The organism is Streptomyces sp. 7R007 (assembly GCF_054850255.1).
Genome location: NZ_JBTWMV010000008.1, coordinates 225,683 through 281,753 on the forward strand (window position 1 = coordinate 225,683; position 56,071 = coordinate 281,753).

Annotated in this window: 52 protein-coding genes and 2 pseudogenes (2 of these 54 cut by a window edge); 36 read left to right on the forward strand and 18 right to left on the reverse strand. The window is 74.4% G+C overall.

The genetic code is table 11. The features are described from left to right. The 5 genes from ACYF6T_RS13745 to ACYF6T_RS13765 form a co-directional block, all read left to right on the forward strand. Positions 1–176, forward strand: partial view of a hypothetical protein gene (locus tag ACYF6T_RS13745; protein ID WP_461696287.1) — the 3' portion only. The gene continues 571 nt to the left of window position 1, outside the view; 176 of the gene's 747 nt are visible here — the last part of the coding sequence; its start codon lies beyond the left edge, outside the window; the stop codon is at positions 174–176. A 176-nt stretch (positions 177–352) separates the two neighbouring features. Further along, positions 353–1,828, forward strand: a complete 1,476-nt coding sequence (locus ACYF6T_RS13750; protein WP_461696288.1) for a cellulose binding domain-containing protein — start codon at positions 353–355, stop codon at positions 1,826–1,828. 234 nt (positions 1,829–2,062) lie between these two features. After that, positions 2,063–3,163, forward strand: a complete 1,101-nt coding sequence (gene rsgA, locus ACYF6T_RS13755) for a ribosome small subunit-dependent GTPase A (protein WP_461696289.1) — start codon at positions 2,063–2,065, stop codon at positions 3,161–3,163. Positions 3,164–3,436: 273 nt separating this feature from the next. Next, positions 3,437–4,819 (forward strand): bifunctional transcriptional activator/DNA repair enzyme AdaA, encoded by a 1,383-nt coding sequence (locus ACYF6T_RS13760; protein WP_461696365.1) that lies wholly within the window; start codon positions 3,437–3,439, stop codon positions 4,817–4,819. A 6-nt stretch (positions 4,820–4,825) separates the two neighbouring features. Beyond that, entirely contained in the window at positions 4,826–5,311 is a 486-nt protein-coding gene (locus ACYF6T_RS13765) for a methylated-DNA--[protein]-cysteine S-methyltransferase (protein WP_461696291.1), read from the forward strand. 14 nt (positions 5,312–5,325) lie between these two features. On the opposite strand, the gene ACYF6T_RS13770 is transcribed toward ACYF6T_RS13765, so the two are convergent. Beyond that, positions 5,326–5,703: a PPOX class F420-dependent oxidoreductase gene (locus ACYF6T_RS13770; protein ID WP_461696293.1), complete on the reverse strand. Its 378-nt coding sequence runs from the start codon at positions 5,701–5,703 to the stop codon at positions 5,326–5,328. Positions 5,704–5,787: 84 nt separating this feature from the next. After that, positions 5,788–6,270 (reverse strand): DUF456 domain-containing protein, encoded by a 483-nt coding sequence (locus ACYF6T_RS13775; RefSeq protein ID WP_461696294.1) that lies wholly within the window; start codon positions 6,268–6,270, stop codon positions 5,788–5,790. Positions 6,271–6,687: 417 nt separating this feature from the next. Between ACYF6T_RS13775 and ACYF6T_RS13780 the strand changes: the two genes are divergently transcribed. Beyond that, positions 6,688–8,643, forward strand: coding sequence for a PP2C family serine/threonine-protein phosphatase (locus tag ACYF6T_RS13780; RefSeq protein ID WP_461696296.1), 1,956 nt, complete (start codon positions 6,688–6,690; stop codon positions 8,641–8,643). 65 nt (positions 8,644–8,708) lie between these two features. After that, positions 8,709–10,451 carry a pyruvate dehydrogenase gene (locus tag ACYF6T_RS13785; protein WP_461696297.1) on the forward strand — a complete coding sequence of 581 codons (1,743 nt, stop codon included), beginning with the start codon at positions 8,709–8,711 and terminating at the stop codon, positions 10,449–10,451. Here ACYF6T_RS13785 and ACYF6T_RS13790 read toward each other — a convergent pair. Continuing rightward, positions 10,448–11,878: a helix-turn-helix domain-containing protein gene (locus ACYF6T_RS13790; RefSeq protein WP_461696299.1), complete on the reverse strand. Its 1,431-nt coding sequence runs from the start codon at positions 11,876–11,878 to the stop codon at positions 10,448–10,450. The genes ACYF6T_RS13785 and ACYF6T_RS13790 overlap by 4 nt on opposite strands. Before the next feature lie 287 nt (positions 11,879–12,165). Between ACYF6T_RS13790 and ACYF6T_RS13795 the strand changes: the two genes are divergently transcribed. The 3 genes from ACYF6T_RS13795 (at position 12,166) to ACYF6T_RS13805 (ending at position 14,537) form a co-directional block, all read left to right on the forward strand. Then, on the forward strand, positions 12,166–12,786 hold the full coding sequence (locus ACYF6T_RS13795; protein WP_461696300.1) for a hypothetical protein: 621 nt from the start codon (positions 12,166–12,168) through the stop codon (positions 12,784–12,786). Positions 12,787–12,883: 97 nt separating this feature from the next. Further along, complete coding sequence (locus ACYF6T_RS13800) at positions 12,884–13,345, forward strand: hypothetical protein (protein WP_461696302.1); 462 nt, start codon at positions 12,884–12,886, stop codon at positions 13,343–13,345. Between the two features lie 742 nt (positions 13,346–14,087). Beyond that, a complete protein-coding gene (locus ACYF6T_RS13805) occupies positions 14,088–14,537 on the forward strand; it encodes an ATP-binding protein (RefSeq protein ID WP_461696303.1) in 450 nt (149 codons plus the stop codon). Between the two features lie 88 nt (positions 14,538–14,625). Here the strand turns inward: ACYF6T_RS13805 and ACYF6T_RS13810 are convergent, their stop codons facing one another. Further along, positions 14,626–15,663, reverse strand: coding sequence for a DUF2637 domain-containing protein (locus ACYF6T_RS13810; protein WP_461696304.1), 1,038 nt, complete (start codon positions 15,661–15,663; stop codon positions 14,626–14,628). 303 nt (positions 15,664–15,966) lie between these two features. Continuing rightward, positions 15,967–16,812 carry a (2Fe-2S)-binding protein gene (locus ACYF6T_RS13815; RefSeq protein ID WP_461696306.1) on the reverse strand — a complete coding sequence of 282 codons (846 nt, stop codon included), beginning with the start codon at positions 16,810–16,812 and terminating at the stop codon, positions 15,967–15,969. A gap of 156 nt (positions 16,813–16,968) precedes the next feature. Between ACYF6T_RS13815 and ACYF6T_RS13820 the strand changes: the two genes are divergently transcribed. After that, positions 16,969–17,763 carry a GntR family transcriptional regulator gene (locus tag ACYF6T_RS13820; protein ID WP_461696307.1) on the forward strand — a complete coding sequence of 265 codons (795 nt, stop codon included), beginning with the start codon at positions 16,969–16,971 and terminating at the stop codon, positions 17,761–17,763. 265 nt (positions 17,764–18,028) lie between these two features. Here ACYF6T_RS13820 and ACYF6T_RS13825 read toward each other — a convergent pair whose 3' ends face one another. The 3 genes from ACYF6T_RS13825 to ACYF6T_RS13835 form a co-directional block, all read right to left on the reverse strand. Then, on the reverse strand, positions 18,029–18,556 hold the full coding sequence (locus ACYF6T_RS13825; protein WP_461696308.1) for a DUF2231 domain-containing protein: 528 nt from the start codon (positions 18,554–18,556) through the stop codon (positions 18,029–18,031). A 127-nt stretch (positions 18,557–18,683) separates the two neighbouring features. Next, positions 18,684–19,466: a hypothetical protein gene (locus ACYF6T_RS13830; protein WP_461696309.1), complete on the reverse strand. Its 783-nt coding sequence runs from the start codon at positions 19,464–19,466 to the stop codon at positions 18,684–18,686. A 151-nt stretch (positions 19,467–19,617) separates the two neighbouring features. Further along, on the reverse strand, positions 19,618–21,318 hold the full coding sequence (locus ACYF6T_RS13835) for a PucR family transcriptional regulator (protein ID WP_461696310.1): 1,701 nt from the start codon (positions 21,316–21,318) through the stop codon (positions 19,618–19,620). A 345-nt stretch (positions 21,319–21,663) separates the two neighbouring features. On the opposite strand from ACYF6T_RS13835, the gene ACYF6T_RS13840 reads away from it, so the two are divergent. From ACYF6T_RS13840 to ACYF6T_RS13865, 6 genes are all read left to right on the forward strand, one after another. Next, on the forward strand, positions 21,664–22,554 hold the full coding sequence (locus ACYF6T_RS13840) for an FAD binding domain-containing protein (protein ID WP_461696311.1): 891 nt from the start codon (positions 21,664–21,666) through the stop codon (positions 22,552–22,554). Continuing rightward, positions 22,554–23,123, forward strand: coding sequence for a (2Fe-2S)-binding protein (locus tag ACYF6T_RS13845; RefSeq protein ID WP_461696312.1), 570 nt, complete (start codon positions 22,554–22,556; stop codon positions 23,121–23,123). Before ACYF6T_RS13840 ends, ACYF6T_RS13845 begins: the two co-directional genes overlap by 1 nt. A 2-nt stretch (positions 23,124–23,125) precedes the next feature. After that, positions 23,126–25,522 (forward strand): xanthine dehydrogenase family protein molybdopterin-binding subunit, encoded by a 2,397-nt coding sequence (locus tag ACYF6T_RS13850; RefSeq protein WP_461696313.1) that lies wholly within the window; start codon positions 23,126–23,128, stop codon positions 25,520–25,522. Between the two features lie 146 nt (positions 25,523–25,668). Then, positions 25,669–27,126, forward strand: a complete 1,458-nt coding sequence (locus ACYF6T_RS13855) for an NCS2 family permease (RefSeq protein WP_461696314.1) — start codon at positions 25,669–25,671, stop codon at positions 27,124–27,126. A 49-nt stretch (positions 27,127–27,175) separates the two neighbouring features. After that, the gene (locus ACYF6T_RS13860) at positions 27,176–28,327 is read left to right on the forward strand and encodes an XdhC family protein (RefSeq protein WP_461696316.1); all 1,152 of its coding nucleotides are present in this window, start codon (positions 27,176–27,178) and stop codon (positions 28,325–28,327) included. A 115-nt stretch (positions 28,328–28,442) separates the two neighbouring features. After that, on the forward strand, positions 28,443–28,850 hold the full coding sequence (locus tag ACYF6T_RS13865) for a hypothetical protein (RefSeq protein WP_461696318.1): 408 nt from the start codon (positions 28,443–28,445) through the stop codon (positions 28,848–28,850). Between the two features lie 82 nt (positions 28,851–28,932). On the opposite strand, the gene ACYF6T_RS13870 is transcribed toward ACYF6T_RS13865, so the two are convergent. Beyond that, positions 28,933–29,373, reverse strand: coding sequence for an SRPBCC family protein (locus ACYF6T_RS13870; protein WP_461696319.1), 441 nt, complete (start codon positions 29,371–29,373; stop codon positions 28,933–28,935). 155 nt (positions 29,374–29,528) lie between these two features. Between ACYF6T_RS13870 and ACYF6T_RS13875 the strand changes: the two genes are divergently transcribed. The 14 genes and pseudogenes from ACYF6T_RS13875 to ACYF6T_RS13940 all read left to right on the forward strand — a co-directional run bounded on the left by ACYF6T_RS13875 (position 29,529) and on the right by ACYF6T_RS13940 (position 42,853). Further along, on the forward strand, positions 29,529–30,491 hold the full coding sequence (locus tag ACYF6T_RS13875) for a UDP-glucuronic acid decarboxylase family protein (protein ID WP_461696321.1): 963 nt from the start codon (positions 29,529–29,531) through the stop codon (positions 30,489–30,491). Positions 30,492–30,635: 144 nt separating this feature from the next. Then, positions 30,636–32,270, forward strand: a complete 1,635-nt coding sequence (locus ACYF6T_RS13880) for a carbamoyltransferase family protein (protein ID WP_461696322.1) — start codon at positions 30,636–30,638, stop codon at positions 32,268–32,270. Next, positions 32,267–33,265: a glycosyltransferase family 2 protein gene (locus ACYF6T_RS13885; RefSeq protein ID WP_461696324.1), complete on the forward strand. Its 999-nt coding sequence runs from the start codon at positions 32,267–32,269 to the stop codon at positions 33,263–33,265. Before ACYF6T_RS13880 ends, ACYF6T_RS13885 begins: the two co-directional genes overlap by 4 nt. Next, positions 33,262–33,915, forward strand: coding sequence for a D-glycero-alpha-D-manno-heptose-1,7-bisphosphate 7-phosphatase (locus tag ACYF6T_RS13890; RefSeq protein ID WP_461696326.1), 654 nt, complete (start codon positions 33,262–33,264; stop codon positions 33,913–33,915). The genes ACYF6T_RS13885 and ACYF6T_RS13890 overlap by 4 nt, the downstream gene beginning before the upstream one ends. Next, on the forward strand, positions 33,912–34,901 hold the full coding sequence (locus tag ACYF6T_RS13895; protein WP_461696327.1) for a glycosyltransferase family 9 protein: 990 nt from the start codon (positions 33,912–33,914) through the stop codon (positions 34,899–34,901). The genes ACYF6T_RS13890 and ACYF6T_RS13895 overlap by 4 nt, the downstream gene beginning before the upstream one ends. Further along, positions 34,898–35,830 carry a glycosyltransferase gene (locus ACYF6T_RS13900; protein ID WP_461696328.1) on the forward strand — a complete coding sequence of 311 codons (933 nt, stop codon included), beginning with the start codon at positions 34,898–34,900 and terminating at the stop codon, positions 35,828–35,830. Before ACYF6T_RS13895 ends, ACYF6T_RS13900 begins: the two co-directional genes overlap by 4 nt. Further along, on the forward strand, positions 35,827–37,041 hold the full coding sequence (locus ACYF6T_RS13905) for a glycosyltransferase (protein WP_461696329.1): 1,215 nt from the start codon (positions 35,827–35,829) through the stop codon (positions 37,039–37,041). Before ACYF6T_RS13900 ends, ACYF6T_RS13905 begins: the two co-directional genes overlap by 4 nt. Then, the gene (locus ACYF6T_RS13910) at positions 37,041–37,640 is read left to right on the forward strand and encodes a D-sedoheptulose-7-phosphate isomerase (protein WP_461696331.1); all 600 of its coding nucleotides are present in this window, start codon (positions 37,041–37,043) and stop codon (positions 37,638–37,640) included. Before ACYF6T_RS13905 ends, ACYF6T_RS13910 begins: the two co-directional genes overlap by 1 nt. A gap of 503 nt (positions 37,641–38,143) precedes the next feature. Continuing rightward, positions 38,144–38,494 (forward strand): annotated as a pseudogene (locus tag ACYF6T_RS13915) (PfkB family carbohydrate kinase); the annotation flags it as partial. Between the two features lie 639 nt (positions 38,495–39,133). Then, a pseudogene (gene rfaE2, locus ACYF6T_RS13920) lies at positions 39,134–39,580 on the forward strand (D-glycero-beta-D-manno-heptose 1-phosphate adenylyltransferase); the annotation flags it as partial. After that, the gene (locus tag ACYF6T_RS13925; RefSeq protein ID WP_461696332.1) at positions 39,577–39,810 is read left to right on the forward strand and encodes a hypothetical protein; all 234 of its coding nucleotides are present in this window, start codon (positions 39,577–39,579) and stop codon (positions 39,808–39,810) included. The pseudogene rfaE2 and the gene ACYF6T_RS13925, both read left to right, overlap by 4 nt. Before the next feature lie 229 nt (positions 39,811–40,039). Next, positions 40,040–41,008 carry a glycosyltransferase family 9 protein gene (locus ACYF6T_RS13930; protein WP_461696333.1) on the forward strand — a complete coding sequence of 323 codons (969 nt, stop codon included), beginning with the start codon at positions 40,040–40,042 and terminating at the stop codon, positions 41,006–41,008. Positions 41,009–41,093: 85 nt separating this feature from the next. Further along, positions 41,094–41,960: a glycosyltransferase family 2 protein gene (locus ACYF6T_RS13935; protein ID WP_461696334.1), complete on the forward strand. Its 867-nt coding sequence runs from the start codon at positions 41,094–41,096 to the stop codon at positions 41,958–41,960. Next, a complete protein-coding gene (locus tag ACYF6T_RS13940; RefSeq protein ID WP_461696335.1) occupies positions 41,957–42,853 on the forward strand; it encodes a glycosyltransferase family 2 protein in 897 nt (298 codons plus the stop codon). Before ACYF6T_RS13935 ends, ACYF6T_RS13940 begins: the two co-directional genes overlap by 4 nt. Positions 42,854–42,858: 5 nt before the next feature. Here the strand turns inward: ACYF6T_RS13940 and ACYF6T_RS13945 are convergent, their stop codons facing one another. From ACYF6T_RS13945 to ACYF6T_RS13960, 4 genes are all read right to left on the reverse strand, one after another. Further along, positions 42,859–43,056, reverse strand: a complete 198-nt coding sequence (locus ACYF6T_RS13945) for a hypothetical protein (protein WP_461696336.1) — start codon at positions 43,054–43,056, stop codon at positions 42,859–42,861. Positions 43,057–43,107: 51 nt separating this feature from the next. Continuing rightward, positions 43,108–43,416, reverse strand: a complete 309-nt coding sequence (locus tag ACYF6T_RS13950; RefSeq protein WP_461696338.1) for a DUF3040 domain-containing protein — start codon at positions 43,414–43,416, stop codon at positions 43,108–43,110. 72 nt (positions 43,417–43,488) lie between these two features. Then, on the reverse strand, positions 43,489–44,439 hold the full coding sequence (locus ACYF6T_RS13955) for a polysaccharide pyruvyl transferase family protein (RefSeq protein WP_461696339.1): 951 nt from the start codon (positions 44,437–44,439) through the stop codon (positions 43,489–43,491). Between the two features lie 58 nt (positions 44,440–44,497). Beyond that, positions 44,498–44,968: an Lrp/AsnC family transcriptional regulator gene (locus ACYF6T_RS13960; protein ID WP_461696341.1), complete on the reverse strand. Its 471-nt coding sequence runs from the start codon at positions 44,966–44,968 to the stop codon at positions 44,498–44,500. Positions 44,969–45,047: 79 nt separating this feature from the next. Between ACYF6T_RS13960 and ACYF6T_RS13965 the strand changes: the two genes are divergently transcribed. Continuing rightward, positions 45,048–46,097, forward strand: a complete 1,050-nt coding sequence (locus ACYF6T_RS13965) for a Glu/Leu/Phe/Val dehydrogenase dimerization domain-containing protein (RefSeq protein WP_461696343.1) — start codon at positions 45,048–45,050, stop codon at positions 46,095–46,097. On the opposite strand, the gene ACYF6T_RS13970 is transcribed toward ACYF6T_RS13965, so the two are convergent. Beyond that, positions 46,075–47,238 carry a magnesium and cobalt transport protein CorA gene (locus ACYF6T_RS13970; protein WP_461696344.1) on the reverse strand — a complete coding sequence of 388 codons (1,164 nt, stop codon included), beginning with the start codon at positions 47,236–47,238 and terminating at the stop codon, positions 46,075–46,077. The two genes, ACYF6T_RS13965 and ACYF6T_RS13970, sit on opposite strands and share 23 nt — an antisense overlap. Positions 47,239–47,381: 143 nt before the next feature. Here ACYF6T_RS13970 and ACYF6T_RS13975 point away from each other — a divergent pair, with 143 nt between their 5' ends. Continuing rightward, a complete protein-coding gene (locus ACYF6T_RS13975; RefSeq protein ID WP_461696345.1) occupies positions 47,382–48,488 on the forward strand; it encodes a winged helix DNA-binding domain-containing protein in 1,107 nt (368 codons plus the stop codon). A 3-nt stretch (positions 48,489–48,491) separates the two neighbouring features. Here the strand turns inward: ACYF6T_RS13975 and ACYF6T_RS13980 are convergent, their stop codons facing one another. Then, positions 48,492–49,139 carry a LysE family translocator gene (locus tag ACYF6T_RS13980; RefSeq protein WP_461696367.1) on the reverse strand — a complete coding sequence of 216 codons (648 nt, stop codon included), beginning with the start codon at positions 49,137–49,139 and terminating at the stop codon, positions 48,492–48,494. 65 nt (positions 49,140–49,204) lie between these two features. Here ACYF6T_RS13980 and ACYF6T_RS13985 point away from each other — a divergent pair, with 65 nt between their 5' ends. Continuing rightward, positions 49,205–50,068, forward strand: coding sequence for a LysR family transcriptional regulator (locus ACYF6T_RS13985; protein WP_461696347.1), 864 nt, complete (start codon positions 49,205–49,207; stop codon positions 50,066–50,068). Positions 50,069–50,161: 93 nt separating this feature from the next. Then, positions 50,162–50,344 (forward strand): 4-oxalocrotonate tautomerase DmpI, encoded by a 183-nt coding sequence (gene dmpI, locus ACYF6T_RS13990; protein WP_265565712.1) that lies wholly within the window; start codon positions 50,162–50,164, stop codon positions 50,342–50,344. A gap of 94 nt (positions 50,345–50,438) precedes the next feature. Here the strand turns inward: dmpI and ACYF6T_RS13995 are convergent, their stop codons facing one another. The 3 genes from ACYF6T_RS13995 to ACYF6T_RS14005 form a co-directional block, all read right to left on the reverse strand. Further along, positions 50,439–51,230: a S1 family peptidase gene (locus ACYF6T_RS13995; RefSeq protein WP_461696348.1), complete on the reverse strand. Its 792-nt coding sequence runs from the start codon at positions 51,228–51,230 to the stop codon at positions 50,439–50,441. A gap of 206 nt (positions 51,231–51,436) precedes the next feature. Next, complete coding sequence (locus ACYF6T_RS14000) at positions 51,437–54,253, reverse strand: helix-turn-helix transcriptional regulator (RefSeq protein ID WP_461696349.1); 2,817 nt, start codon at positions 54,251–54,253, stop codon at positions 51,437–51,439. Between the two features lie 146 nt (positions 54,254–54,399). Further along, positions 54,400–55,221 (reverse strand): helix-turn-helix transcriptional regulator, encoded by an 822-nt coding sequence (locus tag ACYF6T_RS14005; protein WP_461696350.1) that lies wholly within the window; start codon positions 55,219–55,221, stop codon positions 54,400–54,402. A gap of 116 nt (positions 55,222–55,337) precedes the next feature. On the opposite strand from ACYF6T_RS14005, the gene ACYF6T_RS14010 reads away from it, so the two are divergent. After that, on the forward strand, positions 55,338–56,071 hold the start of the coding sequence (locus ACYF6T_RS14010) for an AMP-binding protein (RefSeq protein WP_461696351.1). It continues 940 nt past the right edge of the window; 734 of the gene's 1,674 nt are visible here — the first part of the coding sequence; its start codon is at positions 55,338–55,340; its stop codon lies off the right edge, out of view.

Genomic DNA, 56,071 nt, shown 5'->3' on the forward strand with positions numbered 1-56,071 from the left:
GGGTCGTCTGGCGGGGCGGCGGCGCCGAGCGTCCGGTCGATGTCGGCAAGGATCGATACTTCCTGGCGTTCCTTCCGTATAACTCTCAAAGCAACGAGTTGTGGCTGCGGGAGTACAGCGCACAGGCGCTCGACGCACACGGGCGGGTGGTGGCGGTCGTGGACTCCGACCGGTAGAACGTGCCCACGGGTACCCACCGGCGGTCGCCGGCAGGCAACTGCCGGTGACCGATGTGAAGAGGGCGCTTGTCAGTTGTGTCGATGTCGTGAAAGGCTCTTGCCCTGCCGCGAGGTTCCCCACAACTCCGTTGCCAATAAGGTGAGTTGACCTCGCTTGTGGATGCAGGAGACCCATGCCCGACCTGCCGACCCCGAAGGACGCCGCCGAGGCCGCGCTGTTCTCCGAGTGCTGGGACGCGGTGCTTTCCTACGCCGATCTGTGCACCGCCGGCTCCGCCGCGGCCACCCGGCTCGCTCAGGAGGCGTTCGCCCTCGGCATACGCGAGGCCCGCACCGCCGACGCCGCCCGCACCGCCGGCCGCCGCTCCCCCCGCCTGCCCGTCATCCCCCTGCTGCTGACCGCCGTACGCACCACGGCGGCCACCTGGGAGACCGACGGACAGGGCGACGACCTCGACCCCGACCTGCGGCTGTGGCTCAACTCCGACAAGGCCGCCCGCTACACCGGCCCGCCGCTCAGCCGCCCGCTCGCCCTGCGCGCCCTGCGGGACCTGCAAGAGGCGGACGCCGCGCTGCTGTGGCTGGCCGAGGTGGAGGCGCTGCCGCTGTCCGTGGTGGCCCGCCGGCTCGGCCTCGACCCGGCCACCGTGGGCGAGGAACTCGCCCAGGTACGCGGCCTGTTCCGGGACCGCTGCCACCGCGCCCACCTCGACACGCCGATGGACGCGCAGTGCCGCAGCTACGCCCGCCTCCTCGACGCGGTCACCCGCTCGCCCGCCGCCGACACCCCCGCCGACCTCTCCCGCCACCTCGCCACCTGCGTGGACTGCGCCGAGGCCGCCGCCTGTCTGCGCCCGCACGGCGGCGGACTGCCCGCCGCCCTGGCCGGCGGCGTCATCGGCTGGGGCGGCCTCGCCTACCTGGAGCGCCGCCGCCGCGCCGCCGAGGTGCGCCTGGGCGCCGGCCGCCCGGAGCCCGGCGACGGGGACGGCGGCGAACCCCGCTCCGGCGCCGACCGGGCCCGCATCCTGCGCAACGGCCTGCTCGTCACCGCCGTCCTGGTCTCGCTGCTGGCGCTGGCCGCCTCGATGATGCCGTTCGGCGGCAGCGGCCACGACGACGCCACCGGCTCCGACACCGCCGACCGCCAGCCCGTCGCCGCCTCCGGCACCACCCACACCTCCGCCGCGCCCACCCCCTCCGCCGTCCCCACCGCGTCGCCGACCACCCCCCCGAGCCGGACCGCCGGCAAGAACCCCGACCCCGAACCCCAGGGCACCTCCTCCTCGACGGCCACCGCGAAGACCGACCCGGACGACCACGCCCCCGCGGTCTGCGAGGCCGGCTTCGACCTCGTCAACCAGTGGCCCGACGGCTTCCAGGGCACCATCTCCGTCACCACCGCCGACGCCCTCGACACCTGGCGCGTCTCCTGGTCCTTCCGCGACGGCCAGCAGGTCGGCCAGATGTGGGACGCGAGCGTCGCCCAGCACGGCTCCCGTGTCACCGCCACCGCCGCCGACTACAACAGGACAGTCCCCGCCGGCGGCACGCTCACCTTCGGCTTCCTCGCCTCCTGGAAGAGCAAGAACACCCCGCCGTACGACTTCACGCTGAACGGACACGCCTGCGCCACGAAAACCGGTTGACGGACCACCGCCGCGACCGGCTACCGTTGCGGCGGTCCTGAACGGGACCGGGAAACACACGAGGAATCACACGAGGAAACCTGCGCGGGAACGCCCGCGCACCCGAGGGAGGTGTCGACCGATGGCTGTCTTTGCGACGAGCGCTGCCCGCATCCGGTTCATCCAGTCCACCTCCGTGGCCGCCGGCTGACCTCACTTTCCTTTCGCCGGGGCCACCCTTGTGAAGGGTCTCCCTTGACTTCCAGTTCCGTTTTCTCCGCTTTCTCCGCGCTCGCCCCGTACGGCTGGGACGAGGCGTGGGCGGACGCGTTCGCCCCCCACGACAGCGAAGGGCTGCTGCCCGGACGCGTGATCCGGGTCGACCGCGGCCAGTGCGACGTGGTCACCGCCGACGGCGTCCTGCGGGCCGACACCGCCCTCGTCACCCCGCACGACCCGATGCGGGTGGTGTGCACCGGCGACTGGGTCGCCGTCGAACCCGGCGGCAACCCGCGCTACGTCCGCACGTGCCTGCCGCGCCGCACCGCCTTCGTGCGCTCCACCTCCTCCAAGCGGTCCGAGGGGCAGATCCTCGCCGCCAACGTCGACCACGCCGTCGTCGCGGTGTCGCTGGCCGCCGAACTCGACCTCGGCCGCGTCGAACGCTTCCTCGCCCTGGCCTGGGAGTCGGGCGCCCAGCCCCTCGTCGTGCTCACCAAGGCCGACCTCGTCCCGGACGCCGTGACGCGCGCGCACCTCGTCCAGGACGTCGAGACGTCGGCGCCCGGAGTGACCGTGCTCCAGGTCAGCGCCGTGCACGGGGACGGGCTCGACGTCCTCGCCGCCGTCGTCTCCGACGGTACGTCCGTCCTGCTCGGCCAGTCCGGCGCGGGCAAGTCGACCCTCGCCAACGCCCTGCTCGGCGAGGACGTGATGGACGTCCAGGCCACCCGGGACACCGACGGCAAGGGCCGCCACACCACGACCACGCGCAACCTCCTCGCCCTGCCGGGCGGCGGTGTCCTCATCGACACCCCCGGGCTGCGCGGCGTGGGCCTGTGGGACGCCGAGGGCGGGGTCGGCCAGGTCTTCGCCGAGATCGAGGAGCTCGCCGACCAGTGCCGTTTCCACGACTGCGCGCACGCCGCGGAGCCGGGCTGCGCGGTGCTGGCCGCGATCGACGCCGGGATCCTCCCGGTACGGCGGCTGGAGAGCTACCGCAAGCTGATGCGGGAGAACCAGTGGATCGTGGCCAAGACGGACGCCCGTATGCGGGCCGAACTGCGACGGGACTGGAAGCGCAGGGGCGCGGAGGGGAAGGCGGCGATGGAGCTCAAGCGAGGGCGACTCTTCTGAACCGCCCCGCCGTCGGCCACCCGGCTGCCGACGGCCCCCGGACTGCCGGCGCTCACCCGGGTGCCGGGGTCGCGGGCTGTCGGCGGTCACCCGGGGTGGTGGGGTTGCAGGGTGTCGGCGGTCGCCGGGGCTGTCGGCGGTCAGCCGGGTGTGGGGGTTGCGGGGTGTCGGCGGTCGCCGGCACTGTCGGCGGTCGCTGGGCCGTTGGCGGTGGGTGTCATGTCCGTTTTCCGCTAGCCCGGCATTGCGTCGCGGCGGAGACTGGACCGCATGATGGACGAAGAAACCCGTTACGAAGCCGTACGCAGCCGCGACGCCCGGTTCGACGGCGAGTTCTTCTTCGCCGTCGAGACCACCGGCATCTACTGCCGGCCCAGCTGCCCCGCCGTCACACCCAAGCGCCGCAACGTCCGCTTCTTCGCGACCGCCGCCGCCGCGCAGGCCTCCGGATTCCGGGCCTGCCGGCGGTGCCGGCCGGACGCCGTGCCCGGGTCGGCCGACTGGAACGTGCGCGCGGACGTCGTGGGCCGCGCCATGCGGCTGATCGCCGACGGGGTCGTCGACCGGGAGGGCGTCGCGGGACTGGCCGCCCGGCTCGGCTACAGCGCCCGCCAGGTGCAGCGCCAGCTCACCGCCGAGCTCGGCGCCGGACCCGTCGCGCTGGCCCGGACGCAGCGGGCGCACACCGCGCGGGTGCTGCTGCAGACCACCGACCTGCCGGTCACGCACATCGCGTTCGCCTCCGGCTTCGCCAGCGTGCGCCAGTTCAACGACACCATCCGGGAGGTGTACGCGCAGACGCCGAGCGAGCTGCGCGGCCGCGGCGCCGGCCGGCGCACCGCGGCCTCGACCGCGGCCATCCCGCTGCGGCTCGCCCACCGGGGGCCGTACCAGTCCGGCGCCGTCTTCGACCTGCTCGCCGCCGAGGCCGTGCCCGGCGTCGAGGAGGTCACCGGCGCACGCGGCCGGCGGATCTACCGCCGTACGCTGCGCCTGCCGCACGGCACCGGCATCGTCGCCGTCGACGAGCGGCCCGGCACGGCGCGCTCCGCGTCCGGCACCCATCCGGGCGGCTGGCTGGAGACCCGTCTGCACCTCACCGACCCCCGCGACCTGACCACCGCCGTGGGCCGCCTGCGCCGCCTGTTCGACCTCGACGCCGATCCCTACGCCGTCGACGAACGGCTCGGCGCCGACGCACGACTCGCGCCGCTGGTCGCCGCCCGGCCGGGGCTGCGTTCGCCCGGCGCCGCCGACCCCGAGGAACTGGCCGTACGGGCCCTGGTGGGACCCGCGGCCGCGCGGGAACTGGTGCGGCGGTACGGCAAGGCGCTGGACGCGCCCTCCGGCAGCCTCACCCACCTCTTCCCCGAACCGGCCGTGCTCGCCGAGGCCGAACCCCACGGCAGCCTGGGCGCGTTGACCGCCGCCCTCGCCGACGGCGCCGTACGGCTCGATCCGGGCGCCGACCGCGACGACGCGCAGGCGGCCCTGCTCGCCCTGCCCGGCATGGACGCCGCCACGGTCGCCACCGTGCGCACCCGCGCGCTCGCCGATCCCGACGTCGCCCCGCCCGGCCTGGACGTCCCCGACAGCTGGCGCCCCTGGCGCTCGTACGCCCTGCACCACCTGCGCGCAGCAGGAGAGTTGGACTGACCTGAGATGACCACCCTGTTCACCCGTGTCGACAGCCCCCTCGGCCCGCTCCTGCTGACCGCCGACCCGACGACCGGGGCGCTGACCTCGCTGTCCGTGCCCGGACAGAAGAACGGACGGACGGTCGAGGGGAGCTGGCGCCACGAACCCGCCGCCTTCCGCGCCGCCGAGGAACAGCTCGGGGCCTACTTCGCCGGCGAACTCAAGGAGTTCGACCTGGAGTTGCGTTCCCACGGCAGCGAGTTCCGCGAGCGGGTGTGGGCCGCGCTCGGCTCCGTCCCCTACGGCACGACCGTGACGTACGGCGAGGTCGCGGCCCGCGTCGGCGCCCCGCGGGCCGCCGTACGGGCCGTCGGCGGCGCGATCGGCGCCAACCCCCTGCTCATCGTGCGCCCCTGCCACCGGGTGATCGGCGCGAACGGCTCCCTGACGGGCTACGCGGGCGGCCTGGAACGCAAGACGCACCTGCTCACCCTGGAGGGAATCCTCTGACCGGAGGGAATCCCCTAGCCCGCCGGCTCCTCAAGCCCCCAGCTGTGGATCCGCCGTGGCCGCACGCGGATCACCTCCTCGCTGAAGTGCGCCCCCAACTCGTGCGGGCCGGTGAGGAGTTCGGCCTCCCCGCGGATCTCGACGCCGCGCACCCGCCAGGGCCGCAGACTGGCGATGTCGTCGACGACCAGGGCGACCTTCGGGTTCTGCTGCAGATTGCGCCACTTCTTGGTGCGGCCCATCGCGTAGCCGCCGATCAGGATGGTCCCGTCGTCCTGCGGGAAGAAGCCGACCGGGTTCGCCTGCGGCTGCCCGGACGGATCGACGGTGGCCAGCCGCCCGAGCCGCTGCGACGTCAGATACGCCCGTTCGGCCTCGCTGAATCCGGTCATGACAGCCAGCCAAACACGCGGGCGACACGGGGCACATCGGCTGCTCGCCGTAGGACCACGGGCTTAGGGCCCGGTCGGCCGGCCCTAGGCCCACAGCACCGCGCCCAGCCACGCCGCCGCGATCAGCAGGCACGTGAACAGTTCCGTCAGCACGCTGGAACCGCCCGAGCGCATCACCGTCCGCAGGGCCGCCATCGCCTCGCCGTGCCGGCCCAGCCGGAGGCGTTCGCACAGGTAGACGCCGGCCATGAAGCCGGGGATCGCGCCCACCACGGGAATCAGGACGAACCCGCAGACCGCACCCGTCCCGGCGTACACCGCCATCCGGGAGGTCGCCCCGCTCGCGCGCAGCCGCCGGGGCGGCAGGGCCCAGCGGACGACCTGGGACAGGAACAGCGCGACCGTCGCCCCCACCAGCACGCCCCAGGCCACCGGCCGCGGGTCCTTCAGCGCCCACCACAGGACCGCGGCCCACACCAGCCACGACCCCGGCACCCCGGGCACCAGCACTCCGCACAGGCCGAGCAGGAGGACCAGGCCGACCAGCAGGAGGTCCCACACTCCCATCTGACCAGCGTGCCGGAGGACCGGAGAACTCGCAGGTCAGCGACGAACTCATGCGCCAATCACAGCGGATCTCAAGGAAGGACGCCGATACTCGGGCAGGCCGACCGTCGTGTGACGTGCCGCGGCTCGATCCCGACCCAGAGCGTGATCCGGGCCCGAGACGTGCCGGCGTCGGTACGAAGGGGATCCGGGCCCGGATCACTCCGGTGGCGCCGGGCGGTTCTCCCGTGGGGGGTGGAACCGCCCGGCGGTCTCTTCCGCGACACCGTGCAGCGCGTCGCGCGTGATCACCGGTCCGGTCGCTCACTCGTACCGCCGTTCGACCGGTCACTCGACACGCCGTTCGACACGCGCGGGCGCGCCTTATTTTCCTGACGCCCCGTTTTCAACCCGGCCTCGCGGTGGACAATTAGGGGCATGAGCCAGCAGGGGGGAAGGCCCACCGGTCACGAGGACGACTGGTGGCGGCAGTTGTACGACGACTCCACCGAGGACACGGGACCCACGGCAGCCCCCGACTCCCTGGACGACCGGTTCGCCTCGGCGGCGGGAGCGGTGGGAGCGGGTTCGCCACGCCGGGACGCGCCGGGCGTCCCCGCGCAACGGCCGGACGGCGAACCCGCTCCCGGCGGCGCGCCCCGGCAACCACCCGCACCGGACCGCGCCTCCACGGAAACCCCCGCGACGTCGATCCCGTCCTCCCGCACACCACCCGGTCCACCGACGACCGACGGGGTGCGACCACCGCGGACCCCATCCGCCGACGAGACACCACCGTCGCGGACACCGACCCGTGGCGAGTCTCCACCACGGACACCGACCGGCGATCGGCACCGGTCGTCGCGCACTCCGACGGGTGGGGAGGCGCCGCCGTCGCGGACACCGACCCGTCAGGAGCCGATGCCGCGGACTCCGACCCGCTGGGAGCCGGCGCCACGGACGCCGACCGGCGGTGCGGGCCGACCGCCGAGCAGTCCGGCCGGGCGCCGGGAGGAGCCGCGCGACGGGTCGCCTGGGCGTGAGGGAACACCGTCCGGCGCCTCGCCCCGTCGCGAGGTGCCCCGGTCCGACGCAACGCCCCGCCGCGAGGGGCCGCGGTCCGACGCAGTGCCCCGTCGCGAGGCGCCGCCGTCCAGCCCCCCGCCCCCGGCGACTCCGCCACCCCCGCCGTCCAGCCCTCCGCCCCCGCCGGCGTCTCCGCCACCCCCGCCGCCCGATTTCGCCCCGGCGGTTCCCGGGGCGGCCTCCGGTCCCGGCGCGGAGCCGGTCCCCAACCCCGACCCCGGTCCCGGCCCGGGCGCCGGTCCCGTGCATGGCGCGCCCGGCATCCCAGACGCCCCCCAAACCACCCCTCACTCCTCCACCCCCCACCCCGCCACCCACCTCGACCTCCCCACCCTCCCCCCGTCCTCCGTCGACTACGTCGGATCCGGGCCGCCCACCTACGACGCCGAGCCCACCGCCCTGCCGCCCGCCGACCCCGACGACCTGGACGATCTCGTCGCGGACACCGTGCTGGACGGTGCCCGGTACGGGGCCTGCACGCTGCGGGCCGCCTCCGTCCGGGGGGACTCCGCGCGGTTCCGTGGGGAACCCCGCCGCGACTCCCTCCTCACCGCCCGCTTCGGCAGCGGCGAGAACGCCCTGGTGCTCGTGGCGATGGCCACCGGCGCCCGGGCCACGCCCGGCGCGCACCGGGCCGCCGCCGAGGCCTGCCACTGGATCGGCCGGGCCGTCGGCCGCAGTCACGCCCGGCTCGCCGAGGACATCAGGGCCGCCCGCCGGGGCGACCTCAAGTCGGGCCTGCACCGCCTCACCGCCCGCAGCCTCGGCAAACTCCGCGCCAGCGCCGCCGAACAGGGCATCGAACCGGAGGAGTACTCGGCCACCCTGCGCTGTCTGCTGCTGCCCGCCGACCCCGACTGCCGTACCCGCGTCTTCTTCGGCGTCGGCGCCGGCGGCCTGTTCCGCCTCAGGGACGGCGAGTGGCAGGACATCGAACCCAGCGTCGCCGACGTCACCGGCGATCCCGTCGTCGGCTTCGGCTCGCTGCCCGCCGAGACGCCCGAGGGCGACCGCCTCACCATGGACCTCGGCATCACCACCCCGCCGAGCCCGTACGAGCCCGCCCCCGAACCGCCCCACGAACCCTTCCGCTTCCGCGCCTCGGTAGCCCGGCCGGGTGACACGCTCCTGATGTGCACCGGCGGCCTCGCCGACCCGCTGCGCGGCGAACCCGACCTGTGCCGTCATCTGACCGGCCGCTGGAGCGGCCCCACCCCGCCCGGCCTGGCCGCGTTCCTCGCCGACACCCAGGTCCGGGTCAAGGGGTACGCCGACGACCGTACGGCCGCGGCCGTTTGGGAGGCGTGAGCGGGCAGTCTGTGAATTCATGGACCCAGAGGGATCTTTGGAGACCGAAGGGGCAGCAGACCACCATGGCCAAGCAGACCGTCGCCGAACAGTTCGTCGACATCCTCGTCCGCGCCGGAGTCGAACGCCTCTACGGCGTCGTCGGCGACAGCCTCAACCCGGTCGTCGACGCCGTGCGGCGCAACGCCGCCATCGACTGGGTGCACGTACGCCACGAGGAGACCGCCGCCTTCGCGGCCGGCGCGGAGGCGCAGATCACCGGCAAGCTGACCGCGTGCGCCGGCTCCTGCGGCCCCGGCAACCTCCACCTCATCAACGGCCTGTACGACGCCCACCGCTCGATGGCGCCCGTCCTCGCCCTCGCCTCGCAGATCCCGTCCAGCGAGATCGGCCTCGGCTACTTCCAGGAGACCCACCCGGACCAGCTGTTCCGCGAGTGCAGCCACTACAGCGAGCTGATCTCCAGCCCGAAACAGATGCCCCGCCTGCTGCAGACCGCCATCCAGCACGCGGTCGGCCTCTCCGGCGTCAGCGTCGTCTCCCTCCCCGGCGACATCGCCGCCGAGACCGCCCCCGACAAGGCCGCCGAGACCGCCCTCGTCACCTCCCGGCCCACGGTCCGCCCGGGCGACGCCGAGATCGACGAACTGGTCCGGCTCATCGACGCGGCCGACAAGGTCACCCTGTTCTGCGGCAGTGGCACGGCGGGGGCGCACGCCGAGGTGATGGAGTTCGCCGGGAAGATCAAGTCACCCGTGGGACACGCCCTGCGGGGCAAGGAGTGGATTCAGTACGACAACCCGTACGACGTCGGCATGAGCGGTCTGCTCGGGTACGGCGCCGCCTACGAGGCCACCCACGAGTGCGACCTGCTCATCCTCCTCGGCACCGACTTCCCGTACAACGCCTTCCTGCCCGACGACGTGAAGATCGCCCAGGTCGACGTCCGGCCCGAGCACCTGGGCCGTCGCTCGAAGCTGGACCTGGCCGTGTGGGGCGACGTGCGCGAGACGCTGCGCTGTCTGATCCCGCGGGTGCGGGAGAAGACCAACCGCCGCTTCCTGGACCGGATGCTGAAGAAGCACGCGGACGCGCTGGAGGGGGTGGTGAAGGCCTACACCCGCAAGGTCGACAAGCACGTGCCCATCCATCCCGAATACGTGGCGTCGGTCCTCGACGAACTGGCGGACGACGACGCCGTGTTCACGGTCGACACCGGCATGTGCAACGTGTGGGCGGCCCGCTACATCTCGCCCAACGGCCGCCGTCGGGTGATCGGTTCCTTCTCCCACGGTTCGATGGCGAACGCGCTGCCGATGGCGATCGGGGCGCAGTTCACCGACCGGGGCCGGCAGGTGGTGTCGATGTCCGGGGACGGCGGGTTCTCCATGCTGATGGGCGACTTCCTGACGCTGGTGCAGTACGACCTCCCGGTCAAGGTAGTCCTGTTCAACAACTCCTCCCTCGGGATGGTGGAGTTGGAGATGCTGGTCGCCGGTCTCCCCTCCCACGGCACGACCAACAAGAACCCCGACTTCGCCGCCGTCGCGCAGGCATGCGGCGCCTACGGGGTGCGGGTCGAGAAGCCCAAGGACCTGGCCGGGGCACTGAAGTCGGCGTTCAAGCACAAGGGTCCCGCCCTCGTCGACGTCGTCACCGACCCCAACGCCCTGTCCATCCCCCCGAAGATCAGCGCCGAGATGGTGACCGGCTTCGCCCTGTCGGCCTCGAAGATCGTCCTGGACGGCGGGGTGGGCCGCATGCTCCAGATGGCCCGCTCCAACCTCCGCAACGTGCCGCGGCCCTAGTTCCCGTAGGGGACCCAGGCCCGTTCGCCCGAGTCGTCCGTGCCGTACCAGTAGCGGGGCTTGCCCTGGATGCCGCTGGTGCGGAACGGGCGGCCGTGGTCGTCGATGCGGACCGTGCCGGTGCGGCCCTGGCAGGACCAGTCGAGTTCGAGGTACCAGCGGGCGTCGTAGGTGTCGGTGGTCGCGTCGACCAGCAGCACTTCCGGGTCCTCGGCGGAGACGCGGTAGGGGAAGTGCACGGCGGGGATGGTGTGTTCGCTGTCCGCGCCGTCCTTCGGGCGGGCGGTGGGACGGTCGGCGTCCAGGTTCACGGTGAAGCTGCGGGGCGTGAGCTCGCCGCCGCAGCCCTGGTCCATGGCGTACGCGCTGCCCGCGGCCGGGGTGCCGCGGCTGACGATCCGCACCCGCAGCGCCTCCAGGACGACGGCCGTGGACGACCTGCCCTGCACCGAGATCTGCACCATGGTCTGCCGTCCGTGCACCGCCCGCTGCGTCGCCGCCCACGCACCGGCGTCCTGCTGGACCGGGGGAGGGGGGACCTGCGCGGGCGGCTTGTCCACGACGTAGTCGTGGCCGCAGCCCATGTTCCAGACCTGGGAGTCGGCCGTCCAGGCGAGGGGAACCCCCGTGACCGCGGGCGCGCCGCCCTTCGCGGTCGCCGAGGGCGCGTCCTCGGGCGTGGGGCGCGCAGAGGCGCGTCCACCTGCCGAGGGCGAGGCCGACGACCGGCCGGGGGAGGGGCCGCTCGCCGGGGCCGAGGGGTGCTGCGACGCGCGGGCTTCCGTGGTCCGGGAGCGGGCGGGGCCCCCGGCCGACCCGGAGCCGCCCTTCGTCCCGTCCGCCGGCAGCGCGGCGAGGCTGCCCAGCGTGACCAGCAGCACGGCTGCCGCGGCGGCCCCGACCAAAGCCGGCCGGCGCCTGTACCAGGGGCGGGCGGGCGCGGGGGCGCTCGCGCGCGGAGGCTCACGGTCGCCGCGTCCCGCGTTCCGCTCCTCCTCCTTCGCCTCCTCCACCGCCGCGACCTCCGCCCACGAAGCCCCGACGCTCCCGTCCCGCCCTGCGCCACCGGCCGTGGTCAGGGCCTCCGTCGCGTCCGTCACGCCCGCGGCGTCCGACGCCTTCGACGCGTCCGTCGCCCCCATCGCATGCGCCGGCTTCTCGCCCGGCTGCGGGCGCTGTCTCGCCGCCACCGCCCGCAGCCACAGCCGATGCAGTTCGAGCCGTTCCTCCGGTGTCGCCGCGCAGAACGCGGCCAGGCGTTCCACGGGGGCGTACTCCTGCGGTACCGCCTCGCCCGCGCAGTACCGGTGCAGCGTCGAGGTGTTCATGGCGAGGCGCCGGGCCAACGAGCCGTAGCTCCGGTCCGTCCGGTCCTTCAGCCGGCGCAGCAGCGCCGCGAACTCCTCGACCTCGTCCACCGTCGACACCGTTCCCCCTCCTCGTGCGGCGCTCCCGTATCCCAGGCGCTCCCTGTACCTGCACGTCAGACGGGCTGGGATGGTTCCACCGTCGCCGAAGGGCCGCAAGGCGTTGCGCCGGGGGCGGGTGACCGCCGATGCTCTTGGTGTCGCACCGACCAGGGCCGGACCGACCATCCGCCGTCGCCGCGACATGCCACATCCGCGCAGACCGCGGACGTGCGCCTGGCCACCGCACCCAACCGTCACACCCGGCCACCGCACACAACCACCGCACTCATCCACGGGGGACATCCATGCCCAAGCGCACCCGAGCAGGTGTGCTCTTCGCACTCGCCGTCACCGGCCTCGCCCTCGGCGCCTCGCTCGCCACTCCGGCGGACGCCGCCACCAGGGCGCCCGGCTTCCTCGCCGCGGCCGACCTCCCGCCGCACCCCACCTCGTCCTGGACGGCCGGCGAGGTCACCGCGGGCGTTCCGGAGGAGGTCGAGCAGGACCGCTGCCTGGGAACGGCGCTGGGCGGGGGCCAGGACACCTGGTACCGCGACTTCCGCACCGACCTCGACACCGGCGCCCGTCAGGTCAGCGTCGAACTGCCCGGCACCCGCGCTGCGAAGAACCGCGTGGCACGGCTGGCCAAGGACATCACGTCCTGCCCGGCCCGCATCGAGCGGGCCGACCCGGAGATCGAGGCCACCCTGAAGGACTACGGCACCCTGCCCGTCGAGGAGGGCGCCCACGTCTACGGCCTGCACACGCAGACCTCCTGGGGGGCGACCGACATCCGTCTGATCTCCGTCGGCCGCGACGGCCGCACCGTCACGGTCGTCGACTGGGGCCAGATGGGCACCTTCGCGGACGCGCCGGTGACGGCCTTCGGGAAGACGACGGTCACGGCCGTGAACAAGCTCCACTGACCGCGCGAACCAGGGCCGCCCTCCCGCCACGGGGGTGGGGAGGGCGGCCCGCCCATGACCAACCGGCTCCACCTCACGAGAAAACGGGGAACACACCATGAGCAGCAGGACCCGCACCGTCGTCACCGCCGGCCTCCTCGCCGCCGCCCTCGGCCTCGGCGTCACCGCCCAGGCCTCCGCGGGCGCCCCGCGCAGTGTCAGCGGCAAGCCGTCCGACGACGTCACCCGTATCGCCGACTTCTACGGCGCCTACATCGACGCGGTGACCGACGAGGACAGCGGCACCCTCGGGACGGCCCTGCGCGGCCACTACCTCACGCCCGCCTTCCAGAAGGAGCTGGCCGCCTGGGAGGAGAGGGAGCACGCGGACGGCGTCCTGCGTGCCCAGAACGTCCCGCTCGCCTGGAAGGTCACCGCCGTCGGCACCACGAAGAACCGCACGGAGGCGGTCGTCACCCTCACCTGGAGCCGGAACGACACCACGCGGCTGGTCGTCGACATGACCCGCGACACCCGCGAGATCTTCCACATCGGCGCGAAGGGCGCGGCGGCGAGGTAGCCACCGCGGCGAAGCAGCCGCCCCGGCCGCCGGGGGGAGCGGTTTCCGGCCAGTTTCCCCCGCGGCTCGGGCGGCGGCTCCGCGGCCGCCGCGGCGTCCAGGACCAGCCGTCACACCTCTTCGCCGGATACGACCGGATCGGCAGCCCCGGATCGGCCGTTGGGGCGATGCCGCGCGGTGCGGACGCCGTCCGGACGCGTAGGCCGCAGGCCGTGCCGTGCGCCCGGATCCGCGGTGGCCGCCCGGAACAGATGCACCGGCTCGCCTCCGCTCGCCGGGGACGCGGTCCTCAGGTGCCGGTTGCGGGGGGTGTACGCCCTTGAGGGGGACGTCCGCAGCGGCGTACGGCGGCCCCCGCGCCCGGCCCCGGCCCCGCCCACCCGAACCGGCTCGTCGACCAGGGCTTTCCCCGGCCGGGCCGGTCGGGGAGGGCTCCCCGCGTGGCCCGCACATGCCATACGGGCAGGACCGGCGGCACATGGCCCGTTCGCGCGGGAGCCGCACGGCGGCCCGGCGGCGGCCCGGACGGGCCCGCCGAGGATGTCCCCGGGGTGTCCCGGAGGTGTCGTCCGGCCGCTGGAGCTCGGCGGAGCCGTGGCCGAACACCTGGTCGTTGAGGATTCGACATGACTGCCGCGTGTCCCAGGGGGCATGGATCCCGTGAACGTGTTCGACAAGGAGGGGAACCGACATCGGCACGCGGGCGGGGGTCATGAAGAGGCAGGCACGAGGGGGCGGTCCCATGGTCATCGGGGCCTCCTCGCCGAAGACGGAGGACAAGACCGACGGCGCCACCGACCGGGCGCGGTCGTCCCGGATGCGGCGCAGACTCGGACGCGCGGACCTGAAGGCGGTGGGGGAGACCCGCAGGGAACTGCGCGAACTGCTGCGGCAGTGGGGCAGGCCTGGGCGGTCCGAGATAGCGGAGCTGCTCACCAGCGAACTCGTCACCAACGCGCTCGTCCACACCGACCGCGACGCGGTCCTGACGGTCACCGTCGAACCGGACGGCCTGAGAGTGGAGGTGAGGGACTTCGTGGGGCGCCGGCCCATCCTGTGCGTGCCGAACGCCGACGACGGCACGCACGGCAGGGGCCTGGTCCTGGTGCAGTCCCTCGCCGACGCCTGGGGCGTACGGTCGCACGGCGTGGGGAAGGCGGTGTGGTTCGAACTGGACGCCGAGGCGGCATGACAGGGCCAACGGGAAGGGGCGTGACCTCGCGGGTCACGCCCCTTCCCGTTGCCGTGACGGCCCCTTCACCGGGCCGTGGCGGTCGTTCCTAACCGAACTGCTGCTCCAGGTCCTTGAGCTTGCGCTCCAGCGAGTCCAGCCGCGGCAGGGCCATTGTGTCGTCCTCCGCGGTGAGGTCGACGGTGACCGACTCAGAGCCGCCGCTGCGGACGGGCTGCAGCGAGGGACGGGGCCGTACGGGCAGCTGCTCCGCGGTGGATATGGCAGGCTCCGAGACCGGGGCCGAGGCCCGCTCCAGGGCCTGCGGCTCCTGCCGGCCGCCGCCGCGCCCGACGAAGCCGCGGTGGCCGCGGCTGATCGCCTTGAGCTGGGCGCGCTCCAGCCGGTCCGCCTCGCGCCGGCGCAGCCGGTTCTCCTCCTTCTGCCGCTTGTCCTCGCGTACCTCCTCGACCGCCTCGTCCAGGCTGCGCACGCCCTCCAGGAGCATCAGCGACCAGGCCCTGTAGGTCTCGCGGGGGGCCCGCAGCCAGCGGACGATGCGGATCTGCGGCAGCGGACGCGGCACCAGGCCCTGCTCGCGCAGCGCGGCCCGGCGGGTCTGCTTCAGCGCGCGGTCGAACAGGACGGCCGCGGACAGCGACATGCCGGCGAAGAACTGCGGGGCGCCCGCGTGGTCGATGCCCCGCGGCGCGTGCACCCAGTTGAACCACGCCGCCGCGCCCGCGAACGTCCACACGAGTATCCGGGAGCCGAGCGCCGCGTCACCGTGGCTGGCCTCGCGCACCGCGAGCACGGAGCAGAACATGGCCGCGCCGTCCAGGCCGAACGGCACCAGGTACTCCCAGCCATCGGTCAGGCCGAGGTTCTGTTCGCCGAAGCCCACCAGACCGTGGAAGGACAGCGCCGCTGCCACCGCCGCACAGCAGAACAGCAGGATGTAGGAGGCGGTGCCGTACAGGGCCTCCTTGCGCCTGCGGCGTTCCTCGCTGCGCTCCCACGAGTCTTCGGTCTTCGCGTGCTCCCCGGACCGCTTGCTGCGCGCGAGCACCGCCACCGCCGCCAGCATGCCCAGGAGCAGTACGGCGCCCGGAAGCAGCCAGTTCAGCGATATGTCGGTCAGTCTCATCAGGGGTCCCTTGCATTGGGATAGGGCGTAACGCCCGCCATAGTGGCCCAATCCCACCGGCCCTCAGGGGGTTTCGGGGCAAGAGGCCGCCAAGGAAGCGCAAGGGAATGCCCAGGGCGGCTTTCTGCTCGAACTGCCGCTTGAGGGGCGGGAGTTGAGTTCGAATAAGACTACCCGTACGGATGGTTCCTCGGAAAGTTCCTGCGACAAGTGAGGAAGTTGTGAATCACCTGTAACCGACGGGCGGTCCCGCTCGCGGGTGATCTTAGCGGGTGTCCTGCGGTGCCCGCGCCTGAGGGTGCCTCAACTCGCCGCGGCCAGCAGCCTGGTGACCCGGTCCGCGTCGCAGGTGCGCGGGCAGGTGGCGCAGGTGTCCTCGGGGCGCACCGTGTAGAACATGCAGCAGCTGGCCCGGTCCCGGGTGGGCAGCGACTCCCCGTCGGGTCCGGTCAGTTCGCGGAAGGCCGCCGAGCCGACGTACGGCCGGGTCGCGCCCGGCAGCAGCGACTCCAGCTCCCGCCGGGCCCGTTCCTGCTCGCCGAGCAGGTGGGCGACGTACCAGAGCCCCTCCACCATCTCGTCGGTCGCCATGCCCCACAGCGCCCGCCCGCGCCGCCGCATCCGCGGCCCGAACCCGGCGAGCACCGGTTCGAGGTGCTCGGCCACCGCCGCCCGCACCCGGGCCCGCAGCTCCTCCTCGCCGCCGACCACCTCGGCGCCCGGGAGCCCGGCCGCCGGGTCGCCCGGCAGACAGGCGAAGCCGGCCGGCCACACCGCCATACGGCCGACGGACAGGCCGGGGGCCGTGCGGTCGTACGCGACGTGGGTGACGGGGAAGCGCGGCACCCGCCGGTGCAGGAACCACGGCACCGTGATCAGCAGACAGGCCGGCCAGGCGTAGCGGTGCAGGCCGAAGCTGGCGATGACGTCGGGGCGTGCCTGCTGTCCGTAGTCGCGCCGCACCTGTGCGTCGTCCCACTCCAGGAACGCCTCCAGGTCGGCCCCGCCCTGTGCGAGGGACGCGGCGGCGACCCAGCCGCCCCCGCGCGGTGCCGTCTCGCCGGCGTCCAGCTCCACGATCTCCAGGCCGGGAAAGGCCTCGGTCAGACGGGTGTAGGCGTCCGTGAGGGCCGAGCGGGATGCGGGCATGCGGGACCACCGATCCGGGATCGACTTAAAGGTAAGCCTTACCTTACCCGGCATGGGCGAGATGTGAACTGACGGTCCGTGCGCTTAAGGTGCTTGACGTACGAGTGGCAACCCGCCGTAATGACCCCAAGTACCGACACGTCCCGAGGAGGACCCGTGAGGCAGAGCGCGCAGGGCTCCGCGGGGACGGGGATGCCGGCGGCCGGTCCCGGTGTGCCGAGGGTGCCGCAGCAGCCGGGGGCGGCGGACGTCGACCGGAGGGTGCGCGGGACGGGTCACCGGGGTGTCGATGCGGGCGCGGCCCGGGGGGAGCACACGCACAGCGAGCAGCCGATGCCCGGCGCCCGCTCGCTCCAGCGGCCGTCCGTGCGCGGGCAGATCCTCGACGCGCTGCGCACCGCCCTCGCCGCGGGGGAGTTGACGCCGGGCGAGGTGTACTCGGCGCCCGCGCTCGGCGAGCGGTTCGGGGTCTCCGCGACGCCCGTGCGGGAGGCGATGCAGCAGCTCGCGCTGGAGGGCGCCGTCGAGGTCGTGCCCAACCGGGGGTTCCGGGTGGTCCGGCGGGGCGCCCGGGAACTGGCGGAGCTTGCCGAGGTGCGGGCCCTGATCGAGGTGCCGGTGCTGCTGCGGCTCGCGCGGACGGTGCCCGTCGAACGGTGGGCGGAGCTGCGGCCGCTGGCGGAGGCGACGGTCCGCGCGGCCGCCGCGGGCTGCCCGGCCGGGTACGCCGAGTCGGACCGGGCCTTCCACCGGGCGGTACTGGGGCTCGCGGGCAACGAGCAGCTCGTGCAGATCGCCGACGACCTGCACCGCCGCACCGTCACGGCCCGCACCGACCTGCTCGCGGACGCGGCCCAGCACGGCGCGCTCCTGGACGCGCTGATCACCCGGGACACGGAGACGGCCCGATCCCTGCTGAACGACCACTTCACGCCCCCGGCCCGACCGTAGCCCGACGGGACCACCACGAACCGGCGGCCCGCCCCTTGGGGGCGCTGCGATGGGCGGCTGGTCGGCCCGTTCGGGCGCTGCGGCTCGTGGCCGATCTGCCTGTGGGGGTGCTGCGGTCGGTGGCCGGCCTGTCCGTCGGGGCACTGTGACCGCGGCTCGTCTGCCTGGTGGGGGCGCTGCGACGGCGGTCGGCAGTTCCCGGTCGCCGTGATCCGTGCAGGGGCCCCGCCGACAAGGTCCCTGCACGGACCGTTCTGGGGGTCGGTCAGTCGCCGTCGCCGGAGCCGGTCGCCGTCTTGGAGAAGCCGTGGGTCCAGGCGGCCTTCGCGCCCGAGTCGCCGATGCGGTAGACGTCGACGACCGCGCCCGCCGCCACGACGACGCTCAGCACGGCGGCCGCGATCCGCACCACGGACGCGGACCGGCCGCTCGGCCGCCCGGAGTCCGCCGGGGCGCCCGTCTCCTCCGCAGGCGTACGCCGGGCCGTCCACCACACGGCGGCCGCCAGCACGAACAGACCGAGCACCCACGGCAGCAGGCCGTCGCCGAGCTCCGCGTGCCGCTCGATCAGCGCGTTGCCCTGCACGTGCTCCTCCAGCCACTCGCCGGCCTGCGTGGTCAGCGGCACGCTGGCCAGCGTCACCAGGGCCAGCAGCGGCAGCACCAGACCCATGCGGCGCGCCGCCCGCGGCCACACGGCCCCGACCACGAGTGCCAGCGCCGTCAACGGCACCAGGACGACGACGAAATGGACCAACAGGACATGTGCGGGCAGGCCGTTGACGAGGCTCATCGGGGTGCTCCTCCAAGGGGGATGGGCGCGCCAGCCTGGCACAGCAACCTCTCAGGTTGCTCTCAGTGAATGCTGAGCCCGCCCACCGGCCATGTGACCGTCGTCACAAAGTCGCCGCCGCGTCCGCTCACGCCGTCGCCGCCCCCGGCGCCGGCGGCGTCAACTGCCGTGCCAGCCACGTCGGCACCCCGCCCAGCAGCCGGAACAGCCGGCGCGCCTCCTCCCGCAGCCGGGACGCCTCCGGCTCGGCCTCCGCGTCGGCCAGCGAGGCCAGCGCGGGAGCCGTCCCGACGAGGTACCCCAACTCCTCCCGGATGCGCAGCGACTCCGCGAAGCCGTGCCGGGCCTCCGCCAACTCCCCGTCGCGCAGGGCGAGTCCGGCGAGATGGCGCCAGGTGAAGGACAGCAGCAGCGGATCGGCGTGGGCGGTGGCGCCCGCGTGCGCGCGGCGATAGGCGGCACGGGCCGCCTGCGGGGAGCGGGCCAGGTTCTCGGCGAGCAGCCCGCGCCGGAAGTCCAGCAGCGCCCGCCCCGGCGCCCCCGGCGGGATCAGCGCCGCCGCCCGGCCGAGCGCGGCCCGCGCCTCGTCGGCCCGGTCGCGCACCGAGTGCAGCGTCGCCGCGTACGCCAAGTACCCGCGTTCACAAGCGGCCGAGCCGCGCTCCTCGTCGTCGTGGGCCAGCGCCTCCGCCGTCCGCAGCGCGTCCTCGGCCTCCTCCCAGCCCTGCTCGGTGTACAGACACCGTTCGACCAGCAGCGACGCCCGCTGCAACGCGGACGAGGCGGTCGTGGGCGGCAGCAGCGCCGCGGCGTCGGCCCAGCAGGCCCGGGAGCGCAGCCGCCACACCGCGGTCTGGAGGGGATCGTCGTCTGCGGTCGTTCCGGAACCAGACATGGCGGTATGCGCCACTTGCCCTCCCCGAGCACGCCATCGAGCTTTGAGTGGTGGCCGCATTCCAGCACCAATCACCGGGCCGGGCCAAGAGGGTGGGTGAAGGATTTCACAAAGTCGTGGGACGGCGGCGGCACTCGGTGCCGCCCGCACCGGATGCCCGGCGGGCTCAGCTCATCCGCAGCGCCAGGAAGAAGTCCAGCTTGTCCTCCAGCCGGGACAGGTCCCGGCTCGTCAACTGCTCGATCCGGCCCACCCGGTAGCGCAGCGTGTTGACGTGCAGATGCAGGCGGCTCGCGCAGCGGGTCCAGGAGCCGTCGCAGTCGAGGAACGCCTCCAGGGTCGGGATCAGCTCGGCGCGGTGCCGGCGGTCGTAGTCGCGCAGCGGGTCGAGCAGCCGCGCGGTGAACGCGCGGCGCACGTCGTCCGGGACGAAGGGCAGCAGCAGCACGTGCGAGGCCAGCTCCTGGTGGCCGGCCGCGCACACCGGGCCCGGACGGGCGGCGGCCACCCGGCGGGCGTGCCGGGCCTCCTCCAGGGCGCCGCGCAGCCCCTCCGCCGAGTGCACGGCCGCGCTGACGCCGAGCGTGACCCGTCCGTCCTCGTCGAGGCCGGCCGACAGCGGCTCCCGTACGGACTCCAGGAGCACGTCGGCGAGGATGCCGGCCTCGGAGCCGTCGTGTTCGGCGGAGACGGCCGGCAGCGGCACCAGGGCGATCGCCTCGTCGCCGGAGTGCGCGACGGCGATGCGGTCGGAGGGCTCGGGCCCGGTGGCCAGCGGGTCGACCAGGATCTCCTCCAGCAGCGCCTGCGCGACCGGCCCGGCCTCGATCTCGCCGCCCTCCCAGTCGACCTGGGCGACGACCACCTGCCAGTGCGGGGCGGCCCCGAGGCCGGGCAGCAGCACCGGCGCGGCCACCCTCAGGCGCGCGGCGATCTCGGCGGGCGCCGCGCCCGACTGCACCAGCTCCAGCACCTCCTGCGCGAGCCGGCGCCGTACCGTGCGCGCCGCGTCCCGCCGGTCGCGCTCGACCGCGATCAGCTGGGTGACGCCCTGCAGCAGGTCGAGGCGCTCGGGGGGCCAGTCGCCCGCGTCCGCCTCGACGGCCAGCAGCCAGTCCGACAGGACCGTCTCGCGCACGTCCCGCGACGCCTGCGGGGAGCGGCCTCCCCCGGCAACCGCAGGGCGGTGCCCCCAGTTGCGGATGGGGAAGAGGCTGTACGTCGCCGTGCCCAGCGTCGCCCGGTGGGGCCCGCGGCGCCCGGTGCGGGCGGCGGCGAGGTGCTCGGCGGCCAGCTTGGCGCAGGTGTCGGCGGGCAGCGCGGGGCCCGCGACCTTGGGGCCGGCGATCAGGCGGCCGGTGGGGGACAGCACCCAGGCCCGCAGGTCGAGGTCGGAGCCGAGCAGGTCCAGGACGACGTCCGGGCCGCCGCCCGCGGGGCCCGAGGTCATCATCCGGCGGTGCCGGTCCACGACGGCCGCGAGATCCCCGGCGCGCTCGCCGGAGACCTGCCGGACGACGTGCTCGGTGATCGTCGCGAACGCCACCGACTCGTGCACGGCGAACAGCGGCAGCCGGTGCCGGGCGCAGGCCACGACCACGTCCTCGGGGACGTAGCCGAACTCCGCCGTACCGGACACCAGCGCGGCCACCCCGGCCTGCACCAGGATCCGGACGAACGGCTCGGAGTCGGCCGCCTCCCGGCGCCAGGCCAGACCGGTCAGCACCAGCTCGCCGCCGGAGAGGTAGCGGCTGGGGTCCTTGAGGTCGGTGGTCATCACACCGCGCACGGTGCGGTCGAGCTCGTCCTCGCCGCCGAGCAGCCGCAGGCCCAGCGCGTCGTTGTCCAGCAGTGCGCGCAGCCGCATTCTCGTCGCCGCCGTTCCTTGTCTCGAAATCTACGCTGGATGGTGGGGAAGGGGAGGGGAGCAGGCCGCGCGGGCGGGTGCGCGGGCGGCACTCGTCGCCTGCCAGGCTGTTTCCCGCGTTTCTCCGGGAAAACAGCGAGGTTACTGATGGCCTCCGTTCATACGAATCTACAAGATGACCTCCCTGGCCAGCCAACTCCTTCATGTTTTCCGTGACTGACCCCGGTGGAGTACGGCGCTGTGTACTGAGCCCATTCCCTGTGAACAGCACATGAACGAGCCGGTCCCGCCGCACCGATTCTGGCTCGATCCGTACGACCCACCAGACGCAGAAGAGAGCCGGTCATGGACTTCCTTCGCCCCGCCAGCTGGGAGGAGGCGCTCGCCGCGAAGGCGGAGCACCCCACCGCAGTACCGATCGCGGGTGGCACCGATGTGATGGTCGAGATCAACTTCGACCACCGCAGGCCCGAGTACCTGCTCGACCTGAACCGCGTCGGCGACCTGTACGAGTGGGAGGTCGGCGAGGACACCGTACGGCTCGGCGCCTCCGTCCCGTACACCCGGATCATGGAGCACCTGCGTGCCGAGCTGCCGGGCCTGGCCCTCGCCTCGCACACGGTCGCCTCCCCGCAGATCCGCAACCGCGGCGGCGTCGGCGGCAACCTCGGCACCGCCTCACCGGCCGGCGACGCCCACCCCGCGCTGCTCGCGGCGGGCGCCGAGGTCGAGGCCGAGTCGGTGCGCGGCACCCGCATGATCCCGATCGACGACTTCTACACCGGCGTCAAGCGCAACGCCCTCGCCGCCGACGAGCTCATCAAGAGTGTGCACATCAAGAAGGCCGACGGGCCGCAGCAGTACTCCAAGGTCGGCACGCGCAACGCGATGGTGATCGCCGTGTGCGCCTTCGGCCTCGCCCTGCACCCCGCGACGCGCACCGTCCGCACCGGCATCGGTTCCGCGGCGCCCACCCCGGTGCGCGCCCGGGCCGCGGAGGAGTTCCTGAACGCGGCCCTGGAGGAGGGCGGCTTCTGGGACAACGGAAAGATCGTCACCCCGTCGGTCGCCAAGCGGTTCGCGGACCTGTGCGCCGCCGCCTGCAACCCGATCGACGACGTCCGGGGCACGGCGAGCTACCGCCGCCACGCGGTCGCCGTCATGGCCCGCCGCACGCTGACGTGGACCTGGGAGTCGTACCGCGGCACCGCCGCCCGTACGGAGGGAGTCGCCTGATGCGCGTCAACTTCACTGTCAACGGACGTCCGCAGGAAGCCGACGACGTGTGGGAGGGCGAGTCGCTGCTGTACGTGCTGCGCGAGCGTCTCGGCCTGCCGGGTTCGAAGAACGCCTGCGAGCAGGGGGAGTGCGGCTCCTGCACGGTCCGCCTGGACGGCGTGCCGGTGTGCTCGTGCCTGGTCGCGGCCGGGCAGGTGGAGGGCCGGGACGTGGTGACCGTCGAGGGGCTCGCGGAGTACGCCAGGCAGCGCGCCTGCGGCGAGGGCTGCGGCACGTCGGTCGACGAGGCCCGGCGCTGGGCCGCAAAGGGCACCGACTCGCAGACCGGTGAGGGCAGCGAACTGGCCCCGATCCAGCAGGCGTTCATCGACGCCGGCGCCGTCCAGTGCGGTTTCTGCACGCCGGGTCTGCTGGTGGCGGCCGACGAGATGCTGGAGCGCAACCCCACCCCGAGCGACGCCGACATCCGCGAGGCCCTGTCGGGCAACCTGTGCCGCTGCACGGGCTACGAGAAGATCATGGACGCGGTCCGCCTCGCGGCCGCCCGGCAGTCCGAGGGGGTCTGAGCATGCCGGCCAACGGTGTTCCCACCAAGATCACGCAGGGTGCGCAGACCAAGGGCGGCATCGGCGAGTCGACGCTGCGCCCCGACGGCACCCTCAAGGTCACCGGCGAGTTCGCGTACTCGTCCGACATGTGGCACGAGGACATGCTCTGGGGGCAGATCCTGCGCTCGACGGTCGCCCACGCGGAGATCGTCTCCATCGACACCGGCGAGGCCCTCGCGACGCCGGGCGTGTACGCCGTCATGACGTACGACGACCTGCCGACCGACGTGAGGAACTACGGCCTGGAGATCCAGGACACCCCGGTCCTCGCGCACGGCAAGGTACGCCACCACGGCGAGCCGGTCGCCATCGTCGCCGCCGACCACCCGGAGACGGCCCGGCGGGCCGCCGCCAAGATCAAGGTCGAGTACCGCGAGCTGCCCGTCATCACCGACGAGGCCTCCGCGACCGCCCCCGACGCGATCCTCGTCCACGAGAACCGCACCGACCACCACATCGGTCACGTCCCGCACCCCAACATCGTCCACCGCCAGCCGATCGTCCGCGGCGACGTGACCGAGGCCGCGAAGAAGGCCGACGTCGTCGTCCGGGGCGAGTACTACTTCGGCATGCAGGACCAGGCCTTCCTGGGCCCCGAGTCCGGTCTCGCCGTGCCGGAGGAGGACGGCGGCGTCCACCTCTACATCGCCACCCAGTGGCTCCACTCCGACCTGCGCCAGATCGCGCCCGTCCTCGGCCTGCCGGAGGAGAAGGTGCGCATGACACTGGCCGGCGTCGGCGGGGCGTTCGGCGGCCGCGAGGACCTGTCGATGCAGATCCACGCCTGTCTGCTCGCGCTGCGCACGGGCAAGCCCGTCAAGATCGTCTACAACCGCTTCGAGTCCTTCTTCGGCCACGTCCACCGCCACCCGGCCCGGCTGTACTACGAGCACGGGGCCACCCGCGAGGGCAAGCTGACGCACGTCAAGTGCCGGATCGTCCTCGACGGCGGCGCGTACGCCTCCGCCTCCCCGGCGGTCGTCGGCAACGCCTCCTCGCTCGGCATCGGCCCCTACAAGGTCGACGACGTCGAGATCGAGGCCGTCGCCCTCTACACCAACAACCCGCCCTGCGGCGCGATGCGCGGCTTCGGCGCGGTCCAGGCGTGCTTCGCCTACGAGGCGCAGATGGACAAGGTGGCCGAGCGACTGGGCCTGGACCCGGTGGAGTTCCGGCAGCTCAACGCCATGGAACAGGGCACGCTCATGCCGACCGGCCAGCCCGTCGACTCGCCCGCCCCCGTCGCCGAACTCCTGCGCCGCGTCAAGGCGATGCCGATGCCGCCGGAGCGCCAGTGGGAGTCCAGCGAGGGCGCGGACGTACGGCAGCTGCCGGGCGGCCTGTCCAACACCACCCACGGCGAAGGCGTCGTGCGGGGCGTTGGCTACGCGGTCGGCATCAAGAACGTCGGCTTCTCCGAGGGCTTCGACGACTACTCCACCGCCAAGGTGCGCATGGAGGTCGTCGGCGGCGAACCCGTCGCCACCGTGCACACCGCGATGGCCGAGGTCGGACAGGGCGGGGTCACCGTCCACGCGCAGATCGCCCGCACCGAGCTGGGCGTGGCGCAGGTGACCATCCACCCCGCCGACACGCAGGTGGGCTCGGCCGGTTCGACGTCCGCCTCCCGGCAGACGTACGTCACCGGCGGCGCCGTGAAGAACGCCTGCGAGCTGGTGCGCGAGCGGGTGCTGGAGATCGGCCGCCGCAAGTTCGGCACCTACCACCCGGCCTGGGCGACGGCGGAGCTGCTGCTGGAGGGCGGCAAGGTCGTCACCGACGGCGGCGAGGTCCTCGCCGACCTGGCGGACGTGCTGGAGGACGAGGTCGTCGAGATCGAGGAGGAGTGGCGGCACCGGCCGACCGAGCCCTTCGACCTGCGCACCGGCCAGGGCAACGGCCACGTCCAGTACTCCTTCGCCGCGCACCGCGCCGTCGTCGAGGTCGACACCGAGCTCGGCCTGGTCAAGGTGATCGAGCTGGCCTGCGCCCAGGACGTCGGCAAGGCCCTCAACCCGCTGTCCGTCGTCGGCCAGATCCAGGGCGGCACCACCCAGGGTCTCGGTGTCGCGGTGATGGAGGAGATCATCGTCGACCCGAAGACGGCGAAGGTCCGGAACCCCTCCTTCACGGACTACCTGATCCCCACCATCCTCGACACGCCGACCATCCCCGTCGACGTGCTCGAACTCGCCGACGACCACGCCCCGTACGGGCTGCGCGGCATCGGCGAGGCTCCCACCCTGTCGTCCACCCCGGCCGTCCTCGCGGCGATCCGGAACGCGACCGGTCTGGAGCTGAACCGGACGCCCGTACGGCCCGAACACCTCACGGGCACGGGACCCTCCGGGAGCTGAACCGGCGATGTCTCCTGGGGGACCCGGTCCCCCAGGACCCCCCTTGTTCGTCTCGGGCCGTCCCCCGGGTCGTGCACCTCCCCAAATCCCGCAACCCGCCGACGGCGGACCGCGGGTGCCCCTTTGAACCTTGGGAGCAGGCCCACATGACCCAGCAGTCACTGGAGCCACAGACCGTCTCGGACGACGCGGGAGAAGGCACCCGCGTCCCCGCCGGACGGTCCTGGCTCGACCGGTACTTCCACATATCCCGGCGAGGATCCACCGTCGCCCGAGAGGTCCGCGGCGGCGTCACCACCTTCATGGCGATGGCGTACATCCTCCTGCTCAACCCCCTGATCCTGTCCGGCAAGGACGCCGCCGGCGACACCCTCGGCCGGCAGGCCCTGATCACCGCGACCGCGTTCGCCGCCGCCTTCACCACGCTGCTGATGGGCTTCGTCGGCAAGGTGCCGCTCGCGCTGGCCGCCGGCCTGTCCGTCTCCGGCGTGCTGTCCTCGCAGGTCGCCCCGCAGATGACCTGGCCGCAGGCGATGGGCATGTGCGTGATGTACGGCGTGGTCATCATGCTGCTGGTCGTCACCGGCCTGCGCGAGATGATCATGAACGCGATCCCGCTGGCGCTCAAGCACGGCATCACCATGGGCATCGGCCTGTTCATCGCCCTCATCGGCTTCTACAAGTCCGGCTTCGTGCACCAGGGCAGGGCCACCCCGGTCACCCTGGGCCCCGCGGGCGAACTCACGGGCTGGCCGGTGCTGTTGTTCGCCGGCACCCTGCTGCTGATCTTCATGCTCCAGGCCCGCAACGTTCCCGGCGCGATCCTCATCGGCATCGTCGGCGGCACCGTCGTCGCCGCCGTCCTCAACGCCGCCGGGGTCGTCGACCCGAAGCAGTGGGCGGGCGGCGCCCCCGAACTGCACGGCAGCGCCGTCTCGACGCCCGACTTCTCGCTCTTCGGGCACGTCGAGTTCGGCGGCTGGGGCGAGGTCGGCGCGATGACCGTCGGCATGATCGTCTTCACCCTGGTGCTCGCCGGGTTCTTCGACGCGATGGCCACCATCATCGGCGTCGGCACCGAGGCGGGACTCGCCGACGACAAGGGCCGGATGCCGGGGCTGTCCAAGGCGCTGTTCATCGACGGCGCGGGCGGCGCGATCGGCGGCGTGGCCGGCGGCAGCGGCCAGACCGTCTTCATCGAGTCGGCGACCGGCGTCGGCGAGGGCGCCCGTACCGGACTCGCCTCCGTGGTCACCGGCCTGTTCTTCACAGCCTGCCTGTTCTTCACCCCGCTCACCGCCATCGTGCCGCAGGAAGTCGCCTCCGCCGCCCTGGTGGTGATCGGCGCGATGATGCTGATGAACGCCCGCCACGTGGACTGGGCCGACCGCGCCACCGCGATCCCGGTCTTCCTGACCGTGGTCCTGATGCCGTTCACGTACACCATCACCACGGGCGTCGCCGCCGGCGTCGTCTCCTACGTCGCCATCAAGACCGCCCAGGGCAGGGCGCGGGAGATCGGGGCCTTCATGTGGGGCCTGACGGCGGTCTTCCTGGTGTACTTCGCCCTCCACCCGATCGAGAGCTGGCTGGGCGTGCACTAGCCGCTCGTCAAGAAGCCCTCCCCACCACCCCGTTCAAGGAGACCGACAGATGCTGGACATCGCCGAGGAACTCAACCGGTGGGTCGAGCAGGGCCGCGACTTCGCCGTGGCCACCGTGGTGGCCGTCGGCGGCAGCGCCCCGCGCCAGCCGGGCGCCGCCCTCGCGGTGGACGCCGACGGCACGGCGATCGGCTCGGTCTCCGGCGGCTGTGTGGAGGGCGCCGTGTACGCGCTGTGCGAGCAGGCGCTGCGGGACGGCGAGAGCGTCCTGGAGCGCTTCGGCTACAGCGACGAGGACGCCTTCGCCGTCGGCCTGACCTGCGGCGGCGTCATCGACATCCTCGTCACGCCGGTACGGGCCGGCGACCCGGCCCGCCCGGTGCTCGCCGTCGCGCTGGCCGCCGCCGCCCGCGGGGAGGCGGCGGCGGTGGCGCGGATCGTGACCGGGCCGCCAGAAGTGCTGGGCCGGGCGCTGCTGGTACGGCCCGACGGCTCCCGCGACGGCGGCTTCGGCGCCCACCCCGAACTGGACCGCACGGTCGCCGGCGAGGCGGGCGCCTTCCTGGACGCGGGCCGCACCGGCACCCTGGAGATCGGAGAGCAGGGCTCTCGCTGCGGAGCGCCGCTCACCGTGCTCGTGGAGTCCTCCGTCCCCCCGCCCCGCATGATCGTCTTCGGCGCGATCGACTTCGCCTCGGCGCTGGTGCGCATCGGCAAGTTCCTCGGCTACCACGTCACCGTGTGCGACGCGCGCCCCGTCTTCGCGACCCGGGCCCGCTTCCCGGAGGCGGACGAGATCGTCGTCGAGTGGCCCCACCGGTACCTGGAGCGGACTGCCGTGGACGACCGCAGCGTCCTGTGCGTCCTCACCCACGACGCCAAGTTCGACGTACCGCTCCTGACGGCGGCGCTGCGGCTGCCGGTGGCGTACGTCGGCGCCATGGGCTCGCGCCGGACCCACCTGGAGCGCAACGAGCGGCTGCGCGAGGCCGGCGTGACCGAGAGGGAGCTGGCCCGGCTCAGGTCGCCGATCGGCCTCGACCTCGGCGCCCGCACCCCCGAGGAGACGGCCCTGTCGATCGCCTCCGAGATCGTCGCCCGCCGGCGTGGCGGCAGCGGGGTCCCGCTGACCGGGGCGCACACCCCGATCCACCACGACGCGGGCGCGGTGCCGGCGCGGCGGATCGGGTCGGTGGCCTGAAGGCCCGCTGAAAGCGCGGTGAGGCCGGCGTGAAACCGGGCGGGCGCAGTCTTCCTGTCACAAGGAAGGGCACGAGAGCCCGCACCGGGGCCACCACACAGCCAAGGAGCACACCATGTCCCTCGACCTCACCGACCAGGACAAGGCCACCCTGCGGACCGCCGCCTACGGCGCCGTCGCGCTCATGTCCGCCGCCGGCGCCGCCGGCTCGCCGCACCGCATCGCCACCAACGGCAGCATCGCTCTGGCCTCCGCGACCGGCCCGGTCGGCTACGTACTGGCAGAGAAGTCCAAGGTCGACGGCCTGAACGGCAAGTCCGTGGCCGAACTCGCCGACCGGGTGCTGCCGGCCCTGACGGAGGCGATGGGCCTGCTGAAGAAGCAGGACCCGGCGGAGGCCGACAACTTCCGCGGCACCGTCCTCGTCGCCGTCGAGGCGGCCGCCGGCGCCGAGAAGAAGGGCCCCGGCCCCGCCCTGACGGAGATGACCCGCAAGATCACCGCGGCCCTCGACGCCGGCTGACACGGTGGCCGCCGACGACCTCCCGGGCCCGCGGCCGGGAGCGAGGCGGCACCACCGCACCACCGCTCCCGCCTCCCGCCCGTCACGCCCGCCGCAGCAGCCGGTTCAGCGCCCTGCCGAAGACGTACCGGGCGAACGGGGTGAGGAGGGGATCGAAGACGGAGGGCAGCAGGCGCACGTCCAGCTGTTCGCGCCAGACCACGCGGCTGCGGCCGCCCGGGCCCGGGCGGACCTCCAGTTCGGCCCATCCGGTCACCACCCGGCCCCGCTTCTCCAGCCGGCACAGGCCCGCCCCGTCGTCCGTCGGCGGCCGCCACACCGTGACCTCCATCGGGTCGTCGAAGGAGAGCGGGCCGACGCCGGAGCGTGCCACGAACACCGTGCCCACCCCGGTCGGCGGCGGCGTCCGCACGACGACGCGGGTCAGCGGCACCACCTCGCCGTGGCGGGGCCACTCGGTCAGGCGGCGCCAGGCCTCCGCGAGGGGCAGGGGCGCCGTACGTTCCAGCAGGAAGGTGACCACGAGACGATCGTAGGGAATCAAGGCTGCTCAGAGGGGCGGCGACCACAGGATGGACGGCCGTGCCCAAGCCGCCGCGGACGGCCCCGGTGGTTACCGCCGGCCCCCGGGGTTACTCGCGCGAAGACGCAAGTGAAGGCGAGAGCAAGGAGAGCCCCGTGAGCGGATACCCGTGGCACCGCGCCCTGGTCACCGGTGGCGCCGGGTTCGTCGGATCCCATCTGTGCGGCCGGCTCGTCGACGCCGGCTGCGACGTCGTCTGCCTGGACAACCTGTCCACCGGCTCCCGGGCCAACGTGGCCGACCTCGAACGGCACCGCGGCTTCCACTTCGTCCGCGCCGACGCCACCGACCCGGTGGCCCTGCGCGCCCTGCCCGGCCGTTTCGACCTGGTCCTGCACTTCGCCTGCCCCGCCTCGCCCGCCGACTACCTCCGGCTGCCGCTGCAGACCCTGGAGGTCGGCAGCACCGGCACCCGCAACGCGCTGGAGCGGGCCCTCGCGGACGGCGCCCGCCTGGTCCTCGCCTCCACCTCCGAGGTCTACGGCGACCCGCTGGAGCACCCGCAGCACGAGGGCTACTGGGGCAACGTCAACCCGATCGGGCCGCGCAGCGTCTACGACGAGTCCAAACGCTTCGCCGAGGCCCTGGTCAGCGCCCACCGCAGGGTGCACGGCACCGACACCGCGATCGTCCGCATCTTCAACACCTACGGCCCCCGGATGCGCACCGGCGACGGCCGCGCCGTCCCCGCCTTCGTCTCCCAGGCCCTGGACGGCGCCCCGCTCACGGTCGCCGGCGACGGCAGCCAGACCCGCTCCCTGTGCTACGTCGACGACACGGTCGACGGCATCCTCGCCCTGGCCGCCTCCGGAGAGGCCGGACCCGTCAACATCGGCGGCGGCGAGGAGATCACCATGCTGGAGCTGGCCCGCCGGATCGTCGAGCTCACCGGCTCCGCCTCCCGCATCCGCTTCGTCGAACGCCCCGTCGACGACCCCGGCCGCCGCCGCCCCGACACCCGGCTGGCCCGCGAGCTGCTGGGCTGGGAGCCGAAGGTCGGCTGGAGCGAGGGGCTGGAACGCACGATTGGCTGGTTCTCGCGGGCGATCGCCGCCTGAACCGGCGACGGAGCGTTGCCCTCCGCCGTACATAGAGTGGAAAGTCAGTCCAATTCCGGGCGAGTTGGCTCCAAGTGTTTGAGACAACTGCACCGCGGCACCCGAGAACCCCACGCCACCCGGACCCGTGACGGAGCACCCCCCATGCGCATCCTCGGCATCAACGCCCTGTTCCACGACCCGGCGGCAGCCCTCGTCATCGACGGCCGGACGGTCGCCGCGGCCGAGGAGGAACGCTTCAGCCGCCGCAAGCACGGCAAGCGCCCGCTCCCGTTCTCCGCGTGGGAGCTGCCCGAGCTGTCCGCCCGCTGGTGCCTGGAGCAGGGCGGGGTGCGGCCCGAGGAACTCGACGCCGTCGCCTACTCCTTCGACCCGCAGCTCGCCCGGCCGGCCCGGGACATGGGCCTGGACGACCCGTGGGACCCGCTGCGCCAGGAGTACGCCCGCCGCGCCCCCGCCTTCCTCGCCGAGGCGCTGCCGGGCCTCGACCCCGACCGGGTCGTCTTCGTCCCGCACCACGTCGCGCACGCCGCCTCCGCCGGCCCCGCCTCCCCGCACCCGGACAACGACGTGCTGGTCCTCGACGGCCGCGGCGAATGCGCCTCCCACCTGGCCGGACGCTACCGCGACGGCAAGCTCGACACCCTCGCCACCCAGGCCCTGCCGCACTCCCTCGGCCTGATCTACGAGGAGCTCACCGCCCACCTCGGCTTCCTGCGCAGCAGCGACGAGTACAAGGTGATGGCCCTCGCCTCCTACGGCACCCCCCGCTTCCTGCCCGAACTGAGGCAGTACGTCCACGCCACCGGCCACGGCGGCTTCCGCGCCCACGGCGTCGACTGGAGCTCCCTCGCCCCGCCCCGCGCCAAGGACGAGCCCTGGACCCGCGACCACGCCGACCTCGCCGCCAGCACGCAGGCGGTGCTGGAGGAGGTCCTGCTGGAGCTCGTGCACTGGCTGCACGGCGAGGCCGGCGGCCAGGCGCTCACCATGGCCGGCGGCGTCGCCCTGAACTGCGTCGCCAACTCGAAGATCGCGGCGAAGGGCCCCTACCGCGACGTGTGGGTCCAGCCCGCCGCCGGTGACGCCGGAACCGCCCTCGGCGCAGCCCTCCACCTCGCCGCGAACGAGGGCGTCCCGCAGCCCATGCCCGGCCCCGACCTCGGCCGCGGCTGGAGCGACGAGGAACTGCGCGCCTGGCTCGACACGGCCGCCGTACCGTACGAGCGGCCCGACGACATCGCCGAGACGGTCGCCGGGGAACTCGCCCGTGACGGCGTCGTCGCCTGGTTCCAGGGCCGCAGCGAGTACGGGCCGCGCGCCCTCGGCCACCGCTCCCTGCTCGCCCACCCCGGCCGCGCCGAGAACCTGGAGCGCCTCAACCACGTCAAGGGCCGCGAGGAGTTCCGCCCGGTCGCCCCCATGGTCCTCGCCGAGCGCGCCCACGAACTGTTCACCGGCCCGCTGCCCAGCCCGTACATGCTCTTCGTCCACGACGTGGCCGCCGAATGGCGCGAGCGCATCCCCGCCGTCGTGCACGTCGACGGCACCGCCCGCATCCAGACCGTCGACGAGCGCGACGAACCCCTCGTCGCCCGGATGCTGGCCGCCTTCGAACGCCGAACCGGACTTCCCGTCGTCGTCAACACCAGCCTCAACACCGCCGGCCGGCCCATGGTCGACGACCCCCGCGACGCCCTGGAGTGCTTCGGCTCGGCCCCCGTCGACCTGCTGGCCATCGGACCGTTCGCGGTGCGCCGGGGGAGGGCCTTCGCGTGAACGCCTACACCGTCGTGATCCCCACCCTCGTCCGGGACACCCTCGCCGACTGCCTGGCCGCCCTCGCCGCCGCGAACGGCCCGCAGCCTGCCGGGATCGTCCTGGTCGACGACCGGCCCGAGGCCACCTCCGAGCCGCTCGAACACCCGCTGGGCGTCCTCGGCGACCTGCGGAGCCGGACGACCGTGCTGCGCTCCCGGGGCCGGGGACCCGCCGCCGCCCGCAACACCGGACTGCGCGCGGTCACCACGCCCTGGGTCGCCTTCCTCGACGACGACGTCCAGGTCGGCCCGCACTGGCGCGAGCAGCTCGTCCAGGACCTCGCCGACGCCTCCCCGGACACCGGCGGCATCCAGGGCGTCATCGCCGTGCCGCTGCCCGGCGAGCGGCGCCCCACGGACTGGGAGCGGGGCACCGCCGGGCTCGCCCGGGCCCGCTGGATCACCGCCGACATGGCCTACCGCACCGACGTCCTCAAGCAGGTCGGCGGCTTCGACGAACGCTTCCCTCGGGCCTTCCGCGAGGACGCCGACCTCGCGCTGCGCGTCCTGGACGCCGGCTGGCGCATCCGGCAGGGCCGCCGCACCACCCGCCACCCCGTCCGCCCCGCCTCCCGCTGGGCCTCGCTGCGCGCCCAGCGCGGCAACGCCGACGACGCGCTGATGCGGCGCCTGCACGGTCCCGACTGGTGGGAGAAGGCGTTCGCCCCGCGCGGCCGGCTGCACGGCCACCTCGCGACCACCGCCTGCGGCCTCACCGCGCTCGCCCTCGCCGCCGCCCGCCGGCCCCGCGCCGCCGCGGCCCTCGCCTGCGGATGGGCGCTGGGCACCGGCGAGTTCGCCTGGGCGCGCATCGCGCCGGGGCCGCGCACCCGCGACGAGGTCACCACCATGCTCCTCACCAGCGCGCTCATCCCGCCCGCCGCGACCTGGTACCGGCTCGCCGGCGCCTGGCGGCACCGCCACGCCCCCGCCTGGCAGGAGGTGATGTCATGACCCGCGTCCGCGCCGTGCTGTTCGACCGCGACGGCACCCTCGTCCACGACGTCCCCTACAACGGCGACCCCGACCGGGTGCGCCCGGTCGACGGCGCCCGCGAGGCCGTCGCCCTGCTGCGCGCCCACGGCGTGCGCACCGGCATCGTCACCAACCAGTCCGGCATCGCGCGCGGCCTGCTCACCGACACCGACGTGCGGCGTGTCAACCAGCGCGTCGACGAACTCCTCGGCCCCTTCGACGTGTTCGCCGTCTGCCCGCACGGCCCCGACGACGGCTGCCGGTGCCGCAAACCCGAACCCGGGCTGGTGCTGTGGGCCGCCGGACGCCTGTGCGCGCCGCCCGACCGGTGCGTGGTCGTCGGCGACATCGGCGCGGACGTCGAGGCCGCCCGCCGGGCCGGCGCCCACGGCGTCCTCGTACCGAACCAGCAGACCAGGCCGGAGGAGACGGCCCGGGCCGAGCACGTGGCCCCGGACGTGCTGACGGCGGTGCGCGCCCTGCTGACGGGACCGCCCCGGGGCCGGGTCCTGGCCGACGAGCGGCCGATCGAGACGGCCTACGCCACCGGCGGCGCAGCGCCGGCCCGGGAAACCGACGGCCCCGACGCCGCCGATCCGGCCCGGGACACCCGCGGGAGGTCGCGATGAAGGCCGTCGTCACCCGGCTCGACAGCTTCGGCGACGTCCTGCTCGCCGGACCCGCCATCCGTGCCGTCGCCGCCCGCGCCGACAGCGTCACCCTGCTGTGCGGCCCGCGCGGCGCCCCCGCCGCCCGGCTGCTGCCCGGCGTCGACGACATCCTCGTGTGGGACGCCCCCTGGGTCGGCCTGGAGCCCCCGCCGCTGGGCCGCGGCGAGTTCGAACAGCTCGTCGACACCCTCCACGCCGACACCGGACTGATCCTCACCTCCTTCCACCAGTCCCCGCTGCCCACCGCCCTGCTGCTGCGCCTGGCCGGCGTCACGCACCTCGCCGCGGACTGCGAGGACTACCCCGGCTCCCTCCTCGACGTACGCCACCAGCGCGCCCCGCACGCCCACGAGGTGGAGGCCGCGCTGGACCTCGCCGCGGCGGCCGGCTTCCCGTGCCCCGACGACGGCCGCCCGCGCATCCACCCACCGCCCCGCACGACCGCGCTCACCGGCCCCGGACCCTACGTCGTCCTGCACCCCGGAGCCGCGGTCCCGGCCCGCACCTGGAGCCCCGCCCGCGCCGCCGAGGCCGTGAGCGAACTGGCCGAGGCGGGGCACCGGGTCGTGGTCACCGGCGGCAGCGGCGAACGCGAACTGACCGCGTACGTCGCCGGCGAGCACGCCCTCGACCTGGCCGGACGCACCGACGCCGCCGAACTCGCCGGCGTGCTCGCCGGCGCCGACGCCGTCGTCACCGGCAACACCGGCCCCGCCCACCTCGCCGCGGCCGTCGGCACCCCCGTCGTCTCCCTGTTCGCGCCGGTCGTCCCGGCCGAGCGCTGGCGGCCGTACGGCGTCCCGTACGTGCTGCTCGGCGACCAGCAGGCGCCCTGCGCCGGCAGCCGGGCCCGCCAGTGCCCCGTCCCCGGCCACCCGTGCCTGGACACCGTCACCGCGCACGACGTGGTCGCCGCCGTCGACAAACTCCTGGGGGAGACATGAGGATCCTGCTCTGGCACGTGCACGGGTCGTGGACCACCGCCTTCGTACAGGGCCCGCACACCTACGTCGTCCCCGTCACGCCCGACCGCGGACCCGACGGCCGCGGCCGCGCCCAGACGTTCGACTGGCCCGAGTCGGTCGTCGAGGTCCCCCTGGAGCGGCTGCGGGACGAGGACATCGACGTCGTCGTCCTGCAGCGCCCGCACGAACTCGCCCTCGTCGACGCCTGCCTGGGCCGCCGCCCGCCACTGGTGTACGTCGAGCACAACGCCCCGCACGGCGACGTGCCCGACACCCGTCACCACGTCGCCGACCGGCCCGACATCACCCTCGTCCACGTCACGCACTTCAACCACCTGATGTGGGACGCCGGCACCACCCCGGCCACCGTCATCGAGCACGGCGTCGTCGACCCCGGCCCGCGCTGGACCGGCGAACTGGACCGGGCCGCCGTCGTCGTCAACGAACCCGTACGGCGCGGCCGCACCACCGGAACCGACCTGCTGCCCGTCTTCGCCCAGGCCGCCCCCCTGGACGTCTTCGGCATGGCCACCGACCGGCTGCGCGTGCCGAACACCCGCACCTTCGACCTGGCCCAGCGCGACCTGCACGCGGCGATGGCGCGCCGGCGCGTCTACATCCACCCCGTCCGCTGGACCTCCCTCGGCCTGTCCCTCATCGAGGCGATGCACCTCGGCATGCCCGTCGTCGCGCTCGCCACCACCGAGGTCACCGAGGCCGTGCCCGAGGGCGCCGGAGTCGTCTCCAACCGGATCGACGTACTCACCGACGCCGTACGGGACTTCGTCGCCGACCCGCTGCACGCCCGCGCGGTCGGCGAAGGCGCACGCGCGGCGGCCCTCGCCCGCTACGGACTGTCCCGCTTCCTGGACGACTGGGAGCGGCTGCTGAAGGAGGTGACCCGATGAGGATCGCCATGGTGTCCGAGCACGCGAGCCCGCTCGCCGCGCTCGGCGGCCCCGACGCCGGTGGCCAGAACGTCTATGTCGCCCGCCTCACCGAGGAGTTGGCGCGACGCGGACACGACGTCACCGTCTACACCCGCCGCGACGCGGCCGACCTGCCCGACCGGGTGGCGCTGCCCGGCGGCGCCGTCGTCGAGCACGTGCCGGCCGGCCCGGCCGAGCCCGTCCCCAAGGACGAGCTCTTCCCCTACATGCCGGGCTTCGGCGCCCATCTCGCCCGCGCCTGGGACCGCGAGCGGCCCGACGTGGTGCACGCCCACTTCTGGATGTCCGGCATGGCCGCCCAGATCGGCGCGCACCCGCACGGCGTCCCCGTCGTGCAGACCTTCCACGCCCTCGGCACCGTCAAGCGCCGCCACCAGGGCCGCCGGGACACCAGCCCCCACGAACGCATCGGCACCGAGCGGCAGATCGGCCGCACCTGCGCCCGGGTCCTGGCCACCTGCACCGACGAGGTCCACGAACTGGCCGAACTGGGCGTGCCGCCCCGCCGGGTCGCCGTCGTCCCGTGCGGCGTGGACACCGCCCACTTCCACCCCCAGGGCCCCGTCGACGACCGCCCGCGCCTGCGGCCGCACCGGCTGCTGGCCTGCGGCCGGCTCGTCCCGCGCAAGGGCTACGACCGCGCGATCCGCGCCCTGACCCGGCTCCCCGACGCCGAACTCCTCGTCGCAGGCGGCCCCGAACCCGGCCTGCTGGACACCGACCCCGAGGCGGAACGCCTGCTGAAGCTCGCCGAACGGGCCGGGCTCGGCGAGCGGGTACGGCTGCTCGGCGCCGTCGACCCGGACCGGATGCCCGCGCTGATCCGCAGCGCCGACCTGGTGCTGTGCACGCCGGCCTACGAACCGTTCGGCATCGTGCCGCTGGAGGCCATGGCGTGCGGGGTGCCGGTCGTCGCCACCGACGTCGGCGGACACCGCGACACCGTCGCCGACGGGCACACCGGGCGCCTGGTGACGCCGGGCGACCCGTGGGCGATCGCCGACGCGGTGGGCGCGCTCCTCGCCGACGACGGACTGCGCCGCCGCTACGGCCGCGCCGGCCGGGAGCGGGTCCTCGCGCGCTACACCTGGCAGCGCGTCGCGGACGGCTGTGAACAGGTCTACCAGCGGGTCCTCGCCGGGCACCGGCTGACCGAGGAGGTGGCGTGATGACCGTGCACCCGCCCGCGATCGGGCACTGCGACGAACTCCTGGACGCCCTCGGCGCGTTCCGGGGCTCCGCCCACGTCACCGAGCGGTGGGGGCGACGGCTGGCCGCCGTGCTGGGCGGCGGCGGACGGCTGCTGGCCGCCGGCAACGGGGGCAGCGCCGCCCAGGCCCAGCACCTCACCGCCGAACTCGTCGGCCGCTACCGGGACGACCGGCCGCCGTTCTCCGCGATCGCTCTGCACGCCGACACCTCCAGCACCACCGCCATCGCCAACGACTACGGCGTGGACGAGGTGTTCGCCCGCCAGGTCCGCGCGCACGGCCGCCGCGGCGACGTCCTGATGCTGCTGTCCACCAGCGGCGCCAGCGCCAACCTCCTCTCGGCCGCCTCCGCCGCCCACGCCTCGGGCATGGCGGTCTGGTCCCTGACCGGACCGGCCCCCAACCCGCTCACCGCGGGCAGCGACGAGGCCCTGTGCGTCGAGGCGACCTCGGCCGCGACCGTGCAGGAACTCCACCTGGTGGCGGTGCACATGATCTGCGCGGCCTTCGACGCGGAGGTGGAAAGCGGTCTGGCGGTCGAAAGGGGGATGCCGTGACCCGGAAGGCCCCGTTGCTCGTCGTCGGTGACGCGCTGCTCGACCGCGACCTGGCCGGGCACGCCGACCGGCTCGCGCCCGACGCGCCCGTGCCCGTCGTCGCCGACTGCGCCGAGCGGCTGCGGCCGGGGGGCGCCGCCCTCGCCGCGTACCTCGCCGCCCGCGACGGCCGCGAGGTCACGCTGGTCACCGGGCTCGGCGAGGACCCGGCGAGCCGTGCCCTGCGCCGGCTGCTCGAACCGTGGGTCACGCTGATCCCGCTCCCGCTGACCGGCCCGCTGCCGGAGAAGACGCGCGTGCTCGCCCAGGGCCGTCCGGTGGTCCGGCTCGACCAGGGCAGCGGACGCGTACGGGAGGCCACGGACGCCGCCCGCGACGCCGTCCGCTCGGCCGCCGCCGTCCTCGTCTCCGACTACGGCCGCGGCGCCGCCGACGCCCTGCGCGACGCCCTGTCCCGGCGCCCGCCGCTGGTCTGGGACCCGCACCCGCGCGGCGGCCCGCCGGTGCCGGGGGCACGCCTGGTGACCCCGGCGGAGAAGGAGGCGTACGGCGTGCTGAACGAGGGCCGGCCCGCGGGGCAGGGCGCGCTGCGCGCCACGTCCCGCGCCGCCGCGGCTCTCGTGGGGCGGTGGCGGGCCGCCGCCGTGTCGGTCACCCTCGGCGCGCGCGGCGCGCTGCTGTCCTACGGCGAACACCCGCTGCTCGTCCCCGCCCCCGCCGTGCACGGCGCGGACGCCTGCGGCGCGGGCGACCGGTTCGCCGCGACCGCCGCCGGCCTCCTCGCGGACGGCCTCCTCACCGAAGAGGCCGTCGAGGGCGCGGTCGCCGCGGCGACGGGCTTCGTCGGCGCGGGCGGAGCGGCGTCCCTCACGGTGACGCCCCCTCAGACCGAGGACGCGGACGCCCCGGACGACACGGACCATGTGGACGACCCGAACGAAGCGCCCGGCCCGGAAACCGCCCCCGAAACGGCAAACGCCCACTCGGCTCGCGCGAGGAATGGGCAGGTCGAGCGGGGTGCGGCGCGTGAAGGGTCGGATGCGGGCTCGGCTCGTGGCGGGGCTGCGGCTCGGGCGGGGGATGGGCAGGTCGAGCGGGGTGCGGTGCGTGAAGGGTCGGAGGCTGGCTCGGCTCGTGGCGGGGCTGCGGCTCGGGCGGGGGATGGGCAGGTCGAGCGGGGTGCGGCGCGTGAAGGGTCGGAGGCCGGCTCGGCTCGCGGCGGGGCTGCGGCTCGCGCGGGGGATGGGCAGGTTGAGCGGGGTTCGGCAGCGCGTGGGCGGTCGGATGCGGGCTCGACTCGTGAGGGGGCCGCGGCCGGTCAGAGCGGCGTACCGGACGGCGGGGACGCCGAGCGTGGATGGTTCGCGCCCGGGGGAGCCCGCGGGCGGGCCCGTGCCGGAGAGGCGCACGCCGGTGCCGACGGTGCGCACGAAGGGGCGGCCGGCGGTGACGTCCGTGGGCTGCCCGGTGCCGATCCCGCCGCTGCCGGTGAGCCCTTCGCGCTCGCTGCCCGGATCCGCGCCGCGCGCGGCACCGTGGTCGCCGCCGGGGGCTGCTTCGACCTCCTGCACGCCGGACACGTCGGACTCCTCCAGGCCGCGCGGCGGCTCGGGGACTGCCTGATCGTGTGCGTGAACTCCGACGCGTCGGTGCGGCGCCGCAAGGGCCCCGGCCGCCCCGTGAGCCCGCTCGCCGACCGGATCCGGGTCCTGCGTGCCCTCGGCTGTGTCGACGCCGTCGCCGTGTTCGACGAGGACACCCCCGAGCGCCTCCTCGCCGACCTGCGCCCCGACGTCTGGGTCAAGGGCGGCGACTACACCGGCGCCGACCTCCCCGAGGCCGCGCTGCTGGAGGAGTGGGGCGGCCAGGCGGTGCTGCTGCCCTACCTGGACGGCCGCTCCTCGACGGCCCTGATGGCCCGCGCGGCGGGTGCGGCATGAGCCCGGCGACGCTGTGGCACGTGCTGGTGGGACCCGGCCTCGACGCCACCGACATCCCGCCACCTGGCCGGCTGCTGTCCCTGCGCGGCCTCCTGCGCCACTGCCTCGACGACGGCACCGGCGTCCCGGCGTGCGGCCACCTCACGCCCCCGTCGGCCCCCCGCCGCACGGTCGCCCGCCCCTGCCGCACCGCTCCCCACCTCCCGACCCCCATCCCAGGTGCCCCATGACCTTACCCCCGCCCCGCCTCTCGGCCGACGTCCCGGCGTGCGGCCACCTCGCGGCTTCGACGGCATCGCGCCGCTCCGGCGGGTGTCTGTCGGCCTTCCACTCCGGATGCCTCATGACGTCACCCCCGGCCCGCCTCCTGGCCGGTGTCCCGGCGTGCGGCCGCCTCGCGTTCCCGACGGCGTCCCGCCGCTTCGGCGGGTGTCTTCCGACCCCCATCCCAGGTGCCCCATGACGTCACCCCCGCCCCGCCTCCTCGTCCTGCGTGCGCTCGGGCTTGGTGATCTTCTCGCCGGAGTGCCGGCCCTGCGCGCGCTGCGCCGCGGCTTTCCCGGGCACGAACTCGTGCTGGCCGCCCCCGCCGAGCTCGCGCCGGTCGTCGCGGTCACCGGCGCCGTCGACCGGCTGCTGCCCGCCTCCGCGCCGGGGCGCGCCGTGCCGCGTGCCCTCGACTGGGCCGGGCCGCCGCCGGACGTCGCCGTGGACCTGCACGGCAACGGCCCGCCCAGCCACCGGCTCCTGCTGCGCCTGCGCCCCAAGCGCCTGCTCGCCTTCGCGCACCCGGACACCCCCGAGATCGAGGGCCCCGCCTGGTACGCCGACGAGCACGAACGGGAGCGCTGGTGCCGCCTGTTGCGTTCCTACGGCATCCCCGCCGACGCCGGCGACCTGCGCCTTCCGCGCCCCGACCCGCCCTCGCCCGCACCCGGCGCCGTCGTCGTGCACCCCGGCGCCGGCGCGCCCTCCCGGTGCTGGCCCGTGGAGCGGTACGCGGCCGTCGCCCGGACCCTGCGCGAGGAGGGCCACCGGGTCGTCGTGACCGGGGGAGCGGGCGAGGACGGCCTGGTGGCGCGCCTGGCGGAACTGGCCGGCCTGCCGCCCACCGACGTCTTCGCCGGCGCCCCGCCCTTCGCGCGGCTCTCCGCCCTCGTGGCCGAGGCCCGCGCCGTGATCAGCGGCGACACCGGCATCGCCCACCTCGCCGTCGCCCACGCCACCCCCTCCGTCACCCTCTTCGGCCCGGTGCCCCCGAGCCGCTGGGGCCCGCCCCCGGACCCCCGCCACCAGGCCCTGTGGCACCCGGCCCCCGACGGCGACCCCCACGGCACCACACCCGACCCGGCCCTGCTCCGCATCACCCCCGACGAGGTCCGCCACGCCCTCGCCGCCCTCCCCGTCCCCGAACTCACCCATGACTGACCTGCCCGGCGCCTCCCTCCGCCCCCCGCACGCCCACACCCCCGAGCCCCCCTTGGCCACCCTTCGGAGGACCCCAGACCCACCCATGACTGACAGCCCCGTCGGCATCGTCATCGCCACCCGCAACCGTTGCGACAGCCTCGCCGTCACCCTCAGCCGGCTGCTCGCCCTCCCCGAACGCCCGCCCGTCCTGGTCGTCGACAACGCCTCCACCGACGGCACCCGCGCCATGCTCGCCCGCCGCTTCCCCGAGGTCGGCGTGCTCGCGCTGCCGGTCAACCGGGGCGCCCTCGCCCGCACCGACGGCGTCCGCGCCCTCGGCACCCCCTACGTGGCCTTCAGCGACGACGACTCCTGGTGGGCGCCCGGCGCGCTGAGCCGGGCGAGCGGTCTCTTCGACGCGCACCCGCGCCTCGGCCTGCTCGCCGCCCGCACCCTGGTCGGCCCCGAGGCCGCCCCCGACCCGCTCGACGACGTCCTCGCCGACTCCCCGCTCGGCCCGGCCGCCGACCTGCCCGGCACCCAGGTCCTCGGCTTCCTCGCCTGCGCCGCGGTCGCCCGCCGCGAGGCCTACCTCGACGCGGGCGGCTACCACCGCCTGCTCTTCTTCGGCGGCGAGGAGACCCTCCTCGCCTACGACCTCGCCGCCCGCGGCTGGGGCGTCACGCACTGCCCGGACGTGGTCGCCCACCACCACCCGGCCCCCGCCCCCCGCACCCACCGCACCGCCGTCGTGCGCCGCAACGAACTGCTCACCGCCTGGCTGCGCCGCCCCCTGCCCTACGCCCTCGCCCGTACCCGCGACCTGGCCGCCGCCGCCCGGCACGACGGCACCGCCCGCCGCGCCCTGCGCGAGGCGCTGCCGCGGCTGCCGTCCGCGCTGCGCTGGCGCCGGCCGCTGCCCCCGCACGTGGAGCGCGCCGCCCGCACCCTCGACGAGGTGAACGCATGACCGACCCGCGCACCAGCGTCGTCGTCATCACCCGCAACCGCCGCCCCGAACTCCTGCGCACCCTCGACCGGTTGGCGGAGCTGCCGGAACGCCCCACGGTGTTCGTCACCGACAACGGCTGCACCGACGGCACCGCCCCGGCCGTCGCCCGCCACCACCCCCGGGTGCGGCTGCTGCGGCCCGGCCGCAACCTCGGCGCCGTCGGCCGCAACCTGGCGGTGCGTCAGGTCCGTACGCCCTACGTCGCCTTCTGCGACGACGACTCCTGGTGGGCGCCCGGCGCCCTGTCCGGCGCCGCCGACCTGCTCGACCGGCACCCGGCGCTCGCCTCCGTCACCGCCCGCATCGTCGTCGAACCGCACGGCACGGAGGACCCGATCGTCGAGGAACTGCGCAACTCGCCCGTGCCCGGCCCTGGTTGGCTGCCCGGTCCGGCGCTCGGCTCGTTCCTGGCCGCGGCGACCGTGCTGCGCACCGACGCCTTCCGGGCGGCGGGCGGCTTCCACCCGCGGCTGTGGCTGGGCGGCGAGGAGGAACTGCTCGCGACCGACCTGGCGGCCGACGGCTGGTGGCTGACCTACGCGGACCATCTGACGGTCCATCACCAGCCGTCCACAGTGCGGGACTCGACGCTGCGGCGGCGGCACGGCATCCGCAACACACTGTGGTTCACCTGGCTGCGCCGGCCGACCGCGCCCGCGCTGCGCCGCACCCTGCATCTGGCCCGCACGGTCCCCCGGGACGCCGTCTCCCTGCACGCCTTCGCCGAGGCGGCGGTCGCGCTGCCGTGGGTGCTGCGCGAGCGCCGGGTCGTGCCGCCGCACGTGGAGAGGCGACTGCGGACGCTCGAAGACGCGCAGCGCCGTTCGACCGCCCGCAGTTACACGGGCTGACCCGGTCAGTCGTTGTCCGGGCGTTCGCCCTTCGGGCCCCGGCCGCGCTCGGTGCGCGGCCCCCGGCTGCGGAACTCCGGTTCCCGCCGCAGGGTCTCGTTGGCCGCCTCGTTGGCGTCCTGGTCGGAGATCCCCGACCGTTCGGCCTCCTTGCGCAGCCGGGCCCGCCGGGTGTCGTACTTCTTGCTTCCGGGTTCGGGCACGACGATCACCTCCAGGCGACCGGGTCCCCGCCGCCCGCGCGGACCAAACGCTCAGCTCTCCGTCCACCGGCACAGCAGCCGGAACACGGTGAACAGCGTCACCGGCCACACCGCGGCGAAGGCCCAGATGACCGCCGGGTCGGAGGTGACGATCCCGGCCGTCATGAGGGCGACGGAGACCGCGAGCCACAGCAGGGCGGTCCACAGGCGCGGCCGGTAGGCGGCCAGGCGGGCGGGATCGGGGCGGCGGCGCGGCCGTCGCGCGCGCATCCGGCGGGCGAGGCGGCGGTCTCGGCTGAGCACCCGTTCCAGCTCGTCGAGAATGCGTTGTTCGTGATCGGGCAGTCGGCCGGTCGACACGGTCCCTCCCCTGCGCGGCGCGTACGGATGGTGCTGTCCGTACGGATCCCGTGTGCCCGGACAGCCGCCGAACTAACGGGCCGGATGCTGCTGCAGAGCCGTGAGGAGAGCGTCGGCGCCGTCCGGCGTGGCGCCCTCGGCGAACGCGTCGCGGGTCTGCCGGGCGGTCATCCGGCCGGTGCCCAGGCACCACTCCCACCACCGCTCCAGCTCCTCGGGGCCGACCCGCTCGGCGCCGACCAGGGCCGGCCAGCCGCAGGCCCGGGCCTGCGCCGTGACCTTCGCGCCGCCCTCGACGGGGTCGACGGCGAGCACCGGCGTCCCGGCCCGCAGCGCGAGCACCAGCCCGTGCAGCCGGTCGGTGACGACGAGGTCCAGCCGGGCCAGCACGGACTGCAGTTGCGCGGGCGTCGCGCACAGCCGCCAGTCGTGCGTGTCGAGCCTGGTCTCCAGCTCCAGCGGAGCGCAGTCCCGCCCGGCGAGCCAGCGGGTCACCTCGTCGGCGACGAGCCCGTGCCGCCGTTTGCCGCCGTACTCCTGCTGCCCGTGGGTGAGGATCACGCCCACCACGGGCCGCTCGGGCAGCGCGGGGGCGCGGGCCGAGAGGTCCTGCGCCGGCGGTGTGCCGGGGGCGTCCCGGGCCAGCACCAGGTCGAAGCCGGTGACGGCCGGGCTGCCGGGCTCGACGACCGAGGTGCCCACGGCGATCCGCGCGCAGTGCGCGAACCGCCGGTGCAGTTCCTCGACCTGCGGCCCGTGCAGCGGACCGCACACGAAGACCAGGTGGGTGTAGTCCTCGGGCCGGACGGTGTCCAGATGCGGGCCCAGCGGCCGGAAGACCGGGCTCCACGCCACGTCGTAGGCGATCTCCGCCCGCCCGAGCACCTCCTCGACCCGGCGCAGCGCCAGCACGTCCCCGGCGGTGGTCTCGCCGTCCTGGAAACTGAACCAGCCGGTCAGCAGGATCCGCAGCGGTGCATGCATAGTGCCGCCCGAGTGCCCGGTGACACCGGGGGCAATCATGTACGGAGGGTTGCCGGCACGTCCGGTGCGCGGCCGTGCGGTCTCCCGGCCGGCGCTGCTACGACGGGGAGTTCGGCGGGAGCGGGTCCAGCACCCGGTTGGTCAGGTGCTGGTAGATGATCATCGTGCGGAAGCTGACGATCTCCCGCCGGTCGGCGAACCGGTCGAGCAGGAAGGCGTGCAGATGCTCGATGTCCTGCACCGCGACATGGACCAGGAAGTCGTCGCTGCCCGCCATCGTGTACACCGACAGCACCTCGGGCAGCCGGGAGACCGACTGCTCGAAGTCCGCCACCACCTGCCGGCCCAGCGGCCTCACCTGCGCGGCCACCATCGCCTGCACCCCGCGGCCCAGCGCGGGCAGCGACACCTGCGCGTGGTAGCCGCGGATCACCCCGCGCCGCCTGAGCAACCGGATCCGCTCCAGACAGGTCGACGGCGCGATGCCGACCTTCTGCGCGATGGTCCGGTTCGGCTGCCGCGCGTCCTCCTGCAGTTGCCGCAGGATCGCCGTATCAAGTTCGTCCACACCCACCGTCCCTCGTCCTCGCCCGAATTTCGTTCGGGCCCGCGTCCGCGGCCCTGAACATCCGCCTAGCCTCCCCGCCATGAAGCACACACTGGAGCACGAAGAGGTGACGGTCCGCCGCGGTCCTCGTTCGGGACTGCCCCTGATCGTCGCGGTGCACTCCCGCGCGCTCGGCCCCGCGGTCGGCGGCTGCCGCCTGCGCCGGTACGGCAGTTGGCGCGACGGCCTCGCGGACGCGCTCGGGCTGTCGGAGGCGATGACCTACAAGTGTGCCGTGTCCGGGCTGGACTTCGGCGGCGGCAAGAGCGTGATCGCGCTCGACGAACACACCGACCTCACGCCCGAGTTGCGGGCGGCGGCGCTGACCGACATGGGCGAGCTCATCGCCTCCTTCGACGGCTCCTACCGCACCGGCCCGGACGTCGGCACCAGCGAGCAGGACATGCTCGTCCTGCGCCGCGGCTGCCCGTACGTCTACTGCCTGCCCGAGGAGCACGGCGGCACCGGCGACTCCGGCGCCCCCACCGCCACCGGCGTGCTCGCCGCCCTGCGCGCCGGCGCCGAGCACGTCTTCGGCACCGCGGGCCTGGCCGGCCGCACCGTCCTGGTCAGCGGCTACGGCTCCGTCGGCAGCCGGGTCGCCGTCGGGCTCGCGGCGGACGGCGCCCGCGTCCGCGTGAGCGACGTGGACGCCACGAAACGGCCGGTGGCCCAGGCGGCCGGCTTCGAGTGGGCCGACCCCGGGGCGACGGCGGCGGACGTCCTGGTGCCGGCCGCCGTCGGAGGCGTACTGAACCCCGAGACGGTGCCCCGCCTCGACGTGCGCCTCATCGCCGGCCCCGCCAACAACCAGCTCACCGACGACCACCTGGCCGACGTCCTCGCCGAGCGGGGCGTCACCTGGATCCCCGACTTCGTCGCGAGCGCGGGCGGCGTCCTCTACACCCTCGGCCGCGAGGCCGGCGGCCTCACCCACGACGACGCCGTACGGAGCCTCGCGGACATCGGCACCACCGTACGGCGCCTGCTGCGGGCGGCCCGTGCCCGCGGCACCACGCCCCTGCGCGAGGCCCGCGCCCTCGCGACGAGCCGGCTGACCTCGGCGGTCAGAGCCAGTCGCGCCGTTTGAAGATCACGTACAGGCCGGCACAGACCGCCCCCATCAGGCCGATCGCGAAGGGGTAGCCGAAGCTCCAGCCCAGCTCCGGCATGTGGCGGAAGTTCATGCCGTAGATCGTCCCGACGAGCGTCGGAGCGAACAGGATCGCCGCCCAGGAGGAGATCCTCTTGATCTCCTCGTTCTGCTCGAACCCGGCTTCCGCCAGCGCCCGCATCTCCGTGTTCTGCTGCTGGGTGACCAGCGTGGCGTTCACCGTGAGGATCTCCGTCAGGGCCTGGCGGAAGCCGTCGACGCGCTCGCTGATGTGGGTGACGTGGTCGGCGACGTCCCGCAGGTAGCGCTGGAGCTCCTCGTCGGTCTCGTACTTGGAGAAACCGGCGATCAGGCCGTGCAGCATGCCCACCAGGGGGCGGGTGGCGCGCTGGAACTCGACCATCTCGCGGGAGAGTTCGTAGATACGGCGGGAGACCTCCGGGTCGCCGCGGAAGACCTCCGTCTCGATCTCGTCGATGTCGTTCTGGACACCGGAGACCACCGGCGCGTAGCCGTCGACGACCGCGTCGAGGATGGCGTACAACACGGCCTCCGGGCCGAGTTTGAGCAGTTCCGGCGAGGCCTCCACGCGGTGGCGGACCGCGGACAGGTCGGGGGCCGCGCCATGGCGGACCGTGATCACGAAGTCGGGGCCGACGAAGACGTGCAGTTCGCCGAAGTCGACCTCCTCCGGCGCGTCCAGGTAGCGCGCGGCCCGCAGGACGACGAAGAGCGTGTCGCCGTAGCGCTCCAGCTTCGGCCGCTGGTGCGCCTCCATCGCGTCCTCGACGGCCAGCGGGTGCAGGTCGAACTCGGCGGCCAGCGAGAGCAGTTCGCCGTCGGTGGGGCGGGCGAGCCCGATCCAGGCCATGCCGGAGGGCTGCTCGCGCAGCTCGCGGAAGGTCTCGGCGAGCGTGGCGGGGGAGGAGATGCGCACGCCGTCGCGGTACAGGGCGGCCTGGACGACGCTGGCCACGTCCGCGGCGTCCGGGGGCGCGGGGTCGGCGGGGGGCGGGGGCGCGGTGCCGCTCGCGGGCGGCTGCGCGGGAGTCAACGCGCGACGCCAGACGGACCTCTTCGGTTTCCTGGCGGCGGGACGGGCGCGTCGCTGGGCCATGCGGCTGCCTCCCGGGTCGAACCTGCGGCTGCGTGATCCCGGGCAGGATATCCGGGGCACACCACGCCGGGGTGGGCCGGGAGTCCCGGATTCGGTGAGAGCCGCGGACAGCAGGTGTCCGCAAGCCGCACTAGCGTGCAGACATGACGAAGACGACGACCCCGGCGGCCCCCGTGCTCGGCACCCGCGCCCTGAGCCGTGCGACCCTCGCCCGGCAACTGCTGCTGCGCCGCGCTCCGATGCCCGCCAAGGACGCCGTCGAGCACCTCGTCGGACTCCAGGCGCAGAACGTCAGACCGCCGTACGTCGCGCTCGCCGCCCGCCTCGACGGCTTCGCCCCGCAGCACCTCTCCGCGCTCATGGCCGAGCGCGAGGTCGTCCGGATCGTCACCCTGCGCTCCACCCTGCACACCCACACCGCCGCCGACGCGCTCACCCTGCGCCCCCTGGTCCAGCCCGCCCGGGAACGCGAACTGGCCGGCTTCCGCAAGAGACTCGCGGGCGTCGACCTCGACCGGCTCGCCGCCCTCGCCCGCGACCTCGTGGAGGCCGAGCCGCGCACCATGAAGCAGCTGCGCGAGGCCCTCCTCGCCGAGTGGCCGGACGCCGACCCCCAGGCCCTCGCCCTCGCCGCCCGCTGCCGGCTCCCGCTGGTCCAGGTCACCCCCCGCGGCCTGTGGGACCGCAGCGGCCAGGTCGCCCTCACCACCGCCGAACACTGGCTCGGCCGCCCCGCGCAACAGGCCCCCAGCGCGGACTCCGCGGTCCTGCGCTACCTCGCCGCCTTCGGCCCCGCCTCCGTCAGGGACATGCAGACCTGGGCCGGACTGACCCGTCTGCGCGACGTCTTCGAGCGCCTGCGCCCCCGCCTGCTCACCTTCCGCGACGAGTCCGGCGTCGAGCTCTTCGACCTGCCCGACGCCCCGCGCCCCGACCCGGACACCCCGGCCCCGCCCCGTTTCCTGCCCGAGTTCGACAACCTGCTCCTCTCCCACGCGGACCGCACGCGCGTGGTGCCGCCCGCGTACTGGGGCCGCAGCTGGGCCGGGAACCAGGCGTACCGCACGTTCCTCGTCGACGGCTTCCTCGCGGGTGTGTGGAAGCCGGAGCAGGACGCCCTCGTCATCGAACCCTTCGGCAGCCTGACCAGGGCCCAGCGCGCGGACCTCACGGCGGAGGCGGAGCGCATGCTCGGCACGCTGTATCCGGGGAGCCCGTACGACATCCGCTTCGGGACCGTCGTCGGGTGATGCTCAGTCCGCCCGCCCCGTCACCGCCACCGTCAGCCCCAGCCCGATCATCGCGAAGCCGCCCGCGCCGCCGATCATCGACAGACGGCGGTCGGACCGGGCGAACCAGGTGCGGGCGGCCGAGGCGGTCAGGCCCCACAGGGTGTCGGTGACCAGGCCGATGGAGATGGGGATCAGGCCGAGCAGCAGCATCTGGAGCGGGACGTGCCCCGCCGTGTGGTCCACGAACTGGGGCAGGACGGCGGCGAAGAAGACCACGCCCTTCGGGTTGGTCGCCCCGACCAGCGCCCCGTCGAGCACCGTCCGCAGATCGCCCCGCGCGGGTCCGGCGGGCCGCGTGCGGATCGCGGCGGCCTTCAGCTCCTTGCGGTGCCGGAACGCCTGGACGCCCAGGTACACCAGGTACGCGGCACCCGCCAGCTTCACCGTCAGATAGATCGTCACCGACCGCTCCACCAGCGAGCCGATCCCGACCGCCACCGCCGCCACCAGCAGATAGGAGCCGACGACGTTGCCGACCGCGGTGGCCACGGCGGTCCGGCGGCCGTGGGCGAGCGCCCGCCCGATGACGAACAGGACGCTGGGTCCCGGGATCACGATCACCAGCAGCGACATCGCGGCGAACGCGAGGAACCGGTCGGTGGACACCATGCGGATCACCCCCATCCGCCGCTCATTGAAACAAGCCCGGCGCCCTCGCCTCTAGAGTCGGGGCCATGGAACTGCGGCAGCTCGCCTACTTCGTGACGGTCGCCGAGGAACTGCACTTCGGGCGGGCGGCAGAACAGCTGCACATCGTGCAGTCGGCGGTGAGCATGCAGATACAGCGCCTGGAACGGGAACTGGGCGCCGAGCTGTTCGACCGCACGCCCCGCCGTGTCCGGCTCACCGCGGCGGGGGAGCGGCTGCTGCCCGAGGCGCGGGCGGTGCTGGCGGCGGCCGACCGGGCGCGGGCCGCCGTGGCGCCGCCGCCGGGGCTCAGGATCGGCACCAGCACCGGGCTCGGCGCCCACCTGGACCGGGTCCTCGCCGCGTTCGCGCGCCGCGCCCCCGGCGTCCCCGTCGAGCTGTTCTCCCTCCCGGCCGCCGAACGCCTCGCCCGGGTCGCGGACGGCAAGCTGGACGCCGCGTTCGTCCGGGGCGCCGAACCGGTGCCGGGCCTGCGGGTGCTGCCGCTGTGGAGCGACCCCCTGGTGGCCGCCCTGCCGGCCACGCACCCCCTCGCCGCCCGCCCCGACATCGGGATCGAGGAGCTGGCCGGCCTCCCGCTCAGCCTCACCGAGCGGCGCACCAACCCCGCCCTCGTCGACCTGGTCGTCGGCGCCTGCCACCGGGCCGGCTTCGAACCGCCGCCCGGACCGGTGAGCGGCTCCCTCCAGGACACCCTCGCCACCATCGGCACCCGGCCCCTGTGGACGGTCGTCTACGCCGCCCACGCGCGCGTGCTGCGCACCCCGAGGGTGGCCTTCGTGCCGTTCCGCGCGCCGGGCCTGGCCCTGTCGACGGGGCTCGCGGTGTCCGCCGCCGAGCCCCCGCACCTGGACACCCTGCTGCTGGCCTGCGCCGATCGCGAGGACTGATCGCTGCGGTCGCGGTCTGCTTCTTGGTCGCGCCCGCCGCAGGCGATGGACTGGGGGCACCGGAAGGACACCGCCACGCAAGGGAGTTCAGCCATGCCGATCGTCACCATCCAGCAGGGTCCGCGCGACGTCGAGCTCAAGCGGGACCTCGTCAAGCGCGTCACCGACGCCTTCGTCGACGCGTACCGGATCCCGGCCGAGACCGTGCAGGTGTGGATCCACGAGGTGCCGGCGGACAGCTGGGGCGCCGCCGGGAAGCTCACCGCGGACAAGTAGGGCGGGCATGGTCAGGAGGCGTTGCGGGCTGCTCGTGGTAGCCCGCAACGCCCCCTGGTCTCTCACCTGAGGGATGCTCAGGAGACCTTCCGGGTCACGAGTCGACCTGCGCGGTCACCAGGCTGGAGAAGGTGGTCAGCCGGGTGTAGACACCCGGGTAACCGGCCTCCGCGCAGCCCTCGCCCCAAGAAGTGATCCCTGCCAGGACGCCCCCGATGAGCAGGGGACCGCCGCTGTCGCCCTGGCAGGTGTCTACGCCGCCGGAGGAGTATCCGGCGCACACCATGTCGGTCTGGACGAAGTCCGAACCGTAGGAGCTCCTGCAGCTGGAGTCGGACACGACGGGGACGGTCGCGGTCCGCAGCTGGTTGGAGGAGCTGCCGTTCTCCGAGGTGGTGCCCCAGCCGAGGATGCGCGCGGTGGTGCCGGCCGCGTACACGCCCGTGTCCGAGGAGGAGACGTACGACGCCGTGGTGTACGGCATCGACGTCGACAGGGTCAGCACGGCCACGTCGTCGCCGTTGGTGGCGTCCGTGTAGTCCGGGTTGATCCAGATTTTGCTGACCCTGCTCACCGTGCCGTTGGTGCCGTTCAGGTAGGTGCGCCCGCCGACGACCCGGACGCTGCCGGTGGTCTCGCCGACCATGCAGTGCGCGGCCGTGACCACCTTGGTGGCCGAGACGAGGGTGCCGCCGCAGAACTGGTTCTGCGAGGCGTCCGTGATCTGCATCATGAACGGGTACGCGGTCGTCGTGGTCGTCGTGCCGCCGACGATCGGCTGCGGCGCGGCGACGGCGCTCGGGGCGCCGAGCAGCGCGGTGGCGGCTGCTGCGGCGGTCGCCGCGACGACTGCGGCGGATCTCTTGGCGCGGTTGAGCCCGAACATGAGTCTCCTCAGTGGGGGTTGCCGGTGGGGGTTCGCGCGGGTGCGTGGGGGGTTGCACGGGGGTCGCGGGACCGACCCCCGTATGCCCGGGCGAGCGGCACGCCCTTACGCTAGAACCCGCGGCGGCCGCCTCCCAATGAGGGAACCCCCTAGGGGAGTTGGGCAGGGAAAACCCTCGGTCGACCCTTAGTAAAACGGGACGAACGTCACTTTGTGCGACGCCCCGCCGCCAGTCGGACGATATCCACCCGAGAGCGGATGCCCAGTTTGCGGTAGACCCTGGTCAGGGTGGCCTCGACCGTCTTCACGCTGATGAACAGGCGGGCGGCGATCTCCCGGTTGGTCGCGCCCTCCATGACGAGCGCGGCGACCTGACGCTCCATCGCGGCGAGCCCCTCCAGGCCCTCGGACGCGGCGGAGGGGGCGATCGGTTCCACCGCCGGCCGGGGCGTCGTCACGGCCGCCGCCTCCACCTGCCGCAGCCACGGCAGCGCACGGCAGCGCCGGAACAGCCGGGCGGCCTCGTCGTACGACGTCGGGCCGGGGCGCCGGGTGCGCAGGGACGCCAGCGCGAACGCGGCGCGCGCCTCCTCCAGGCCGTACCCCAGCTTGGCGAGCCGGTCCTGAACCGACGTCAGCTGGGCGAGCGCGGCCTCGTGGTCGCCGCGCGCGGCCCGGACGAGCGCCTCCGCCCGGTCCAGTACGGCGAGCACGCTCTCCCGGCCGAGCCGGAGCGCCTGCCGGCGCGCCACGTCCAGGAGTTCGCGCGCCTCCTCGGTCTCGCCGATCCGCACCAGGGCCTCGGCGAGGTCGCCGTGCCAGCGGCCGCGGGCGGGGTCGGTGATGCCGAGGCCGTTCTCCAGCTCCCGCACCCGGCGCAGCGACTGCACGGCGCCCTCGAAGTCCCCGGCGACCAGCTGGGCGTGGCCGACGGCGGTCAGGCCCCGGGAGACGTACATCTGGTCGCCGGCCTGCTCGGCCTGCTCCAGCGCCTCCCGGCCCAGCGCCAGCGCCCGCTCCACGTCTCCGCCGGAGGCCTCGGCGAGGGAGTTGAGCACGGCGGAGGGGATCTCGCCGATGCCGGAGTCGCGGGCCAGCCGCATGCTCTCGCGGGCCAGGTCCAGGGCGCGTCCGCAGTGCCCGGAGCGCAGTTCGGTGTCGGCGAGCAGGCGCACGAAGTGCACCTCGCTCTCGACCATGCCGCGCCGCCGCACCTCGCGCAGCAGGGCGCTGACGGTGGAACGGGCCTCGGGCAGCTGGTCGCTCGTGATCAGCCAGCGGTAGCGGGCGGCGCCGGCCCCGTTGTGGTGGCAGGCCACCTCCGGCAGCTGGGGTTCCTTCAGGGCGCGCTTGATGGTCGCCGGTCCGTCCGGATGGCCCATCAGGATCTCGGTCTGCGCCTGGAAGGACAGCGCGAGCAGTTCGGTGCGCCGGTCGCCCGCCCGGGCCGCGAGGTCCGCCGCGTGCGCGGCCTCCTCCCGGCCCTTGGCGAAGTCGCCCTCCACCACCAGTCCGCGCCAGGCCAGCTGGTAGTGGACCAGGGCGAGCAGCCGGGGGTCGTCGCCGGCGTCGGCCAGCACCTGCGGGTAGACGGTGTCGACCTCGCCGAGGGCCTGCCCCACCGACTCGATGACCACCATCCACGCCCGCACCCGCTCGGCGGGATCGGTGGCCCGGGTCAGCACCTCGCGGGCGATGTCCCGGGCGAGGTCCACCTCGCCGGCGGTGATCGCGTCCTCGGCGGCCTGCAGCCGGCGCTCGTCCGGGTCGGGTGCGCCGTCGCCCGGGGTGTGCCGGGCGGCGAGCAGGCCGAGCGAGGCGGCGGCCGAGGGCGCCCCGCGGTCCCGGGCCAGGGCGGCGGCCTCGGCGAGGGCGGCCGCCACCTCCGGGTCGGTGCCGGTGGCGGCCAGGGCGAGGTGCCGGGCCCGCTCGATGGGGTCGGAGGCGGCCGTGGACAGCGCGGCGTGCGCGGCCCGCCGCTCGTGCGCGGGTGCCTCCGCGTACAGGGCGGCCGAGATCAGCGGGTGCGCGAAGCGTACGGCGGGGGCCTCGGGTTCCGTCGCCAGCAGCCCGAGTGCGGCGGCCTGCGCGGTCTCGGCCTCGGCGTTCTCCCGGCCGGCGGCGTGCAGCAGGGCGAGGGTGGGGCGGGCGCCGGCGCTGGCCACGAGGAGGGTGCGGCGGGCCTCGTCGGACAGCATCTCCAGCCGGTTCAGGACCAGGGCGCGCAGCGAGGTGGGCACCGGCAGGGACTCGCCGGGCCGGACGGGAGTGGGGCTCTCGGCGAGCGCGCGGCCGAGCTCCAGGGCGAAGAGGGGGTTGCCGCCGCTGGTGCGGTGGATGTCGCGGACGGTGGAGCGGGGCAGGCCGGTGTAGCCGCGGTGGTCGAGCAGGGCGGAGACCTGGGCGCGGGAGAGGGGGCCGAGGCGGACGGCGAGGGTGTCGGGCGGCGACGCGCGTAGGTGACGGTCGTACTCCTGGCCCTCGGTGCGCACCGCGCACAGCAGCTGCACCGGGATGTCGCCGAGGCGGCGGGCGGCGAAGCCGAGCAGTTCGGCGCTGGCGGAGTCCAGCCACTGCAGGTCGTCGGCGACGACGAGGACGGGGCCCTCGGCGGCGAGGGCGCGCAGCACCGACAGCACCGCCAGGCGCAGGGCGAGGCCGTCCTGCTGGAGGGTGGACTCGCCGCGGCCGGTGAGCGCCGACTCCAGGGCGGTGCGCTGGGCCGCGGGCAGCTTCTCGGACACCTCGCCCGCCACCAGACCGAGGAGGTCGGCCAGGGCCAGGAACGGCAGATGGGATTCGGACTCGGTCGCCGAGCAGCGCAACACGGTGCGCGCGGACGCCGCGTATTCCGCGGCCAATGCCCGCAGCGCGGTCGACTTTCCTATTCCGGCGGGGCCGTGGAGCAGCACACTGCCGCCCCGGGCGAGCTGCTCACGCGCCGCGCCGAACAGCTCCTCCCGTCCGATGACCTGGTCGGGGCGGCATCTGGCAGGCTCCTTGAAGTCGCGTCGCACGGTCACCGCTCCCCTCCGTGTGTCGTGTCCGGACCAAATTCTAGGCAACGTCTCTTTGAATTTCGGACGGGAGCCGGTGGTGAGGGATATAACAACCGTGCGGCATGAGGAAATTCAGCACGCGAGTGAGTGAATAACCGACGGGACCGGGCCTACGGCAGCAGTCCCGAGCGGCGTGCCACCGCCACCGCCTCCCCCCGGGTGTGCGCGCCCAGCTTGCGCATGGCCGAGCGGAGGTAGCTCTTGACCGTCTCCGGGCGCAGGCCCAGGCGGTCGGCGGCGACGGCGTTGGTCGCGCCGGATGCCAGACATGCCAGCACGTCCAGTTCGCGGGGGGCCAGGCTCACCGCGGCCTGGCGGGGGACCGGGGTGAGCAGGGCGGTGGCGGCCAGCAGCTCCGCGCGCAGGGCCGGGTCGGCGATGCGGGGCGCCAGGGAGCGCAGGGCCGCGTGGGCTTCCCGCACCTGTTCCCACGCGGCGCCCGCGGCGGGCTGCGCGGTCGCCGCCGTCATCAGCTCCCGCGCCTCCTCGCGCACCACCAGCGCCTGTTCCACGTCCCGCGCCGCCGCCACCGCCGCGCCGAGCGTGCGGTCGCCGAGCGGCTGGGCCGTGCGCAGGGCGCCGTAGAGCACGCCGCGCACCCGGCGCCGTACGACGACCGGGACCGCGAGCACCGAGCGCAGCCCCTCGGCGGCGACCGGGATGTCGTACTCGTGGGTGATCTGCCGCGAGGAGGAGTAGTCCGTCACCGCGCACGGCCGGGCGAGCGCGAGGACCTTGCCGCCGAGGCCGTTGCCGCTGGTCACCGCGAGGGAGCTGAGCGCGGGCGTGAGGTTGCCGTCCAGTTCGCTGATGCGGATGCGCTGCCGCCCGGCCTCCATCAGGCCGCCGAAGGCGACCGGGATGCCGGTCTGGCGCCGCAGCCGTACCAGCGCGTTGCGTATCTCCACGGCCCCGGCCGTGTCTGCTGCCACCTGCTCGCTCCATTTCTGCAGCGCACACCCCCGTTCGGGGGTAGTGAGACCTGCGTCACGGATTACACGATGGCAGAGAGCCGCCCGGCAATGGTCCGGTACGAAGGAGGACGCATATGACGACGGCGACGGAGCTCTTCCGCAGCGCGCGGGACTTCCTGCTGGAGCACCGCGAGGACTACGCGAAGGCGTACGAGGGTTTCCGCTGGCCCCGGCCCGAGCGCTTCAACTGGGCGCTCGACTGGTTCGACGTCATCGCCGCCGGCAACGACCGCACCGCCCTGCACATCGTCGAGGAGGACGGCGGCGAGGTCCGCGTCTCCTTCGCCGAGATGTCCGGCCGCTCCGACCGCGTGGCGAACTGGCTGCGCGAACGGGGCGTCCAGCCCGAGGACCGCATCCTCGTGATGCTCGGCAACCAGGTCGAGCTGTGGGAGACGGCCCTGGCCGCGATGAAGCTGCGGGCGGTCGTCATCCCCGCCACCCCGCTGCTCGGCCCCGCCGACCTGCGCGACCGGGTCGAGCGCGGCCGGGTGGCGCACGTGATCGTGCGCGCCGAGGACACCGCCAAGTTCGCGGAGGTGCCCGGCGGCTACACCCGCATCAGCGTCGGCGGCCTGCCCGAGGAGGGCTGGGAGCCGTACGAGGACGCCTACGCGGCCCCCGCGGAGTTCCTCCCGGACGGGCCCACCCTGGCCGACGACCCGCTGATGCTGTACTTCACCTCCGGCACCACCGCCCGCCCCAAGCTGGTCGAGCACACCCACACCTCGTACCCGATCGGGCACCTGGCCACCATGTACTGGATCGGCCTGAAACCGGGCGACGTGCACCTGAACATCTCCTCGCC

Coding starts and splice junctions, on each gene's coding strand:
- ACYF6T_RS13750 (WP_461696288.1), top strand. CDS start 353: ATGCCCGACCTGCCGACCCCGAAGGACGCCGCCGAGGCCGCGCTGTTC.
- ACYF6T_RS13760 (WP_461696365.1), top strand. CDS start 3,437: ATGGACGAAGAAACCCGTTACGAAGCCGTACGCAGCCGCGACGCCCGG.
- ACYF6T_RS13765 (WP_461696291.1), top strand. CDS start 4,826: ATGACCACCCTGTTCACCCGTGTCGACAGCCCCCTCGGCCCGCTCCTG.
- ACYF6T_RS13770 (WP_461696293.1), bottom strand. CDS start 5,703: ATGACCGGATTCAGCGAGGCCGAACGGGCGTATCTGACGTCGCAGCGG.
- ACYF6T_RS13775 (WP_461696294.1), bottom strand. CDS start 6,270: ATGGGAGTGTGGGACCTCCTGCTGGTCGGCCTGGTCCTCCTGCTCGGC.
- ACYF6T_RS13780 (WP_461696296.1), top strand. CDS start 6,688: ATGAGCCAGCAGGGGGGAAGGCCCACCGGTCACGAGGACGACTGGTGG.
- ACYF6T_RS13785 (WP_461696297.1), top strand. CDS start 8,709: ATGGCCAAGCAGACCGTCGCCGAACAGTTCGTCGACATCCTCGTCCGC.
- ACYF6T_RS13795 (WP_461696300.1), top strand. CDS start 12,166: ATGCCCAAGCGCACCCGAGCAGGTGTGCTCTTCGCACTCGCCGTCACC.
- ACYF6T_RS13800 (WP_461696302.1), top strand. CDS start 12,884: ATGAGCAGCAGGACCCGCACCGTCGTCACCGCCGGCCTCCTCGCCGCC.
- ACYF6T_RS13805 (WP_461696303.1), top strand. CDS start 14,088: ATGGTCATCGGGGCCTCCTCGCCGAAGACGGAGGACAAGACCGACGGC.
- ACYF6T_RS13810 (WP_461696304.1), bottom strand. CDS start 15,663: ATGAGACTGACCGACATATCGCTGAACTGGCTGCTTCCGGGCGCCGTA.
- ACYF6T_RS13815 (WP_461696306.1), bottom strand. CDS start 16,812: ATGCCCGCATCCCGCTCGGCCCTCACGGACGCCTACACCCGTCTGACC.
- ACYF6T_RS13825 (WP_461696308.1), bottom strand. CDS start 18,556: ATGAGCCTCGTCAACGGCCTGCCCGCACATGTCCTGTTGGTCCATTTC.
- ACYF6T_RS13835 (WP_461696310.1), bottom strand. CDS start 21,318: ATGCGGCTGCGCGCACTGCTGGACAACGACGCGCTGGGCCTGCGGCTG.
- ACYF6T_RS13840 (WP_461696311.1), top strand. CDS start 21,664: ATGGACTTCCTTCGCCCCGCCAGCTGGGAGGAGGCGCTCGCCGCGAAG.
- ACYF6T_RS13845 (WP_461696312.1), top strand. CDS start 22,554: ATGCGCGTCAACTTCACTGTCAACGGACGTCCGCAGGAAGCCGACGAC.
- ACYF6T_RS13850 (WP_461696313.1), top strand. CDS start 23,126: ATGCCGGCCAACGGTGTTCCCACCAAGATCACGCAGGGTGCGCAGACC.
- ACYF6T_RS13855 (WP_461696314.1), top strand. CDS start 25,669: ATGACCCAGCAGTCACTGGAGCCACAGACCGTCTCGGACGACGCGGGA.
- ACYF6T_RS13860 (WP_461696316.1), top strand. CDS start 27,176: ATGCTGGACATCGCCGAGGAACTCAACCGGTGGGTCGAGCAGGGCCGC.
- ACYF6T_RS13865 (WP_461696318.1), top strand. CDS start 28,443: ATGTCCCTCGACCTCACCGACCAGGACAAGGCCACCCTGCGGACCGCC.
- ACYF6T_RS13880 (WP_461696322.1), top strand. CDS start 30,636: ATGCGCATCCTCGGCATCAACGCCCTGTTCCACGACCCGGCGGCAGCC.
- ACYF6T_RS13890 (WP_461696326.1), top strand. CDS start 33,262: ATGACCCGCGTCCGCGCCGTGCTGTTCGACCGCGACGGCACCCTCGTC.
- ACYF6T_RS13895 (WP_461696327.1), top strand. CDS start 33,912: ATGAAGGCCGTCGTCACCCGGCTCGACAGCTTCGGCGACGTCCTGCTC.
- ACYF6T_RS13900 (WP_461696328.1), top strand. CDS start 34,898: ATGAGGATCCTGCTCTGGCACGTGCACGGGTCGTGGACCACCGCCTTC.
- ACYF6T_RS13905 (WP_461696329.1), top strand. CDS start 35,827: ATGAGGATCGCCATGGTGTCCGAGCACGCGAGCCCGCTCGCCGCGCTC.
- ACYF6T_RS13910 (WP_461696331.1), top strand. CDS start 37,041: ATGACCGTGCACCCGCCCGCGATCGGGCACTGCGACGAACTCCTGGAC.
- ACYF6T_RS13925 (WP_461696332.1), top strand. CDS start 39,577: ATGAGCCCGGCGACGCTGTGGCACGTGCTGGTGGGACCCGGCCTCGAC.
- ACYF6T_RS13930 (WP_461696333.1), top strand. CDS start 40,040: ATGACGTCACCCCCGCCCCGCCTCCTCGTCCTGCGTGCGCTCGGGCTT.
- ACYF6T_RS13935 (WP_461696334.1), top strand. CDS start 41,094: ATGACTGACAGCCCCGTCGGCATCGTCATCGCCACCCGCAACCGTTGC.
- ACYF6T_RS13940 (WP_461696335.1), top strand. CDS start 41,957: ATGACCGACCCGCGCACCAGCGTCGTCGTCATCACCCGCAACCGCCGC.
- ACYF6T_RS13955 (WP_461696339.1), bottom strand. CDS start 44,439: ATGATTGCCCCCGGTGTCACCGGGCACTCGGGCGGCACTATGCATGCA.
- ACYF6T_RS13965 (WP_461696343.1), top strand. CDS start 45,048: ATGAAGCACACACTGGAGCACGAAGAGGTGACGGTCCGCCGCGGTCCT.
- ACYF6T_RS13970 (WP_461696344.1), bottom strand. CDS start 47,238: ATGGCCCAGCGACGCGCCCGTCCCGCCGCCAGGAAACCGAAGAGGTCC.
- ACYF6T_RS13975 (WP_461696345.1), top strand. CDS start 47,382: ATGACGAAGACGACGACCCCGGCGGCCCCCGTGCTCGGCACCCGCGCC.
- ACYF6T_RS13980 (WP_461696367.1), bottom strand. CDS start 49,139: ATGGTGTCCACCGACCGGTTCCTCGCGTTCGCCGCGATGTCGCTGCTG.
- ACYF6T_RS13985 (WP_461696347.1), top strand. CDS start 49,205: ATGGAACTGCGGCAGCTCGCCTACTTCGTGACGGTCGCCGAGGAACTG.
- dmpI (WP_265565712.1), top strand. CDS start 50,162: ATGCCGATCGTCACCATCCAGCAGGGTCCGCGCGACGTCGAGCTCAAG.
- ACYF6T_RS13995 (WP_461696348.1), bottom strand. CDS start 51,230: ATGTTCGGGCTCAACCGCGCCAAGAGATCCGCCGCAGTCGTCGCGGCG.